The 56,736-nt window shown below is 70.4% G+C and carries 52 protein-coding genes and 2 tRNA genes (1 of these 54 only partly in view); 14 read left to right on the top strand and 40 right to left on the bottom strand.

The window, feature by feature from the left end; all coding sequences use genetic code 11:
• The 12 genes from ACWFRU_RS37725 to ACWFRU_RS37670 form a co-directional block, all read right to left on the bottom strand.
• Positions 1–813 carry the 5' portion of a M24 family metallopeptidase gene (locus tag ACWFRU_RS37725; RefSeq protein WP_453692622.1) on the bottom strand. 294 nt of this gene lie to the left of the window's left edge, so 813 of the gene's 1,107 nt are visible here — the first part of the coding sequence; its start codon is at positions 811–813; the stop codon falls past the left edge of the window.
• Positions 814–871: 58 nt separating this feature from the next.
• A complete protein-coding gene (locus ACWFRU_RS37720; RefSeq protein WP_453692621.1) occupies positions 872–1,807 on the bottom strand; it encodes a Pro-rich N-terminal domain-containing protein in 936 nt (311 codons plus the stop codon).
• Between the two features lie 161 nt (positions 1,808–1,968).
• On the bottom strand, positions 1,969–3,081 hold the full coding sequence (gene aroB, locus ACWFRU_RS37715) for a 3-dehydroquinate synthase (RefSeq protein ID WP_453692620.1): 1,113 nt from the start codon (positions 3,079–3,081) through the stop codon (positions 1,969–1,971).
• On the bottom strand, positions 3,078–3,596 hold the full coding sequence (locus ACWFRU_RS37710) for a shikimate kinase (protein ID WP_453692619.1): 519 nt from the start codon (positions 3,594–3,596) through the stop codon (positions 3,078–3,080). Before ACWFRU_RS37710 ends, aroB begins: the two co-directional genes overlap by 4 nt.
• Positions 3,593–4,777 (bottom strand): chorismate synthase, encoded by a 1,185-nt coding sequence (gene aroC, locus ACWFRU_RS37705; protein WP_453692618.1) that lies wholly within the window; start codon positions 4,775–4,777, stop codon positions 3,593–3,595. Before aroC ends, ACWFRU_RS37710 begins: the two co-directional genes overlap by 4 nt.
• 129 nt (positions 4,778–4,906) lie before the next feature.
• Complete coding sequence (locus ACWFRU_RS37700) at positions 4,907–5,131, bottom strand: hypothetical protein (RefSeq protein WP_453692617.1); 225 nt, start codon at positions 5,129–5,131, stop codon at positions 4,907–4,909.
• Between the two features lie 44 nt (positions 5,132–5,175).
• Positions 5,176–6,009, bottom strand: coding sequence for a shikimate dehydrogenase (locus tag ACWFRU_RS37695; protein ID WP_453692616.1), 834 nt, complete (start codon positions 6,007–6,009; stop codon positions 5,176–5,178).
• Positions 5,999–7,699, bottom strand: coding sequence for an endolytic transglycosylase MltG (gene mltG, locus ACWFRU_RS37690; RefSeq protein WP_453692615.1), 1,701 nt, complete (start codon positions 7,697–7,699; stop codon positions 5,999–6,001). The genes ACWFRU_RS37695 and mltG overlap by 11 nt, the downstream gene beginning before the upstream one ends.
• Before the next feature lie 124 nt (positions 7,700–7,823).
• The gene (ruvX, locus tag ACWFRU_RS37685) at positions 7,824–8,288 is read right to left on the bottom strand and encodes a Holliday junction resolvase RuvX (protein ID WP_453692658.1); all 465 of its coding nucleotides are present in this window, start codon (positions 8,286–8,288) and stop codon (positions 7,824–7,826) included.
• Between the two features lie 23 nt (positions 8,289–8,311).
• Positions 8,312–10,981 carry an alanine--tRNA ligase gene (gene alaS, locus ACWFRU_RS37680; protein ID WP_453692614.1) on the bottom strand — a complete coding sequence of 890 codons (2,670 nt, stop codon included), beginning with the start codon at positions 10,979–10,981 and terminating at the stop codon, positions 8,312–8,314.
• Entirely contained in the window at positions 10,981–11,346 is a 366-nt protein-coding gene (locus ACWFRU_RS37675) for a DUF6167 family protein (protein WP_453692613.1), read from the bottom strand. Before ACWFRU_RS37675 ends, alaS begins: the two co-directional genes overlap by 1 nt.
• Before the next feature lie 7 nt (positions 11,347–11,353).
• Positions 11,354–11,803, bottom strand: coding sequence for a DUF948 domain-containing protein (locus tag ACWFRU_RS37670; RefSeq protein ID WP_453692612.1), 450 nt, complete (start codon positions 11,801–11,803; stop codon positions 11,354–11,356).
• A 160-nt stretch (positions 11,804–11,963) separates the two neighbouring features.
• On the opposite strand from ACWFRU_RS37670, the gene ACWFRU_RS37665 reads away from it, so the two are divergent.
• Positions 11,964–14,144 (top strand): ATP-binding protein, encoded by a 2,181-nt coding sequence (locus ACWFRU_RS37665; protein WP_453692611.1) that lies wholly within the window; start codon positions 11,964–11,966, stop codon positions 14,142–14,144.
• On the opposite strand, the gene rpsD is transcribed toward ACWFRU_RS37665, so the two are convergent.
• The 3 genes from rpsD to ACWFRU_RS37650 all read right to left on the bottom strand — a co-directional run bounded on the left by rpsD (position 14,132) and on the right by ACWFRU_RS37650 (position 17,200).
• Positions 14,132–14,746, bottom strand: a complete 615-nt coding sequence (rpsD, locus tag ACWFRU_RS37660) for a 30S ribosomal protein S4 (RefSeq protein WP_160503779.1) — start codon at positions 14,744–14,746, stop codon at positions 14,132–14,134. The genes ACWFRU_RS37665 and rpsD overlap by 13 nt on opposite strands.
• A gap of 382 nt (positions 14,747–15,128) precedes the next feature.
• The gene (locus ACWFRU_RS37655) at positions 15,129–16,478 is read right to left on the bottom strand and encodes a replication-associated recombination protein A (RefSeq protein ID WP_365821020.1); all 1,350 of its coding nucleotides are present in this window, start codon (positions 16,476–16,478) and stop codon (positions 15,129–15,131) included.
• A gap of 62 nt (positions 16,479–16,540) precedes the next feature.
• On the bottom strand, positions 16,541–17,200 hold the full coding sequence (locus ACWFRU_RS37650; RefSeq protein ID WP_453692610.1) for a vitamin K epoxide reductase family protein: 660 nt from the start codon (positions 17,198–17,200) through the stop codon (positions 16,541–16,543).
• Positions 17,201–17,336: 136 nt separating this feature from the next.
• On the opposite strand from ACWFRU_RS37650, the gene ACWFRU_RS37645 reads away from it, so the two are divergent.
• The 4 genes from ACWFRU_RS37645 to ACWFRU_RS37630 are packed head-to-tail and all read left to right on the top strand — an operon-like array spanning position 17,337 to position 20,918.
• Positions 17,337–18,221 (top strand): ABC transporter ATP-binding protein, encoded by an 885-nt coding sequence (locus tag ACWFRU_RS37645; protein ID WP_453692609.1) that lies wholly within the window; start codon positions 17,337–17,339, stop codon positions 18,219–18,221.
• Positions 18,218–19,075, top strand: coding sequence for an ABC transporter permease (locus ACWFRU_RS37640; protein ID WP_453692608.1), 858 nt, complete (start codon positions 18,218–18,220; stop codon positions 19,073–19,075). Before ACWFRU_RS37645 ends, ACWFRU_RS37640 begins: the two co-directional genes overlap by 4 nt.
• Positions 19,072–20,298, top strand: a complete 1,227-nt coding sequence (locus ACWFRU_RS37635; RefSeq protein WP_453692607.1) for a sensor histidine kinase — start codon at positions 19,072–19,074, stop codon at positions 20,296–20,298. The genes ACWFRU_RS37640 and ACWFRU_RS37635 overlap by 4 nt, the downstream gene beginning before the upstream one ends.
• The gene (locus ACWFRU_RS37630; RefSeq protein ID WP_453692606.1) at positions 20,295–20,918 is read left to right on the top strand and encodes a response regulator; all 624 of its coding nucleotides are present in this window, start codon (positions 20,295–20,297) and stop codon (positions 20,916–20,918) included. The genes ACWFRU_RS37635 and ACWFRU_RS37630 overlap by 4 nt, the downstream gene beginning before the upstream one ends.
• 51 nt (positions 20,919–20,969) lie before the next feature.
• Here ACWFRU_RS37630 and hisS read toward each other — a convergent pair whose 3' ends face one another.
• Positions 20,970–22,232, bottom strand: a complete 1,263-nt coding sequence (gene hisS, locus ACWFRU_RS37625) for a histidine--tRNA ligase (protein WP_453692605.1) — start codon at positions 22,230–22,232, stop codon at positions 20,970–20,972.
• 13 nt (positions 22,233–22,245) lie between these two features.
• Positions 22,246–22,950 carry an MBL fold metallo-hydrolase gene (locus ACWFRU_RS37620; RefSeq protein WP_453692604.1) on the bottom strand — a complete coding sequence of 235 codons (705 nt, stop codon included), beginning with the start codon at positions 22,948–22,950 and terminating at the stop codon, positions 22,246–22,248.
• A gap of 146 nt (positions 22,951–23,096) precedes the next feature.
• Here ACWFRU_RS37620 and ACWFRU_RS37615 point away from each other — a divergent pair, with 146 nt between their 5' ends.
• Both ACWFRU_RS37615 and ACWFRU_RS37610 read left to right on the top strand, forming a co-directional pair.
• Positions 23,097–23,918 carry a peptidylprolyl isomerase gene (locus ACWFRU_RS37615; protein ID WP_453692603.1) on the top strand — a complete coding sequence of 274 codons (822 nt, stop codon included), beginning with the start codon at positions 23,097–23,099 and terminating at the stop codon, positions 23,916–23,918.
• Positions 23,919–24,052: 134 nt separating this feature from the next.
• Positions 24,053–25,285: a DUF349 domain-containing protein gene (locus tag ACWFRU_RS37610; RefSeq protein ID WP_363210998.1), complete on the top strand. Its 1,233-nt coding sequence runs from the start codon at positions 24,053–24,055 to the stop codon at positions 25,283–25,285.
• An 81-nt stretch (positions 25,286–25,366) separates the two neighbouring features.
• Here ACWFRU_RS37610 and ACWFRU_RS37605 read toward each other — a convergent pair whose 3' ends face one another.
• Positions 25,367–27,952 (bottom strand): RelA/SpoT family protein, encoded by a 2,586-nt coding sequence (locus tag ACWFRU_RS37605; RefSeq protein WP_453692602.1) that lies wholly within the window; start codon positions 27,950–27,952, stop codon positions 25,367–25,369.
• Positions 27,953–28,134: 182 nt separating this feature from the next.
• Complete coding sequence (locus tag ACWFRU_RS37600) at positions 28,135–28,674, bottom strand: adenine phosphoribosyltransferase (RefSeq protein ID WP_453692601.1); 540 nt, start codon at positions 28,672–28,674, stop codon at positions 28,135–28,137.
• 306 nt (positions 28,675–28,980) lie between these two features.
• Here ACWFRU_RS37600 and ACWFRU_RS37595 point away from each other — a divergent pair, with 306 nt between their 5' ends.
• Positions 28,981–29,364 carry a hypothetical protein gene (locus ACWFRU_RS37595; RefSeq protein WP_453692600.1) on the top strand — a complete coding sequence of 128 codons (384 nt, stop codon included), beginning with the start codon at positions 28,981–28,983 and terminating at the stop codon, positions 29,362–29,364.
• A gap of 111 nt (positions 29,365–29,475) precedes the next feature.
• Here ACWFRU_RS37595 and secF read toward each other — a convergent pair whose 3' ends face one another.
• The 13 genes from secF to pgsA form a co-directional block, all read right to left on the bottom strand.
• The gene (gene secF / locus ACWFRU_RS37590; protein WP_453692599.1) at positions 29,476–30,606 is read right to left on the bottom strand and encodes a protein translocase subunit SecF; all 1,131 of its coding nucleotides are present in this window, start codon (positions 30,604–30,606) and stop codon (positions 29,476–29,478) included.
• Position 30,607: 1 nt separating this feature from the next.
• A complete protein-coding gene (gene secD, locus ACWFRU_RS37585; RefSeq protein ID WP_453692598.1) occupies positions 30,608–32,383 on the bottom strand; it encodes a protein translocase subunit SecD in 1,776 nt (591 codons plus the stop codon).
• A gap of 144 nt (positions 32,384–32,527) precedes the next feature.
• The gene (gene yajC / locus ACWFRU_RS37580; protein ID WP_453692597.1) at positions 32,528–32,995 is read right to left on the bottom strand and encodes a preprotein translocase subunit YajC; all 468 of its coding nucleotides are present in this window, start codon (positions 32,993–32,995) and stop codon (positions 32,528–32,530) included.
• Positions 32,996–33,159: 164 nt separating this feature from the next.
• The gene (gene ruvB, locus ACWFRU_RS37575) at positions 33,160–34,242 is read right to left on the bottom strand and encodes a Holliday junction branch migration DNA helicase RuvB (protein WP_453692596.1); all 1,083 of its coding nucleotides are present in this window, start codon (positions 34,240–34,242) and stop codon (positions 33,160–33,162) included.
• Positions 34,243–34,289: 47 nt separating this feature from the next.
• Positions 34,290–34,898, bottom strand: a complete 609-nt coding sequence (gene ruvA, locus ACWFRU_RS37570; protein WP_365821004.1) for a Holliday junction branch migration protein RuvA — start codon at positions 34,896–34,898, stop codon at positions 34,290–34,292.
• On the bottom strand, positions 34,895–35,506 hold the full coding sequence (gene ruvC, locus ACWFRU_RS37565) for a crossover junction endodeoxyribonuclease RuvC (protein WP_453692595.1): 612 nt from the start codon (positions 35,504–35,506) through the stop codon (positions 34,895–34,897). The genes ruvA and ruvC overlap by 4 nt, the downstream gene beginning before the upstream one ends.
• Before the next feature lie 107 nt (positions 35,507–35,613).
• Entirely contained in the window at positions 35,614–36,366 is a 753-nt protein-coding gene (locus tag ACWFRU_RS37560; protein ID WP_160503798.1) for a YebC/PmpR family DNA-binding transcriptional regulator, read from the bottom strand.
• Positions 36,367–36,443: 77 nt separating this feature from the next.
• Positions 36,444–37,049 carry a pyridoxal 5'-phosphate synthase glutaminase subunit PdxT gene (gene pdxT / locus ACWFRU_RS37555; RefSeq protein WP_453692594.1) on the bottom strand — a complete coding sequence of 202 codons (606 nt, stop codon included), beginning with the start codon at positions 37,047–37,049 and terminating at the stop codon, positions 36,444–36,446.
• A gap of 12 nt (positions 37,050–37,061) precedes the next feature.
• On the bottom strand, positions 37,062–37,976 hold the full coding sequence (pdxS, locus tag ACWFRU_RS37550; protein ID WP_363210987.1) for a pyridoxal 5'-phosphate synthase lyase subunit PdxS: 915 nt from the start codon (positions 37,974–37,976) through the stop codon (positions 37,062–37,064).
• A gap of 149 nt (positions 37,977–38,125) precedes the next feature.
• Entirely contained in the window at positions 38,126–38,680 is a 555-nt protein-coding gene (locus tag ACWFRU_RS37545; protein ID WP_453692593.1) for a hypothetical protein, read from the bottom strand.
• Between the two features lie 63 nt (positions 38,681–38,743).
• Positions 38,744–39,904: a glycosyltransferase family 4 protein gene (locus ACWFRU_RS37540; protein WP_453692592.1), complete on the bottom strand. Its 1,161-nt coding sequence runs from the start codon at positions 39,902–39,904 to the stop codon at positions 38,744–38,746.
• Positions 39,901–40,839, bottom strand: a complete 939-nt coding sequence (locus tag ACWFRU_RS37535; RefSeq protein WP_453692591.1) for a phosphatidylinositol mannoside acyltransferase — start codon at positions 40,837–40,839, stop codon at positions 39,901–39,903. Before ACWFRU_RS37535 ends, ACWFRU_RS37540 begins: the two co-directional genes overlap by 4 nt.
• A complete protein-coding gene (gene pgsA / locus ACWFRU_RS37530) occupies positions 40,836–41,501 on the bottom strand; it encodes a phosphatidylinositol phosphate synthase (RefSeq protein ID WP_453692590.1) in 666 nt (221 codons plus the stop codon). The genes ACWFRU_RS37535 and pgsA overlap by 4 nt, the downstream gene beginning before the upstream one ends.
• 258 nt (positions 41,502–41,759) lie before the next feature.
• Between pgsA and ACWFRU_RS37525 the strand changes: the two genes are divergently transcribed.
• Entirely contained in the window at positions 41,760–43,958 is a 2,199-nt protein-coding gene (locus ACWFRU_RS37525; RefSeq protein WP_453692589.1) for an elongation factor G-like protein EF-G2, read from the top strand.
• Between the two features lie 131 nt (positions 43,959–44,089).
• Positions 44,090–45,757: a hypothetical protein gene (locus tag ACWFRU_RS37520; RefSeq protein ID WP_453692588.1), complete on the top strand. Its 1,668-nt coding sequence runs from the start codon at positions 44,090–44,092 to the stop codon at positions 45,755–45,757.
• Between the two features lie 6 nt (positions 45,758–45,763).
• Here the strand turns inward: ACWFRU_RS37520 and ACWFRU_RS37515 are convergent, their stop codons facing one another.
• Positions 45,764–46,327: an HIT family protein gene (locus ACWFRU_RS37515; protein ID WP_453692587.1), complete on the bottom strand. Its 564-nt coding sequence runs from the start codon at positions 46,325–46,327 to the stop codon at positions 45,764–45,766.
• 67 nt (positions 46,328–46,394) lie between these two features.
• Between ACWFRU_RS37515 and ACWFRU_RS37510 the strand changes: the two genes are divergently transcribed.
• Positions 46,395–47,051, top strand: a complete 657-nt coding sequence (locus ACWFRU_RS37510; protein ID WP_453692586.1) for a potassium channel family protein — start codon at positions 46,395–46,397, stop codon at positions 47,049–47,051.
• Between the two features lie 28 nt (positions 47,052–47,079).
• Here ACWFRU_RS37510 and thrS read toward each other — a convergent pair whose 3' ends face one another.
• From thrS to ACWFRU_RS37495, 3 genes are all read right to left on the bottom strand, one after another.
• On the bottom strand, positions 47,080–49,056 hold the full coding sequence (gene thrS / locus ACWFRU_RS37505; protein ID WP_365820991.1) for a threonine--tRNA ligase: 1,977 nt from the start codon (positions 49,054–49,056) through the stop codon (positions 47,080–47,082).
• Positions 49,057–49,177: 121 nt separating this feature from the next.
• Positions 49,178–50,419, bottom strand: a complete 1,242-nt coding sequence (locus tag ACWFRU_RS37500) for a hypothetical protein (RefSeq protein ID WP_453692656.1) — start codon at positions 50,417–50,419, stop codon at positions 49,178–49,180.
• A complete protein-coding gene (locus ACWFRU_RS37495; RefSeq protein WP_363210977.1) occupies positions 50,416–50,982 on the bottom strand; it encodes a DUF4365 domain-containing protein in 567 nt (188 codons plus the stop codon). Before ACWFRU_RS37495 ends, ACWFRU_RS37500 begins: the two co-directional genes overlap by 4 nt.
• Positions 50,983–51,150: 168 nt before the next feature.
• On the opposite strand from ACWFRU_RS37495, the gene ACWFRU_RS37490 reads away from it, so the two are divergent.
• On the top strand, positions 51,151–51,876 hold the full coding sequence (locus ACWFRU_RS37490; protein WP_453692585.1) for an exonuclease domain-containing protein: 726 nt from the start codon (positions 51,151–51,153) through the stop codon (positions 51,874–51,876).
• A 75-nt stretch (positions 51,877–51,951) separates the two neighbouring features.
• Here ACWFRU_RS37490 and ACWFRU_RS37485 read toward each other — a convergent pair.
• Both ACWFRU_RS37485 and ACWFRU_RS37480 read right to left on the bottom strand, forming a co-directional pair.
• A tRNA-Val gene (locus tag ACWFRU_RS37485) sits at positions 51,952–52,023 on the bottom strand.
• 62 nt (positions 52,024–52,085) lie between these two features.
• Complete coding sequence (locus ACWFRU_RS37480) at positions 52,086–52,532, bottom strand: SRPBCC family protein (RefSeq protein WP_453692584.1); 447 nt, start codon at positions 52,530–52,532, stop codon at positions 52,086–52,088.
• Between the two features lie 91 nt (positions 52,533–52,623).
• Between ACWFRU_RS37480 and ACWFRU_RS37475 the strand changes: the two genes are divergently transcribed.
• Positions 52,624–55,335, top strand: a complete 2,712-nt coding sequence (locus tag ACWFRU_RS37475; RefSeq protein WP_453692583.1) for an SCO7613 C-terminal domain-containing membrane protein — start codon at positions 52,624–52,626, stop codon at positions 55,333–55,335.
• Between the two features lie 116 nt (positions 55,336–55,451).
• Here ACWFRU_RS37475 and ACWFRU_RS37470 read toward each other — a convergent pair.
• Positions 55,452–55,523: transfer RNA gene (locus ACWFRU_RS37470), tRNA-Val, on the bottom strand.
• Between the two features lie 66 nt (positions 55,524–55,589).
• Positions 55,590–56,021 carry a TIGR02611 family protein gene (locus tag ACWFRU_RS37465; RefSeq protein WP_365820986.1) on the bottom strand — a complete coding sequence of 144 codons (432 nt, stop codon included), beginning with the start codon at positions 56,019–56,021 and terminating at the stop codon, positions 55,590–55,592.
• 191 nt (positions 56,022–56,212) lie between these two features.
• Here ACWFRU_RS37465 and ACWFRU_RS37460 point away from each other — a divergent pair, with 191 nt between their 5' ends.
• Positions 56,213–56,626 (top strand): SsgA family sporulation/cell division regulator, encoded by a 414-nt coding sequence (locus ACWFRU_RS37460; RefSeq protein ID WP_003959770.1) that lies wholly within the window; start codon positions 56,213–56,215, stop codon positions 56,624–56,626.
• Positions 56,627–56,736 lie beyond the last annotated feature (110 nt).

Below are 56,736 nucleotides of genomic sequence, written 5' to 3'. Positions count from 1 at the left end.
GGCGCCCGGTACGAGAGCCTCCCTGCCCGCCCGCTGAGCGGCGAAGACGAGGTCGTACAACTCGATCTGCCAGTCCGCGGGAGACGTACCGATGACGAACGTACGCCCGATCTCACAACGATAGCCGCGATAGCTTGCGCCCAGGCACACGGAGAGGAAATCCCCCTCCTCCACCCGCCGGTCCGACGGCCGGTGACCGCCGCGGCCGGCGTTCGGCCCGGTGGCGACGGAGGTCGGGAAAGCGGGCCCGTCGGCACCGTGATCGACGAGGCGGCGCTCCAGCTCCAGCGCGAGATGGCGTTCCGTACGCCCCACGAGAATCGATTCGAGCAGCTCACCCAGCGCCTGATCGGCGATCTCGGAGCCGATGCGCAGGCAGGAGATCTCCTCCTCGTCCTTGACGAGGCGCAACTGCTCGACCGCTCCCCCGAGATCCGTCAGGCGCAGCCGCGGCGCGACGGAACCCAGTGCGCGATGCCGGGCGACCGTGAGGTCGTGCTCCTCGACGGCGAGCGAGTCGGCGCCCTGCCCGGCCGCGAGGTCGGCCCCCGCGACGGCACAGTCGCCACCGGTCGCGTCGAGCAGCTGGACGCGCAGCGCCTCGTCGGGCCGCCCCTCGCCCTGTTCGTCGCCGGGCGGCCCCGAACACAGCAGCACATCCTCGCCGACGCCCAGCAGGAGCGCGGCACCCTGTGGCGCCGCGCCCGCGAGATACCGCACGTTGGCGGGACGGGACACCAGCGCCGACGCGCTGCCGCCCGCGGCACAACGCTCCCTCAGCCGCTCACGGCGGGCCGCGTACACCTCAGACATGGGACGAGCCTATGAGCGGTGGCGCGGGTCGGCCGGTCGAGCGCGTCCGACCGAGCGGCTACCACTGCGGCGGGCTCGCGATGGAGCGGGCGAGGACGTCGTCGAGGACCCGGGCCGTGGCGGGCACGTCCAGCTGGGAGTTGTCGATGATGGGCAGGCCCGAGCCGTACCAGCCGGCCATGCGGCCGTGGATGCGGGCCACTTCCTCGTCCGTCAGACGGCGGTTGCCGCTGCGCTCGGCGTTGCGCTCCAGGACGATGTCCAGGCCCGGCAGCAGGACCACCGGGAGCAGTCCGGGGCCCACGTGGCGCTTCCAGCCGCCGAGGCCGACGACCGGGCGGTCGGGGAAGACCGCGTCGTCCAGGATGCAGGAGATGCCGTTGGCCAGGAAGTTCCGTGCGGCGAAACCGCAGGTGCGGCGGGCCAGGCGGTACTGCGCCTCGGAGTGGTCGTTCCACCCCGACTGGGGGTCCGCGAAGCCCGAGCGCACCCATTCGCGTACGTCGTCCAGGCTGATGTGGGCGGTCGGCACCCGGCGGTGCTCCGCCCAGTACTTGGCGACGCTCGTCTTGCCCGCGCCCGCGGGCCCGATCAGGAGGACGGCCAGCGTGGTGCCGCCGGTGTCCGCCTGGGCCGTGCCGGGCGGCGGGCTCGGCATGGCGACGGGGCCGCCCGGCGGGAGCTGGATGTGGCCCGTGGTGTCCGGCGTCGGGGGCACGGGGGCGCCCGGGACGTGGTGGTGCTGCGGGGCGCCGGGCGCCACGTGCTGCGGCGCCGGGGCGTGCGGGTGCGGGGCCGGTCCCTGTGGATGGGGGGCCGTGCCCTGCGGGTGCGGTGCGCCGGCGAATCCCGGCGCGGGAGGCGGTGGGCCGCCCGGCGCGGCACCCGGCGGCGGCGGACCACTCGGGTGATGTGCGGCCGGGGACCAGCCGGTGGCCGGTCCGTGCCCCGGCTGATGGGGCGGCGGCAGCGGAGACCCCACTGCGTGCTGCATCCGGTGCCACTCCGTCTCGTGCGACTGACGCTGGTCGGGCGGCGGCCGGGGCCACCCGTTACCGAACGGTACCGTCCCCGGCCGACGTTGTGTGAACGGCCGGGGAGGCCGCAGGGTGCCCGTGGCTTGTTCCGGCGGGCCGATTCAGCGCTTCTCGGGCGCTAGTTCGCCACTTCGCCGTACGCGGCGAGCAGCACCGCGGGGTCGGGTCCCTCCAGGACGGCCGGCTTGCCGAGGCCGTCCAGGACGATGAACCGCAGCAGGTCACCGCGGGACTTCTTGTCGACCTTCATGGTCTCCAGGAGCTTGGGCCACTGGTCGTAGCGGTAGCTCAGGGGCAGTCCGACCGACCCCAGGACGGCGCGGTGCCGGTCGGCGGTCGCGTCGTCGAGGCGTCCCGCGAGGCGGCCGAGTTCGGCCGCGAAGGCCATACCCACGGAGACGGCCGCACCGTGCCGCCACTTGTAGCGCTCGTTCTTCTCGATGGCGTGGGCGAGGGTGTGGCCGTAGTTGAGGATCTCGCGCAGGCCCGACTCCTTGAGGTCGCCGGAGACCACCTCGGCCTTGACCTTGATGGAGCGCTCGATCAGCTCGGCGGTGTGCCGCCCCTGCGGGCTGCGCGCCGCCTCGGGGTCCTCCTCGATGAGTTCGAGGATCTCCGGGTCGGCGATGAAACCGGCCTTGATGATCTCCGCGAGGCCCGAGACGAAGTCGTTGACCGGCAGCGAGTCGAGCGCGGCCAGGTCGCACAGCACACCCGCCGGCGGGTGGAAGGAGCCGACCAGGTTCTTGCCCTCGGCGGTGTTGATGCCGGTCTTGCCGCCGACCGCGGCATCGACCATGCCGAGCACGGTGGTCGGCACGGCGATCCAGCGGACCCCGCGCAGCCAGGTCGCGGCCACGAATCCGGCGAGGTCCGTGGTGGCTCCGCCGCCGACACCGATGATGAGGTCGCTGCGGGTGAAGCCGGACTGTCCAAGAGCCTTCCAGCAGTACGCGGCGACCTCGGCGGTCTTGGCCTCCTCGGCGTTCGGCACCTGGATGGCGACGACCTCGAAGCCCTGCCCCGCCAGGTCCTCGCGCAGCGCGTCGCCGGTCTCGGCGAGCGCCTCCGGGTGGATGATCGCGACGCGCTTGGTCCGCTCGCCGATCAGGCCGGGCAGCTCGCCGAGGAGCTGCCGTCCGACGAGCACCTCGTACGGCTCGGTGCCCGCGGTGCCGCCGACCTGGATACGGGTGGGCGTCTGCCCCGACGTCTCGGTCATCTCCGTCATGCTTCCTTCAACTCCAGTGCGTCGAGGACCGCTTGGGCTACCTCTTCGGGGGTGCGGTCGTCGGTGGCGACGACGGCGCGGGCGACTTCGGCGTACAAGTGGCGGCGGGCGTCCATCAGTTCGCGCCACTGCTTGCGCGGATTGACCGCGAGCAGCGGGCGCGCGACGTTCAGGCCGGTCCGCTTGACCGCCTCCTCGACGTCCATCGACAGATAGACGACGGGGAGCGGCGCGACGAGGAGCGCGCGGGTCGACTCGTCGAGGATCGCGCCCCCGCCGAGCGCGAGGACGCCCTCGTGCTCGGCAAGCGCGGTACGCACCGCCTGGCGCTCCAGCTCGCGGAAGTGCGGCTCCCCCTCGTCCACGAAGATCTCCGCGATCTCCCGGCCCTGTGCGGCGACGATGTCGGCGTCGGTGTCGCGGTAGACGGTGCCGAGCCGCTCGGCGAGCAGGGCGCCCACCGTCGACTTGCCCACGCCCATCGGTCCGACCAGAACGATCTGCGGGCCGGTCACCGGATCTGGAGGTTGTCGAGGTACGACCGAACGTTGCGTCGGGTCTCGGGCACGCTGTCGCCGCCGAACTTCTCGGCGACGGCGTCGGCCAGGGTCAGCGCGACCATCGCCTCGGCGACGATGCCCGCGGCCGGGACCGCGCACACGTCGGAGCGCTGGTGGTGCGCCTTGGTGGCCTCGCCGGTGGCGACGTCGACGGTGGCGAGCGCGCGCGGCACGGTCGCGATGGGCTTCATGGCGGCGCGCACGCGCAGCAGTTCACCGGTGGTCAGGCCGCCCTCGGTGCCGCCGGAGCGCCCCGAGGTGCGCTTGATGCCGTCCTCGGTGCTCACGATCTCGTCGTGCGCCTTGGAGCCCGGCACCCGCGCGAGGTCGAAGCCGTCGCCGACCTCGACGCCCTTGATGGCCTGGATGCCCATGAGCGCGGCGGCGAGACGGGCGTCGAGCCGCCGGTCCCAGTGCACGTGCGAGCCGAGCCCGACCGGCACGCCGTACGCGAGGACCTCCACCACACCACCGAGGGTGTCGCCGTCCTTGTGGGCCTGGTCGATCTCCGCGACCATCGCCTTGCTCGCGTCCGCGTCGAGGCAGCGCACCGGGTCGGCGTCGAGCTTCTCGACGTCGGCGGGGGTGGGGTAGACGCCGTAGGGAGCCTTGGCCGCGGCCAGCTCGGTCACATGGCTGACGATCTCGATCCCGGCCGTCTCCTTGAGGTACGAGCGGGCGACCGCGCCGAGCGCGACGCGGGCCGCGGTCTCGCGGGCGGAGGCGCGCTCCAGGATCGGACGGGCCTCGTCGAAGCCGTACTTCTGCATGCCCGCGAGGTCGGCGTGGCCGGGCCTCGGCCGGGTCAGCGGGGCGTTGCGGGCCAGGTCGGCGAGGATCTCGGGGTCGACCGGGTCGGCCGCCATGACCTGTTCCCACTTGGGCCACTCGGTGTTGCCCACCATGATCGCGACGGGCGAGCCCATGGTCAGGCCGTGCCGGACGCCGCCCAGGAAGGTGACCTCGTCGCGCTCAAATTTCATGCGCGCACCGCGCCCATAGCCGAGGCGCCGCCGGGCCAGGTGGTCCGCCACCATCTCCGTGGTGATCGGCACGCCGGCGGGAAGACCCTCCAGCGTCGCGACAAGTGCGGGTCCGTGGGACTCTCCCGCGGTCAGCCAACGCAACCTGCTCAACGGTGCTCCTCATGCTCGCGCCTGGAACTGCGTGGCGCGACCGGGTGCGCGGCCCTGTCCCGCCACCCCCGATCCTCCCACGTCGGGACGGCGACCCCGGCCCCTGGTCCACCAGCCGGACGGCTCAGCTCAGCCCTCGGCCCCGGCGACGGCCGCCCCGCGAGCGGCGCCCGCCCTCCTGCGCCTGAATACCCACAGGGTGATGGCGGTGGTCAGGACGAGGCCGAGGAGCGTCAACTGCAGCCACCCCGGCAGGAACCGGAGCAGCAGGAACCGGACCAGCAGCTCGAACAGGTCCCCCTTGCCCGAGGCCAAGGTCACCCCGCTCACCGCTGCGGACGCGACACTCTCCATGGACGACACACTCCCCCCCCGATCCGTGCGGAACGGAGTGGATCTTAACGTCCTTCGAGCGCGTGTTCCCCTGCCTTGCGCATCGCGGCAAGCGGCGCGGGCGAGCGCCCGGTCATCTGCTCGACCTGCAGCACCGCCTGGTGCACGAGCAGGTCGAGCCCGCTGACCACGGCCCCGCCGTACATCGACCAGCGGGCCGCGAGCGCGGTGGGCCACGGGTCGTACAGGACGTCGAAGAGGGTCGCGGGCCGCTCGGGCACGGCGGCCGACAACGCGTCGGTCGCGCCCGCCGGGGTCGTGGCGATCACCAGCGGAGCGTCCAGCGCCCGCTCGGCGTCCGCCCAGTCCGCCGTCCGCACCTCTACCTCCAGGCGCTCGCCCCACTGCCGCATCTCGGCGGCGCGCGCCTCACTGCGTACGTACGCGACGACCTCTCCGGTGCAGATCCGCGCGAGCGCGGCGAGCGCGGACGACGCGGTGGCGCCCGCTCCGAGGATCGCAGCCGACTCCACCTGCTCGATGCCGTGTTCCCGCAGGGCGGCGACCATGCCGGGGATGTCGGTGTTGTCGCCGACGCGGCGACCGTCCTCCGTGAAGACGACGGTGTTGACCGCGTCGATGGAGGCGGCGGTATCGCTGATCTCGTCGAGCAGCGGGACCACCGCGCGCTTGAGCGGCATCGTCAGGGACAGCCCGGCCCACTCAGGGCCGAGGTCCTTCATGAACCCGGGCAGGGCCGCCTCGTCGACGTCGAACAGGTCATACTTCCAGTCGGCCAGGCCCAGCTCCCCGTATGCGGCGCGGTGCAGCACCGGGGAGAGGGAATGGGCGATAGGGGAGCCGAGAACTGCGGCTCGGCGGCCGCGCTCAGTCGCCATTCTTCTGCCGCTCATTGAATTTCCGGACCAGCTTTTCGTGCTCGGACAGTGTCTTGGTGAACTGGGTCTTCTTGCCGTCAACGGAAATGAAGAACATCCAGCCGCCCCCGTCCGGTGTCAGAGTGGCCTTCAGCGCTTCGTCGCCCGGGTTCCCGATCGGCCCAGGCGGAAGACCCTTGTGGAAGTACGTGTTGTACGGGTCAGGATCGCTCCGGATCTTGGCGATCGGGATATTGATCTCGCTCTGGCCCTTGAGGTAGTTGTACGTCGAGTCGAACTCAAGCTTCTGGTTGGTGACGGTGTTGGACACCTTGAGGCGGTTGTAGACGACAGCCGCCATCTTCTTGAAGTCGTCGTGCGTCATGCCCTCGGCCTGGACGAGGCTGGCCACAGTGAGGACCTGGAGTGGGTCCTTCAACTGCAGCTTGTCAGCCTGCGACTTCAGACCCAACTCGTCGTACTTCTCCGTGGCGTGGGCCACCATCTTCTTCAGGACGGCCTCGGGCTTCTGCCCCTTGGCGACGGGGTAGCTGGAGGGGTAGAGGAACCCTTCCAGCGGGTCCTTGATGTCCTTGCTCGTGTTCGCCCAGGCAGGAAGACCGAGACTCTTCCATTCCTTCTTGGCGACGCTTGCCGTTGTCCCCTTGTCGAGTTCCAGGCGGGTGTCGATCTGAGAGTAGACCCACGAGTTCCGCTTGCCCTCGGGAATGATGAGGTTATTGCGGCTCTTCGGGCTGAGCATCAGTTCGACGGCGCTTTGGGCCGACATTTTCTTCTTGAGGACGTAGACGCCCTCCTGAATGGTTTCACCCTTGGGATTCTGCGCCTGCGCGGAGACAAAAGCGTCCACGCTCTTGACGACCCCGGCGTCCTTCAGCTTCTGGCCGATCACATAGCCGCCGGCCCCCTTCGGGATGTCGACGGTCGCGAGGCCCGATCCCTCGCCCGCGTAGTCCGGCGACGTGCCGAATCGGTCCTGGTAGAACTGGTAACCGAAATAGCCGACCCCGCCGAGACCACCGGCGAAGACCAGCGTCACGACCAGGCAGGCACAGCCGTTGCGGCGCTTCTTCGGTTTCTTGCCGCCCCGGCCGCCCTTGCGGTCCCTGCGGCCGCCCCGGCGCCCCGGCTCGTCGTCGTACTCGTCCTCGTCGTCATCGTCGCCCGAGAAGAAGGCGTGCTCGCCCTGGTCCGGACCCGGGTCCCAGTCCTGCTGCGGCTCGGGCTCGCCGCGGCGGCGGGACGGCGGCTCCGGCGGGGGGTAGGCGTCGGGGGTGCCGTAGGAGTCGGGGCTCTCCGCGCCGTAGCCGCCGGACTGGTGGCCGTAGGGGTCCGAAGGATCGGCGGTGTACGCGGCCTGGCCCTGCTGCCCGGTGTCCCAGCCGCCGTTGTACTGCTGCTCAGGGCCACCGTTGTACTGCTGCTGGCCGGCGGGCCCGCCGTACTGCTGCTGGCCGTAGCCCTGCTGCTGGCCCGTGCTCCAGTCGTCGTACTGCGCCTGGTGGGGTTGCTGCGGCTGCTGCGCATGCTGCTGAGGGTTCTGGGCATGCTGCTGAGGGTGGTACTGCCCCTGGCCGCCGTAGGTGGACTGGCCGCCCGAAGGCTGCTGTCCTCCCCATCCGCTGTCCCCGTACAACGGGTCCTCGGGATGCCACGGTTCGGAGCCTGGACCCCGGCCATACTCAGTCATCGATCCCCTACAAGCCGCGAGGCGGGGCCGCCGTCCGAGTATTCGGGCAACCGTTCCGCCTCTTGATGCTGTGCGGCAGCTGTTCGAACACCGCCGCATCGCGCGGAACGTTACCGTATCGCGATCAGATGACCACTTCGACGCCCTCGCCCGGAGCTTTACCTGACGCCCGTTCGGACTCCAGTGCCTGCTGAAGGATGATGACGGCGGCCGCCTGATCGATGACAGACCTGCCCTTTTTGGACTTCACGCCCGAGGCGCGCAGCCCCTGACTGGCCGTCACTGTGGTCATCCTCTCGTCCACGAGCCTCACCGAAAGGGGGGCGACCAAGCGGGCGAGGTCCTGGGTGAAGGCACGGACCTTGACGGCCGCCGGGCCCTCGCCCCCCTTGAGGGAGCGAGGGAGACCGACGACGATCTCGATCGGTTCGTACTCGTCGACGAGCTGCTTCAACCGGCGCTGGGCGGCCGGGACATCGCGTCCCGGCACCGTCTCCACCGGAGTGGCGAGAATCCCGTCGGGGTCGCACGACGCGACCCCGATCCGGGCGTCACCGACGTCGATGGCCAGCCGCCGCCCCCTGCGCATGCCCCCGCCTGAAGAATCAGACATCAGGCCGTCTCGGCCACGAGGCGCTCGACGGCCGCCATGGCGTCCCCGATCGCCGCGGCGTTCTGGCCGCCACCCTGGGCGACGTCCGGCTTGCCGCCGCCACCGCCGCCGAGGGTCTTGGCGGCCGTACGGACGAGGTCACCGGCCTTGAGGCCGCGCTCGCGGGCGGCTTCGTTCGTGGCGATGACCGTCAGCGGGCGGCCGTTGGCCGTCGTGAAGAGGGCCACCACGGCCGGGCGGTCGCCCTGGATGCGGCCGCGTACGTCGAGGACGAGCCTGCGCAGGTCGTCGGCGCCCGTGCCGTCCGGCACCTGTCCGGTGACGAGGGCGACGCCTCGTACGTCCTTGGCGCTGTCGACGAGACCGGCGGCGGCCGCGAGGACCTTCTCCGCGCGGAACTTGTCGATCTCCTTCTCCGCGTCCTTGAGCTTGCCGAGCATGGCGGCGACCTTCTCGGGCAGCTCCTCGGAGCGGCCCTTGATCAGCTCCTGGAGCTGGGCGACGACCGTGTGCTCCTTGGCGAGGAAGTTGTACGCGTCGACGCCGACCAGGGCCTCGATGCGGCGCACGCCCGAACCGATGGACGACTCGCCGAGCAGCTTCACCAGGCCCAGCTGGGAGGTGTTGTGGACGTGCGTGCCGCCGCACAGCTCCTTGGAGAAGTCGCCGATGGTGACCACGCGGACCCGCTCGCCGTACTTCTCGCCGAACTCGGCGATGGCGCCCTGCTTCTTGGCCTCGTCGATCGACATGACCTCGGCCTGTACGTCGAGCTCATGGGCGAGGACTTCGTTGATCTTCTGCTCGACGTCCGTCATGACGGCCGTGGGCACGGCCGAGGGGGAGCCGAAGTCGAAGCGGAAGCGGCCGGGCTGGTTCTCGGAGCCCGCCTGGGCGGCCGTCGGGCCGAGCGCGTCACGCAGCGCCTGGTGCGTGAGGTGCGTGGCGGAGTGGGCGCGGGCGATGGCCGTACGGCGGCGCGCGTCGATCGAGGCCCAGACGGGTGCGCCGACGGTGATCTCGCCGACCTGGACGACACCCTTGTGGACGTGCACGCCGGGGACCGGCTTCTGCACGTCGCGGATCTCGACGACCGCGCCGTTGTCGAGGCGGATGCGGCCGGTGTCGCCGATCTGGCCGCCGCCCTCGGCGTAGAAGGGGGTGCGGTCGAGGACGACCTCGACCTCGTCGCCCTCGCGGGCGGCGGGTGACGAGACGCCGTTGACCAGGAGGCCGACGATCGAGGCCTCGTTCTCGGTGAGGGTGTAGCCGGTGAAGTCCGTGGCGCCGGCGTTGTCGGCGATCTCGCGATAGGCGTGCAGATCGGCGTGGCCGGTCTTCTTGGCCTGGGCGTCGGCCTTGGCGCGCTCCCGCTGCTCCTTCATCAGGCGCCGGAAGCCGTCCTCGTCCACGGAGAGGCCCTGTTCGGCGGCCATCTCCAGGGTGAGGTCGATCGGGAAGCCCCACGTGTCGTGCAGCAGGAACGCCTTGTCGCCGGAGAGGACCTTGCCGCCGGCGGCCTTGGTCTCGGTGACGGCGGTGTCGAGGATGTTCGTGCCGCCCTTGAGGGCCTTGAGGAAGGCGGCCTCTTCGGCGAGGGCGACGGTCTCGATGCGCTTGCGGTCGGTCTGGAGCTCGGGGTACTGCTCGCCCATCGACTTGATGACCGTGTCCACGAGCTCGTGGACGACCGGGCCGGTGGCGCCCATCAGACGCATGTTGCGGATGGCGCGGCGCATGATGCGGCGCAGGACGTAGCCACGGCCCTCGTTGCCCGGCGTGACACCGTCGCCGATGAGCATCACGGACGTACGCATGTGGTCGGCGACCACGCGCAGGGAGACGTCCGAGCCCTGCTCGGCGCCATAGCGCACGCCGGTCAGTTCGGTGGCCTTGTCCATGACCACGCGCAGGGTGTCGGTCTCGTACATGTTCTGCACGCCCTGCAGGATCATCGCGAGGCGCTCGAGGCCGAGGCCGGTGTCGATGTTCTTGCTGGGCAGCTCGCCGAGGATCTCGAAGTCCTCCTTCGAGGTGCCCTCGCCGCGCTCGTACTGCATGAAGACCAGGTTCCAGATCTCCACGTACCGCTCGTCGTTGACGGCGGGGCCGCCCTCGACGCCGAACTCGGGGCCGCGGTCGTAGTTGATCTCGGAGCAGGGGCCGCAGGGTCCGGGGACGCCCATGGACCAGTAGTTGTCCTTCTTGCCCAGGCGCTGGATGCGCTCGGCGGGGACGCCCACCTTCTCGCGCCAGATGGTCTCGGCCTCGTCGTCGTCGAGGTAGACCGTCACCCACAGGCGCTCGGGGTCGAGGCCGTAGCCACCGTCCGCCACGGAGCTGGTGAGCAGCTCCCAGGCGTACTTGATGGCGCCTTCCTTGAAGTAGTCGCCGAAGGAGAAGTTGCCGCACATCTGGAAGAACGTGCCGTGCCGCGTGGTCTTGCCGACCTCTTCGATGTCGGGCGTACGCACGCACTTCTGTACGCTCGTGGCGCGCGAGAACTGCGGCTTGACCTCACCCAGGAAGTACGGCTTGAAGGGCACCATGCCCGCGGGGACGAGGAGCAGAGTCGGGTCGTCCGCGATGAGCGACGCCGAAGGGACGACGGTGTGCCCGCGCTCCTCGAAGAAGCTCAGCCAGCGGCGGCGAATCTCGGCCGACTCCATCAGTGGTCCTCATTCCGGTTGTACGAGTACTTCGACTTCGAGAGGTACTTGCCCTGCGTGTTCTTGTCGGTCTTGCTGGTCTTGCCGTTCTCGATGGCCACGACCACCCGGCGCTGTCCGGGCAGTTCGGGGTCGACCGGGGCCTGAAGGCCGAGGGCCTCGCCCAGTTCGGCCTCGCGCTGGGCCATGCCGTCGCGGACGTCGAGAGCGAAGTCCTTGAGCTTGTGACCCGCCTCGATCGCCTTGTCCGCGGCCTGCGCCGCGAGGCTTTCGGGGGTCAGTTGCTTGATCTTGCGGTTGACCTTGGTGGTGGCCCACACACCGGCAGCGGCGCCCGCGGTGAACCAGAACGTACGGCGGAACATCGCTGCGTCAGTCCTTCTTCCGCTTGCCCCGCCGCCGCGCGGAGGGCACGGTGCGCCCCACGATCACGGTACGTCGGGCGGGCGCCGGGGGCACATGGTTGGTTTCGGGTCCTGCCTTGCGGCCCAGGGCCCTGCGCACCCCGTAGCCGAAGGCCGCGACCTTGACGAGGGGCCCGCCGAAGGTGGAGGCCACCGTCGTGGAGAGCGCCGACGCGTTCGACGTGACTTCCTGGACGTCCGACGCGATGGCGTCGACCCGGTCGATCTGTGTCTGCGCGGAGCGCACCGCCTCGGAGGCGTCCGCGAGGAGCGGGACGGCCTGCTCGGTCACTTCCGCGACCAGCTTGGTGGTCGCCCTGAGCGTCTGCGCCAGCCTCACCAGCGCCACGGCCAGGAAGGAGACCAGGATCGCCCAGAAGACGGCCACCAGGATCCCGGCCACCTCTCCACCGGACACTGTGCACCGCTCCCTGATCATCGGCCCTGAACATCGAAAAGTCGTCCCCCGACCCTATCGCGCCGACGCCGAGGCTCCGCACCGCATTACCGTGTAAGGGCAAGGGAGTTACCTGAAGTGATTGTACGGAGTGCTTACGCATCGGTACGCTCCGTATCTCATGCGACGCGATCAGCGCACGGACGACCACCGGCACGGCTCCCCCACACCGCCTCCGGGACCGGGCAACCTCCCCCTGGAACTCAACGCCTTCGTCGGACGCACCGCCGAACTCGCCGCGCTCACCACCGCGTTGGAGTCGGCACGGCTGGTCACCGTGACCGGTGTCGGCGGCGTCGGCAAGTCGCGCCTGGCAGTCCGGGCCGCCTCCGGCGCCGAGCCGCGGGACGGCGTCTGGCTGGTGGAGCTCGCCGGGGTCAGGGACCCAGATCTGGTCGAACACGCGGTCGCCGACGCGCTGAACCTGACCGATCACACCCGTCGTACGCCGCGCAAGTCGCTGCTCGACCACCTCGCGGAGCGGGAAGTCCTCCTCGTCGTCGACGGGTTCGAACACCTGGTGGAGGCGTGCGCCTCGCTGGTCGGGGACCTGCTGCACCACTCCCCCGGGCTCCGTGTCCTCGCGGTGGGACGCCGGCCGCTGGACACCGGGGGCGAGCGGATCTTCCCCCTCGCGCCGCTGCCCGCCCAGGACGCCGCCGCACTGTTCGCCGACCGGGCGGCGTCGGGACTCCCCGGCTTCGCCCTGGACGAGGAGAACGAAGCCGACGTGACGGAGCTGTGCCGCCGCCTCGACGGGATTCCGCTGGCGGTGGAGCTGGCGGCGGGGCGGCTGCGGGCGCTCTCGCCCGCGCAGCTGCTCTCCCGGCTCGACGACCGCTTCGCGCTGCTGACCGGGACCCGGCGCGATGTGCCGCCACGGCACCAGACCCTGCGTACGGCCATCGGCTGGAGCCATGAGCTGTGCACGGCGGGCGAGCGTCTGCTGTGGGCGCGGCTCTCGGTGTTCTGCGGTCCCTTCGACCTGGAGGCCGCCGAGTACATCTGCAGCGGTGACGGCCTGCACGCGGACGACGTCCTCGACGTGCTGGGCGAGCTGCTCGCGCAGTCCGTCGTGACCCGCGAGGAGGGCCCGGCGGGCGTCCGCTACCGCATGCTCGACACGGTCCGGGCGTACGGCGCGGACTGGCTGGAGGCGACCGGCGACGCCGCGCGCATGCGGCGCCGGCACCGCGACTGGTACATGGGGCTCGCCACCTGGTGCGAGCTGGACTGGTTCTCGCCACGCCAGGCGCGGGTCGCCGAGCTCGTCGACTGCGAACTGCCCAATCTGCGGGGCGCCCTGGAGTACTGCCTGACCGAGCCGGACGAGACGCATCTGGGCCAGTACCTGGCGGGCAGCCTGTGGTTCTACTGGGTGGGCTGCGGGCGGCTCGCGGAGGGGCGGCACTGGCTCGACCGCGCACTGGAGCTGGACGGCGGCCACGACGACTCCCGCCTGAAGGCGCTGTGGGTGCTCGGCTACGTCGCGGTGCTGCAGGGCGACACGGTCGCGGCGCTCGCGGCGCTGCAGGAGTGCAAGGACGAGGCGGAACGTACCGGCAGCGCCATCGCGGCGGCGTACGCGGTGCACCGCATCGGCTGCCTGGCGCTCCTCAACGACGACATGCCGCGCGCCGAGACCCTGCTGCGCTCGGCCCTGGAGCAGTACCGCGAGATCGGCGAGCTCAACAGCAACGTCCTGATGGGCCAGGTCGAGCTGGCGATGGCCCTCGCCTTCCGCGGTCAGCTGGCCGACGCGGTGGAGCTCTGCGAGGACGTCCGTCAGGTCTGCGAGGACCACGGAGAGCGATGGACTCTCGCGTACGCCCTCTATGTCCTCGGATTCGCGGCGTGGACGCGCGGTGAGGCGGCGACGGCCCGCGACCTGGTCATGCGGTGCCTGGCCCTTGACCACGCCTTCCACGATCTGCTCGGCACGGTCCTGGCGATCGAGCTGCTCGCCCTGTTCACCCTGGTGGAGGGCGACCCGGCCGAGGCCGCGGTGCTGCAGGGCGCCGCGTCCGGCATCTGGCCCTCGGTGGGCCTCCCGCTCTTCGGCTCCGGGAACTTCGGCGGTCCGCACGCGCTGTGCGAGGCGCAGGCCCGCGAGCAGCTGGGCGACGGGCGGTACGAGGAGTGCGTGGCCGTCGGGTCCGGTCTCACCCCGGACGCGGCCGTGTCCCGTGCCCTGGGCGCGGGCTCGGGGAGCAACGCAAAAACCCGCCGCCTGCCCCACCACGAAGGGAGGGCGGGCGACGGGCTGAAGCAGGGAGAGCTACGTCCGGGTCAGCGGGCGTAGTACTCGACGACGAGCTGCTCGTCGCAGATCACGGGGATCTCCTTGCGGTTCGGGTCACGGTCCAGACGGAAGGCCAGGGCCTTCAGGTTGACCTGGAGGTAACGCGGGATCTCGCCGTCGGGGGCGAAGCCGCCCTCACGGGAGACCTGGAACAGCGGCTTCTCGCGGCTGCGCTCGCGGACCATCACGACGTCGTCGGGACGGACGCGGAACGACGGCTTGTCGACCTTGCCGCCGTTGACCTCGATGTGGCCGTGGCTGACCATCTGACGGGCCTGGTAGATCGTGCGGGCGATGCCCGAACGCAGGATCAGGGCGTCGAGACGGCGCTCGAGCTCGATGACCAGGGCCTCGCCGGTCTTGCCTTCGGCCTTCTTGGCGCGGTCGTAGGCACGGGCCATCTGCTTCTCGCTGATGTCGTACTGCGCGCGCAGACGCTGCTTCTCGAGCAGACGGACCTTGTAGTCCGAGTTCTGCTTGCGCCCACGGCCGTGCTCGCCCGGCGGGTAGGGGCGGGCCTCGAAGTACTTGACGGCCTTCGGGGTCAGCGCGATGCCGAGGGCACGCGACTTCTTGACCTTGGGGCGGGACTGGTTCGGCATGAACCAACCTCTCTGTTCATTGTGAAATCGGCTTCACCAGGGTTAGGGGAGGTCGCATCCGCAGCCTGGGAAACCCATCGGATCCGGTGGTTCTGGATCCGGCGGGCAGCCGCTCCCTGGTCTGGGCACTATGTGCAGCACGCGAGTGGCCCACCGACCGCTTCCCGGAGTACGAGATGGTGGTGGGCTGCCCGCGACACCTTCGACGGTGCGCGACGCTCCTGGAGATCCCTGGACGGTGAGGTCCGGGGCTCCGGCTGGATGTCCCGTTCTGGTGGTGCCGGTACGAGACCGGACACGGGACGCAGCACTTCGGGCAAGTGTACCGGGTGGCGGGGGGTGCCTCAGCCGCAGGTCGCGGCTGCCCGGCGATGTGGTGCGGCTACTCGCCCTTGAGGCGCTCGCGCACCCGCTCGACCACGTCCGCGTACCGAGCCTCGGCTCCATAGCGCGTGGGTTGGTAGTAGCGCTTGGCGGCGACCGCGTCCGGCGCGTACTGCTGGGCGGCGATCGCGCCCGGCACGTCGTGCGGGTACACATACCCCTGGGCGTGGCCGAGCTTGGCCGCTCCCTTGTAGTGCCCGTCGCGCAGGTGGGGCGGGACGGGGCCGGCGAGGCCCGCGCGGACGTCGGCCTGGGCGGACTGGATGGCGATCGTCGCGGCGTTCGACTTCGGGGCCAGGGCGAGGGCGATCGTGGCGTGGCTGAGGGTGAGCGCGGCCTCCGGGAAGCCGATCATCGCGACGGCCTGGGCGGCGGCGACCGCCGTGGGCAGTGCCGTGGGGTCGGCGAGGCCGATGTCCTCGCTCGCGGAGATCATCAGGCGCCGCGCGATGAAGCGGGGGTCCTCGCCCGCCTCGATCATCCGGGCCAGGTAGTGCAGGGCCGCGTCCACGTCCGAACCGCGGATGGACTTGATCAGGGCGCTCGCGACGTCGTAGTGCTGGTCGCCGTCACGGTCGTACTTCACGGCCGCGCGGTCGACGGACTCCTCCAGGGTCTGGAGGGTGATCTCCTTCTCCCCCTTGGCGATGGCCGAGCCGGCGCCCGCCTCCAGGGCGGTGAGCGCGCGCCGGGCGTCGCCCCCGGAGATCCGCAGGAGATGCTCCTCGGTGTCCTCGGGCAGCTCCACCGCGCCGCCCAGGCCCCGCTCCTCGGTGAGCGCCCGGCGCAGCAGGCCGCGCAGGTCGTCGTCCGTGAGGGGTTCGAGCGTGAGGAGCAGGGAGCGGGACAGGAGCGGGGAGATGATCGAGAAGTACGGGTTCTCCGTCGTCGCCGCGATCAGCGTCACCCAGCGGTTCTCGACGGCGGGCAGCAGGGAGTCCTGCTGCGCCTTGCTGAAGCGGTGGATCTCGTCCAGGAAGAGGACGGTCTCCTTGCCGTGGCCGCCCATGGCCCGGCGGGCGCCCTCGATGACCGCGCGGACCTCCTTCACGCCCGCGGTGATCGCGGAGAGCTCCACGAAGCGCTTGTTGGTGGCCTTGGAGACCACGTACGCCAGGGTCGTCTTGCCGATGCCGGGCGGGCCCCACAGGAACACCGACGACGGTCCCGCCGGTCCTCCCCCGCCCTCGCCGACCAGCCTGCGCAGGGGCGAGCCCTGCTTCAGCAGATGCTGCTGACCGACGACTTCTTCGAGGGTGCGCGGGCGCATCCGGACGGCCAGGGGACTTGTCGAAGGGTCCTTCTCCTGGCGGTCCTCGGCGGCTGCGGTGAACAGGTCGGGCTCCACGGTTCGAACCCTACGTCAGCCCACTGACAACGCCGTCGGCGCTGCCTGTCGGCCGGTTCCTGTCAGCTGGTCCAGAACTCCCACCAGCGCGTGAGGATCAGCATGCCGATGACGCCGACGTGCAGCACCGGGAGCACCCAGGTGAACTCGCCGAAGAACGTGCGCAGCCAGGAGGGCGCGGGCAGGAAGCCGTTGCGGACGTTGAACGACGTGACGTACCAGAACATGACGATCGTGGCGACCCAGGCCAGGCAGCACCACAGGCACAGCGAGTTGATCTCGTACAGCGACTGGTACTGCAGCCAGGTGCAGAAGGCGACGCCGAAGAGCGTGCCCGCGTTCAGCGTCAGGTAGTACCAGCGCGGGAAGCGCGCGCGGCCGAGCAGGCTCATGCCGACGCAGATCACGACGGAGTACGCGGCGATGCCCAGCATCGGGTTCGGGAACCCGAAGACCGACGCCTGGTCGCTCGTCATGATGTTGCCGCAGGAGACCACCGGGTTGAGGCTGCAGCCCGGCGTGAAGTCCGGGTCTTCGAGCAGCTTGAACTTGTCCAGCGTGATGACCCAGGCCGCGAGCAGCCCCGCGGCACCCGTGATCACCAGGAGCAGCGCGAACGCACGGCTCCCGCCGACACCGCGTGGCGCGTCCGCGTCCCTTCCCCCGTGGTCGTGATCCTGCTGGGAGGGGCGGCTTCCGCTTGCCGGGGTCGTCTTGCTCATCACGCCGTTCCGTCGCTTGGGGGGCCTGGGGGCAGGGACATTGTGCCGCACGCGTGCGGGTGTCCACCGTTCGATGGACATAAGGAGGTACGCACGGAGGTCCCGGAGCGTTCGGTTCGCCACGACGCTCGACGGCATGACGACATACGACGGCACGACCGCGGCCACGGGCGAACTCGCGGTGCACGTGCGGGGACTGCGCAAGCGCTACGGCGAGGTGGCCGCCTTGGACGGCGTCGACCTGGCCGTCCGGCACGGGGAGGTCTTCGGCATCCTCGGCCCCAACGGCGCGGGCAAGAGCACCACGGTGGAGATCCTGCAGGGCCATCGTGCGCGGGACGGCGGCGATGTCGCCGTGCTCGGCGTCGACCCCGCGTCCGCCGGACGCGCCTGGCGCTCGCGCGTCGGGGTGGTCTGGCAGGACGAGTCGGCGCCCGTCGAGCTGACGGTGCGCGAGACCGTACGTCAGTTCGCCCGCTACTACCCGAAGCCGCGTGACCCGGAGGACGTCATCGCGCTCGTCGGCCTGGAGGAGAAGGCCGCGAGCCGCGTCAAGAGCCTCTCCGGAGGCCAGCGCCGCCGCCTGGACGTGGCGCTCGGCGTCATCGGCGACCCCGCGCTCCTGCTCCTCGACGAGCCGACCACGGGCTTCGACCCGGCCGCGCGGCGTCAGTTCTGGAGCCTGATCCGCGGCCTCGCCGACGAGGGCACGACCATCCTGCTCACCACGCACTACCTCGAAGAAGCGGAGGCGCTCGCGCACCGTCTCGCGGTGATCGCCGACGGCCGCGTGGTGGCCGAGGGCGAGCCCGCGGCCCTGCGCGGGCAGCACGGCACCGAGGCCGTCGTCGAGTGGACCGACCCGGACGGGACACCGCGCGTGGAGCGCACCCGGACCCCGACGCGCACCGTCGCCCAGCTCATGACCCGCTTCGACGGCGAGATCCCGGGGCTGCGCATCGGCCGCCCCTCCCTGGAGGACGTCTACCTGCGACTCACCGGCCAGGAGGCCACGCGATGACATCGACCGCGCCCGCCACCGACGTACGCCGCTCCGAGCAGGCCGCCCGGCCGCGCCTGCCCTCCGCCTGGGGGCTCGGGCTCCACCACGGCGCGATGGAACTGCGGCAGTTCTTCCGGCTGCGCGAGCAGGTGATCTTCACCTTCGCCTTTCCCGTCGTCTTCCTCTTCCTCTTCGCGTCGATCTTCAGCGACGACGTGGAGGGCGCGGGCATCACGGCGTCGCAGCTCTACGTGGCCGCGATGATCGCCGCGGGCATCATGTCCACCAGCTTCCAGTCGCTCGGCATCTCCATCGCGATCGAGCGCGACGAGAAGATCCTGCGGCGCCTGCGCGGGACCCCGATGCCACCGGCCGCGTACTTCCTCGGCAAGATCTGGCTCGTCCTGGTCACCGGGCTCCTGGAGACCGTGGCCCTGCTGGTCGTCGGCGTGACGCTCTTCGACGTCGACCTGCCGACGACCGCGGGCAAGTGGCTCACCTTCGGCTGGATCTTCGTCCTCGGCCTCACCGGCTGCGCGCTCCTCGGCATCGCGATCAGCAGCGTCCCGAAGTCAGGGCGCAGCGCCACGTCGGTCGTCGTGCTGCCCTTCCTTGTGTTGCAGTTCATCTCGGGCGTCTACATCGCCATCGACACCATCCCCGACTGGATGCTGAACATCAGCGCGCTCTTCCCGCTGAAGTGGATGTGCCAGGGCTTCCGCGGGGTGTTCCTGCCCGAATCGGCGAACGTCCTGGAACAGGCCGGCAGTTGGGAGTACGGACGCATCGCTCTGGTGCTCGGCGCCTGGTGCGTCGGAGGATTGGTGCTGTGTCTGCTGACCTTCCGCTGGAAGAACCGGCGCGACGGATGAGCGAGCCGGCCGGGCCGCGCGACGCGAACATCTGGCAGCGCACCTTCCGGATCTGGGACACGTACTTCGCGGTGGTGTGGCTGGCCACCCTGGTCTTCGTGCTCGGCACGGCGGAACCGGGGTGGCCCGTCCGGCTCACCACGGCGGGGCTGCTGCTGCTCCTCGTCCCTTGGTACGTGTGGTTCGGGCGCTGCGTCCTGGTCGAGGAAGGCGCCGACGAACGGCGGGCGCTCGGCTTCATGACGGGCACGATCGTGCTGTTCCTGGCGCCGGGGGTGCTGGTCGGCCAGACGCGTCTGATGTCCTTCGCGATCATCCCGATGTGCTTCATCTGCCTGCGGATGCGCCGGGCGCTCGTGGCGGTCACGGTCGTCAACATCGCGCCCGTGGCAGGCTGGGCCGTGCTCTGGCGACCCTCTTCACAGGACGTCTTCTACAACTCGGTCTTCGCCGTGGTGACACTGGTCTTCTCGGTGGCGATGGGCAGCTGGACCGTCCGCATCATCGAGCAGAGCGTCGAACGGGCCGATCTCATCGCCGAGTTGGAGGCGAGCCGCGAGGAGGTGGCCCGCCTCTCCGCCGAGCGCGGCGCCCTCACCGAGCGCGAGCGCATGTCGCGCGAGATCCACGACACCCTGGCGCAGGGCTTCACCAGCGTCCTCATGCTCGTCCAGGCCGTCGACGCGGAGCTGGAGCGTGACGTGTCCGCCGCGCGCCGCCACCTGGCGCTGATGGAGTCGACGGCCCGGCAGAATCTCGCGGAGGCGCGGGCCCTGGTCGCGGGCGGTGCGCCCGCCGACCTGAACGGCGGTTCGCTGCCGGACGCCCTGCGGCGCCTGGCCGCACGGCACGAGGCCGAGGTGCGCGTGCGGGGTGACGTACGCCCGCTGCCGCCCGGCATCGAAGTGGTGGCCCTGCGCGCCTGCCAGGAGGCTCTCACCAACGTACGCAGGCACGCGGGGCCCGACGCGTCGGCGAGCGTCGCACTGGACTACACGCGGGGCTCGCTCGCCCTGGCGGTGCGGGACACGGGCTGCGGCTTCGAGCCCGGACTGCCGCATCCCGGGTACGGCCTGCGCGGGCTGCGCGCGCGGGCCGCCGAGGTCAGCGGCACCGCCGAGGTGGCCAGCGGCCCCGGCGACGGCACGACCGTCACCGTCCTGCTTCCGATCCCCGAGCTTCCGGCACCCGAGCTTCCGGCCCCCGAGAGGACCCATTCGTGATCCGGATCGTGCTGGCGGACGACCATCCCGTCGTACGCGAAGGGCTGCGAGCCATGCTGAACGCCGAGCCGGACCTGGACGTCGTCGGGGAGGCGTCCAGCGGGCCACGGGCGGAGGCGCTCGCCGCCGAACTGCGGCCGGACATCGTCCTGATGGACCTGCGGATGCCGGGTGGCGGCGGAGCCGACTCGATCGAACGGATGGCCGCGGCGGGGCTCTCCTGCCGGGTCATCGTGCTCACCACGTACGAGACGGACCGCGACATCCTGCGGGCCGTGGAAGCGGGCGCCGCGGGTTACCTGCTCAAGGACCTGGCGCGGGGTGAACTGGCCGAAGCGGTGCGGGCCGCTGCTCGCGGAGAGACCGTGCTGGCGCCCTCGGTGGCAGCCCGCCTGGTGGACCAGCTGCGGGTCCGCCCGGAGCGGCCCCGGCTCACCGGGCGGGAGACGGCGGTGCTGCGGCTGGTCGCCGACGGGTGCACGAACGCGGAGATCGGGCGGCGGCTGCATGTCGCCGAGTCGACGGTGAAGACGCATCTGCTGCGGGTCTTCGGGAAGCTGGGTGTCGACGACCGCACGGCGGCGGTCACCTGTGCGATGCGGTTCGGGTTGCTGGAGTGAGGCCGCCGGAGGGGCTGGAATTTCCAGCCCCTCCGGCCCACCACACTTGCGTCAGGCCAGCTTCGCCTTCAGGACCGCCACGATCTCGTCCACCGCGACAGCGGCCTGCTCGCCGGACTCCATGTCCTTCAGCTGCACGACGCCCTCGGCGAGATCCCGCTCACCGGCGACCACGGTGAACCGAGCGCCGGAACGGTTCGCGTTCTTCATGGCTCCCTTGAGCCCCTTGCCGCCGTACGAGAAGTCCGCCGCGACGCCCGCCTTGCGCAGCTCCGTCACCTTGGAGAACAGCACCCGACGCGCCTCGTCGCCCAGCGGCACCGCGAACACGCTGGTCGCCGAGGGCAGTTCGAGCTCCACGCCCTCCGCCTCCAGGGCCAGGACCGTGCGGTCCACGCCGAGCGCCCAGCCGACCGACGGCAGCGAGGGGCCGCCGATCATCTCGGACAGGCCGTCGTAGCGACCGCCGCCGCCGACCGCGGACTGCGAGCCGAGGCCGTCGTGGACGAACTCGAAGGTCGTGCGGGTGTAGTAGTCAAGGCCGCGGACCAGCTTCTCGTCGTCCTCGAAGGCGACGCCCGCCGCCGTGATCAGCTCGCGGACCTGCTCGTGGTACGCCTTGCACGCGTCGCACAGGTAGTCGCGCAGCATCGGGGCGCCGACCAGCTGCTTCTGGACGTCGGCACGCTTGTCGTCGAGGACCCGCAGCGGGTTGATGTCGATACGTCGACGTGTCTCCTCGTCCAGGTCGAGCCCGCGCAGGAAGTCCTGCAGCGCGGCGCGGTAGACGGGGCGGCACTCCTTGTCGCCGAGCGAGTTCAGCAGGATGCGGAACTGCTGCAGGCCGAGCGCGCGGTACGCCTGGTCCGCGAGGATGATCAACTCGGCGTCCAGAGCCGGGTCCTCGGCGCCGATCGCCTCGGCACCGACCTGCGAGAAGTGGCGGTAGCGGCCCTTCTGCGGACGCTCGTAGCGGTAGTACGAGCCGGAGTACCAGAGCTTGACCGGGAGGTTGCCCGCCTTGTGCAGGTTGGCCTCCAGGGCCGCGCGCAGCACGGAAGCGGTGCCCTCGGGGCGCAGGGCGAGCTGGTCGCCGCCCTTGGTCTCGAAGGCGTACATCTCCTTGGAGACGATGTCGGTGGACTCGCCGACGCCGCGCGAGAACAGCTCGACGTTCTCGAAGCCGGGCGTCTCGACGTAGCCGTAGCCGGAGTTCTTCAGGGGCGCGGAGATGGCCTCGCGCACCGCCAGATACTTCGCCGAGTCCGGGGGCAGGAGGTCGTACGTGCCCTTGGGGGCCTTGAAGGTGCTCACGGGTTTTCTCTCGTCACATTCCTCGTCGGGGAGCGTCGGCTCCCAGGCCGGCGGCCACCTGGCGCAGATACGGGTTGGTGGCGCGCTCACGGCCGATGGTCGTGTGCTCGTTGTGACCGGGCAGGACCACGGTCGAGTCGTCGAGCGGCAGGCACACACGCGCCAGCGATTCGAGCATCTCGTCGTGCGATCCGCCGGGCAGGTCGGTGCGGCCGATGGAGCCGGCGAAGAGCAGGTCGCCCGAGAAGAACACCGAGGGGACCTCGGCGGACTCGGGCAACTGGAACGTCACCGCCCCCTTCGTATGCCCCGGCGCGTGCGCGACGGAGAAGTCCAGACCGGCGAGCTTCAACCGGGCGCCGTCGGCCAGCTCCTTGACGTCGGAGGGCTCACCCACGGTCAGCTCGCCGAGCAGCTGCGCGCCGAAGGAACGGCCTATGGCCTTCTCCGGGTCGCTCATCATGTACCGGTCGTCGGGGTGGATCCACGCGGGCACGTCGTGCGCGCCGCAGACCGGGACGACCGAGGCGACATGGTCGATGTGGCCGTGGGTGAGGACGACCGCGACGGGCTTGAGCCGATGCTTCTTGAGCGCGTCCTCGACTCCCTCGGCGGCCTGGTGGCCCGGGTCGATGATCACGCACTCCTCGCCTGCGGCGGGGGCGACCAAGTAGCAGTTGGTGCCCCAGGCCCCGGCGGGAAACCCGGCAATGAGCACGATCGTCCTTCGTTCGTAGTGCGGCGGAGGTGACCGCGCGGGATCGCGGCAGATCAGAGCCTACCGGCGCTCCCGATTCCACAGCTAACCCATATACGGTACGGGGCACACAGAAGCGGTCATCCACGCAGAGGAGAGAGAACCCGGTGGTCAGCAACGATCAGCGGCGGCGTCAGCTCGCCCGGGAGAAGTTCTTGCGGCAGCAGCAGCGCCGGGAGGCCGCGCGGCGCAGGGCGCGGATGCGCAACGCGGTGATCGCCTCGGCGCTCGCGGTGATCCTGGCAGGCGGCGCGGTGTCGTACGCGGCGGGAGCCTTCGACGACGCCGGCAAGACCAACGACGAGGCGAACGCCAGCCCGACCACCAAGGCGGACCCCTGCGAGAAGCCCGCGGGCGGCAAGGTGAAGCCGCTCAGCTTCAAGAAGGAACCGAAGCTGACGGTCGACAAGTCGGCTGACTACACGATGAAGCTCGCCACCACCTGCGGCGACATCGACCTGAACCTGTCGGCGGCCAAGGCCCCGCACACGGTCAACTCCTTCGACTTCCTGGCGAAGAAGGGCTACTTCGACCACACCAAGTGCCACCGGCTGACCGCGGGCGGCATCTACGTCCTGCAGTGCGGCGACCCGAAGGGCACCGGCGAGGGCGACCCCGGCTACTCGATCCCGGACGAGAACCTCAAGGACAAGCGCCTGAAGGGCAACGTCTATCCGGCGGGCACGGTCGCGATGGCCAACCGGTACAACGCCGACAAGAAGACGGGCCGGGACACCGGCGGCAGCCAGTTCTTCCTGGTCTACCAGGACAGTCAGCTCCCGCCCGACTACACACCGTTCGGGACCATTTCCGATTCCGGGATGAAGGTGCTCAAGAAGATTGCCGACGCCGGCGAGAGCACCGGCCAGGGCGACGGCGCCCCGAACGCGACGGTCGTCATCAACAAGGCGACCATGTCGAAATCCTGACCGCCGGGAGGCAAACTTCGGACGCGCGGGATGCGGACAGCATCCCCGCCGGTCGCCTATGTTGGCGGTGACGAAACTGTGGACGATGCCGGGGGCCCCGAGGCCCTGCGCAGGCATCATGTGGAGGAGGCGCTGTGAGCAGCGACCCGTGGGGCCGCGTCGACGAGACGGGGACCGTGTACGTGCGCAAGGCCGACGGCAGCGAGCGCGAGGTCGGTTCGTGGAAAGCGGGGTCTCCTGACGAGGCCCTGGCCTACTTCGAGCGCAAGTACGACGGTCTGGTCGTCGAGATCGGACTTCTCGAGCGCCGGGTGAAGACGACCGACCTGTCGGCCAAGGACGCCATGACCGCCATCGACCACCTGCGCCAGCAGGTGGACGAGGCCCACGCGGTCGGCGATCTGGACGCCCTGAGCACGCGCCTGGACAAGCTCGTCGAGACCGTCGACGCGCGCCGCGAAGAGCGCAAGGTCCAAAAGGCCAAGCAGTCGGACGAGGCCAGGCACGCCAAGGAGGCGCTGGTCGTCGAGGCCGAGGAGCTCGCCCAGAGCGAGCAGTGGCGGGCGGCGGGCGAGCGGCTGCGTGCCCTGGTGGACACCTGGAAGGGTCTGCCGCGCCTCGACCGCAAGTCGGACGACGAGCTGTGGCACCGCTTCTCGCATGCCCGCTCGGCGTTCTCCAAGCGGCGCAAGGCCCACTTCGCCTCGCTGGACGCCCAGCGCGAGGAGGCCCGCAAGACCAAGGAGAAGCTGGTCGGCGAGGCCGAGGCCCTCTCCAACTCGACCGACTGGGGTCCGACGGCCGCGCGCTACCGCGACCTGATGACCGAGTGGAAGGCCGCGGGCCGCGCCCAACGCGAGCATGAGGACGATCTGTGGAACCGCTTCCGCGGCGCCCAGGACGTCTTCTTCGCGGCGCGCAGCTCGGTCTTCGCGGAGCGCGACGCCGAGCAGACGGAGAACCTGAAGCTGAAGGAGGAGCTGGCCGAGGAGGCCGAGAAGCTCGTCCCGGTGAAGGACCTCAAGTCGGCGCGCGCCGCCTTCCGTACGCTCAACGAGCGCTGGGAGGCCATCGGCCACGTCCCGCGTGACGCGCGGCCGAAGGTCGAGGGCCGGATGCACGCGGTGGAGCGTGCCCTGCAGGAGACCGAGGAGGCCGAGTGGCGCCGGACGAACCCTGAGGCGCGTGCGCGTGCCGAGGGTCTGACCGGTCAGCTGCAGGCCGCCGTCGACAAGCTGGTCGACCAGATCGAGAAGGCGCGTGCCGCGGGCAACAACGCCAAGGCCGACAAGCTCCAGAAGGAGCTCGACGGCCGCCAGGCGCTGCTCGACCAGGCCCTGAAGGGTCTGCACGAGTTCGGCGGCTGATCGGCGGCTGAGTTTTTCGCACGCTACGTAGAGGGGCTCCCGTACATCACGTACGGGAGCCCCTCTACGTAGTGGCCCGGTTTACGGCCTGCGCGCCGACGTCACCCTGTACACGTCGTACACACCCTCGACTCCCCTGACTGCCTTGAGCACATGGCCCAGGTGCTTGGGGTCGCCCATCTCGAAGGTGAAGCGCGAGGTGGCGACCCGGTCGCGGGAGGTCTGGACGGCCGCGGACAGGATGTTCACGTGCTGGTCCGACAGGATGCGCGTGACGTCCGAGAGCAGCCGCGAGCGGTCGAGGGCCTCGACCTGGATGGCGACCAGGAAGACCGAGGACTGGGTGGGCGCCCACTCGACCTCCAGGATGCGCTCGGGCTCGCGGGAGAGCGAGTCGACGTTCACACAGTCGCTGCGGTGGACCGATACGCCGCTGCCGCGCGTGACGAAGCCGATGATCGGGTCCCCCGGCACCGGCGTACAGCAGCGGGCCAGCTTGACCCACACGTCCTCGACGCCCTTGACGACGACGCCGGGGTCGGCGTTGGCGCGGCGCTTGCTGCGGCTGCGCGAGGGCGGTGTGCTCTCGGCGATGTCCTCGTTGGCGGCTTCCTCGCCGCCGAGCGCCTGGACGAGTTTCTGCACGACGGACTGCGCGGTGACGTGGCCTTCGCCGATGGCCGCGTAGAGGGACGAGATGTCGGGGTAGCGCATCTCGTGCGCGAGGGTGACCAGGGAGTCGCCCGTGAGGATGCGCTGGATCGGCAGGTTCTGCTTGCGCATGGCGCGCGCGATGGCGTCCTTGCCCTGCTCGATGGCCTCGTCGCGGCGTTCCTTGGAGAACCACGCGCGGATCTTGTTGCGCGCCCGCGGTGACTTGACGAAGCCGAGCCAGTCGCGGGACGGGCCCGCACCGGCCGCCTTGGAGGTGAAGACCTCCACCAAGTCACCGTTGTCCAGGGTCGATTCGAGCGGCACGAGCCGCCCGTTGACCCGGGCTCCTATGGTGCGGTGGCCGACCTCGGTGTGCACCGCGTACGAGAAGTCGACCGGCGTAGCACCCGCCGGGAGCGCTATGACGTCGCCCTTGGGCGTGAACACGAAGACTTCGTTGCGCGACAGGTCGAAGCGCAGCGACTCCAGGAACTCGCTGGGGTCCTCGGTCTCCTTCTGCCAGTCCAGGAGCTGGCGCAGCCACGCCATGTCGTTGAGGTGGTCGTCCTTGCCGCCGGCCTTCCGCGGCACGTCGGTGCGCACCTTCGAGGCGCCGGCGACGGCCTCCTGCTTGTACTTCCAGTGCGCGGCGATGCCGTACTCGGCGCGGCGGTGCATGTCGAACGTACGGATCTGGAGCTCGACGGGCTTGCCGTTGGGGCCGATGACCGTCGTGTGCAGCGACTGGTACATGTTGAACTTCGGCATCGCGATGTAGTCCTTGAACCGGCCGGGGACCGGGTTCCATCGCGCGTGCACGGTGCCGAGAGCGGCATAGCAGTCGCGGACCGTGTCGACAAGGACACGAATCCCCACCAGGTCGTAGATCTCCGCGAAGTCACGGCCGCGGACGATCATCTTCTGGTAGACGCTGTAGTAGTGCTTCGGGCGGCCGGTGACGGTGGCCTTGATGCGGGCCGCGCGCAGGTCGGCCTGGACCTCGTCGGTCACTATGGCGAGGTACTCGTCGCGCTTGGGGGCGCGCTCGGCGACCAGGCGCACGATCTCGTCGTACATCTTGGGGTAGAGGATCGCGAAGGCGAGGTCCTCCAGCTCCCACTTGATGGTGTTCATGCCCAGGCGGTGAGCCAGCGGAGCGTAGATCTCCAGCGTCTCGCGGGCCTTCTTCTCCTGCTTCTCGCGCTTGAGATACCGCATCGTGCGCATGTTGTGCAGGCGGTCGGCGAGCTTGATGACCAGGACGCGGGGGTCCTTGGCCATGGCGACGACCATCTTGCGCACGGTCTCGGCCTGCGCTGCCTCACCGAACTTGACCTTGTCCAGCTTGGTGACGCCGTCGACGAGCAGGGCGACCTGATCGCCGAAGTCGCGCTTGAGGGTGTCGAGGCCGTACTCGGTGTCCTCGACGGTGTCGTGCAGGAGCCCGGCCATCAGGGTGGCCGGGTCCATGCCGAGCTCGGCGAGGATCGTCGTCACGGCGAGGGGGTGCGTGATGTACGGGTCGCCGCTCTTGCGCTTCTGCCCGCGGTGCCAGCGCTCGGCGACCTGGTAGGCCTTCTCGATCTGGCGCAGCGTCGCCGTCTCGATCTTGGGGTCGTTGCTGCGCACTATCCGCAGCAGGGGCTCCAGGACCGGGTTGTACGGGTTCGAACGCTGGACGCCGAGGCGGGCCAGGCGGGCGCGCACGCGGTTGGAGGAGCCGGAACGCTCGTTCTTGGCCGCGGTGGGGCGGGGCGTGGGCGTCGTGCTGCCCGCTCGGGCCTCGGTGGGGGGCTTGGGGCGCGACGGATCGGCGGCCGGCCTCTCGCGGGGGCCGCTGTCGCCCGGCGCGCTCGGTGCGGACGTGGTGCTGGGGGGCGTGCTCTCCCGCTTCGCCGGCGTCGCGCCCTTGGCGGGCGGCGCGCTCTTCGCGGGCGCGGCAGCGGGTGCCGCCGCGCTCTTGGCCTGCTCTGCGGCCTTGGCGGCGGTGAGTGCCTTGGACTCGTCTGGCAAGAGGCGCTCCCTGTGCGCGATCCGGGTCCCCCGGTCAGGCCCCGAAGAACCCATGGTATCGATCCTGGACCTTCGGCTCGCCTTCAGCCCGTGAGACAGCTCACTACAGGAGAAACACCTGAGGCGGGCGCCGGATTCCTCCGGGCCCGCCTCGAGGTGTGCGTGGTGGCTGCTCAGACGCCTCAGACGGTGAGGAGGGCCTCCAGCGGGGCGCCCTCCAGGGCCGTCTCCAGCTTGGCGCGGCCACCGAGGAAGCCGAGCTCCATCAGGACCGCCACCCCGGCGACCTGCGCGCCCGCACGGCGGATGAGCCGCAGGGACGCCTCGGCGGTGCCGCCGGTCGCCAGGACGTCGTCGATGACCATGACGCGGTCGTCGGCGGCGAGGTCCTCGGCGTGCACCTCGATCTCGGCGCTGCCGTACTCCAGGTCGTACGACTGGCTGAGCGTCGCTCCGGGGAGCTTGCCCGCCTTGCGTACGGGGATGAAGCCGAGCCCGGCGCGCAGCGCGGCCGGGGCGCCCAGGATGAAGCCGCGGGCCTCAAGGCCGACGATCTTCGTGGCGCCGTACCGCACGGCGAGGTCCGCGAGGGCCTCGGTCAGCGCGGCGAAGGCCTCCGGGTCCGCGAGCAGCGGAGTGATGTCCTTGAACATCACCCCGGGCTCGGGGTAGTCGGGGACGTCCCGGATGCGGCTGAGCAGCAGTTCCTGTACCTGGGTCATCCGCCCGCACCTCGTTGTTGTTGATCCGAACGCCTCGTTCGTCGCGGCGAGTCACTTTAGCAAAACCTGATGATCCCACCCCGCCCGCGCCAACCCGCCCGACTCGGCGGGATGCCCCCACCCGTACAGCTAGTGCAAATTTAAACGGAGTTGGCAGATAGCGAACCTCAGACTTTGCTCAAGCGACTGGAGTCGAAACGCGGCCGCGTGGCAAGATCATCCGCGACCGCCCCTTCTCGGGGCTAAAACGGAGGAACAGTGCACATCTCTCGCAAGATTGCCACCGGGGTCGTTCCCCTCGTGGCGATGACCGCTCTCGCCGGGGCGGCGTCTCCCGCAGGCGCCGCCAGCGAAAAGACCACCAAGAACGCATCGGTCACGACCATGGCCAGTTGCAACGGCTGGCAGAACGCCGGCGGAGTCGCGGGCCGCTGGACCAAGTCCAAGGACCCGTGCTCGCTGTGGGGACACAAGGGCTTGAAGGTCCGCTACCGCTGGGCGGCGGAGCGCGGTACGCCCTGCATCAAGGTCAAGGGCTTCAAGTACAAGAAGTCGACGAAGAAGTACGTGGCCAAGTGGTACAACGCTGGCTGCGGCAAGAGCGGGTTCATCAAGAACGTGCCGTGGGGGAACGTCGCGGCGCACCCCGAGATCAAGATCAAGGGCTTCTCGCTGCTCAAGTGGCAGTAAGCCTCGTCGGCTCCTGAGCTGAATCGAGAACGGGCTCCGCTCCTCATATGAGGAGCGGAGCCCGTTCTTCTGCTTTCTGTTCTTCTGCCGAAGCCGGACGCCCGGCCTCGGTCAGCGGCGCTTCCCCGAGGGACGGCCACGGCCGCGGCCGCGAGGCTGCGGCTGCGTACGGCGCTGGACGCCGACCACTCCGGCCGCAGCCGGGACGTCGTCCGTCTCGGGATCGTCACCGTCACGCGGCGACGCCTCGGCGTCCAGCGACTCTCCCTTGGCGGCTGCGGCCGCGCGTTTGGCGAGCACCCGCTTCTTCAGGGCCTTCATCGCCGGCTCGCGCTCCTTGAGGTCGGCGACGAGCGGCGTGGCGATGAAGATCGAGGAGTACGCTCCGGCCGCAAGACCCACGAAGAGCGACAGCGAGATGTCGTTCAGCATGCCCGCGCCGAGCGCACCGCCACCGATGAACAGGAGGCCCGCGACCGGAAGGAGCGCGACCACCGTGGTGTTGATGGAACGCACCAGGGTGCTGTTGATCGACCGGTTGGCGATCTCGCTGTAGGTGAACCTCGTCTGCTTGGCCGCGTCCTTGCCCTGCTCCTTGAGCGAGTCGAAGACGACCACCGTGTCGTAGAGCGAATAACCGAGAATGGTCAGCAGACCGATCACTGTGCCCGGGGTGACCTCGAAGCCGACCAGGGAGTAGATACCGACCGTGATGGTGATGTCGTGGATCAGGGCGACCAGTGCGGCGACTGCCATCCGCCACTCGAAGGCGATCGCCAGATAGATCACGCAAAGGACGAGGAAGACAGCGAGGCCGGTCCATGCCTTGTTGGCGATCTGTTCACCCCAACTGGGGCCGACCAGATCCGCGTTGACGTCCTTCGCCGGGACGCCGAGGTCCTTGGCGAGCTCTTCCTTGATCTGGTCGGACTTGTTCGTGTCCACACCCGAGATCTGGACACGCATCGTGTCGTTGCCGAGCTTCTGGACGATGGCCTGGTGTCCCGAGGCCTTCTCCGCCGACTCCTGGGCCTGTTCGACCGAGGCGGAGGTCTTCGGCGTGGTGAAGACCGCACCGCCCTTGAACTCGATGCCCATGTTGAGGCCTTGGACGGCCAGGGCGACGATCGCCGTGATGGTGATCAGGACAGAGACGCCGTACCAGATCTTGCGCTTGCCGATGAAGTCGTAGCCGACTTCGCCGTGGAAGAGCTGGGCGCCGAGGTTGCCGAGCTTCGACATCTCACGCCTCCTTCGGGTCGGAGCCAGCGGAACCAGGGGCACGGCGGGTGCGGCGCAGCGGGGGCTTGGCACCCAGCCGCGTCGGGTCGATCCCGGACCACTTGTGGCCGCTCGCGAAGAACTTCTTGCGGGCCATGATCGTCATCAGCGGCTTGGTGAAGAGGAAGACCACTACGACGTCGAGCAGAGTGGTCAGACCGAGCGTGAAGGCGAAGCCCTGAACCTTGCCGACGGTGACGATGTAGAGCACCGCAGCAGCGAGGAAGGACACGAAGTCCGAGACCAGGATGGTGCGCCGGGCGCGCGGCCAGGCCCGCTCGACGGCGGGGCGTAGTGTGCGGCCCTCGCGGATCTCGTCCCGGATGCGTTCGAAGTACACGATGAACGAGTCCGCGGTGATACCGATCGCAACGATCGCACCACACACCGCGGGCAGGTTCAGTGCGAAGCCGATGGCCGGACCGAGCAAGGTCATGATCGTGTACGTGAGGACGCCGGAGGCGACGAGGCTCAGCAGGGCGATGAAGGCCAGGCCCCGGTAGTAGGCCACCAGGTAGATGACAACCAGCGCCAGACCGATGGCACCGGCGATCAGACCGGCGTGCAGCTGCTCACCGCCGAGCGCGGCGGTCACGGTGGTGACGCTGTCCTCGTGGAAGGTGAGCGGCAGGGCGCCGTAGGACAGCATGTTCGCCAGGTCCTTGGCCGACTCCTGGGTGAAGCTGCCGCTGATCTCGGCGTTGGAGCTCAGCTGCGAGCTGACGCGCGGGGCCGAGACGACGTCTCCGTCCAGAACGATCGCGAACTGGTTCTGCGGCTCGCTCTGCTTCATCAGCTTGCCGGTGGTCGCGGCGAACTTCTTGGAGCCGTCCTTGGTGAAGTCCATCGTGACGATCCAGATGCCACGCTCGGGGTCGAGCACGGCCTTGGCGTCCTTGACGTCCTTGCCCTCGACCTCGGCCGGGCCCAAGACGTACTTCTCCCACTGGCCGGCACTGTTCTTGCCGCAGGCCGCCATCGGGTCGCTCGGCTTGACGCCTTCGGTGGCCTCGACCCGGCTGCTCTGCTTGGTGCAGTCGAGCGCGGTGAACTTCTCCTGCAGCTTCTTCGTGGCCGCGTCCGCCGAAGGGGTCGGCGACGGGGCGTCGCTGCCCTTGGGCTTGTCCGATGCCTTGGGCGTCGGAGTGGGGTCGGCCTTCAGGGCGTCGGTGACGGCACGGCCCTTGGGGCTCTCGGTCGCGCCGGGCGAGGACGCCGCGTCCTTGTCCTTGCCGTCCGCGCTGTCCGCGCTCTCCTTGCCGTCCTTGTCACCCTTGTCGGTCGCCTCCGGCGTACCGGACGGGCTTGCGGAGGGATCAGGGGTCGGCGCTCCGGCCGCCATCGTCATCACGGGACGGAAGTAGAGCTGCGCAGTCGTGCCTACCTGCTCGCGCGCCTGCTTCTGGTTCGTCCCCTTGGGGATGTTGACGATGATGTTGCGGTCGCCCTGGGTCTGGACCTCGGCCTCGGAGACACCGAGACCGTTGACACGGCGCTCGATGATGCCCACGGCCGTGTCCATGTTGGTCTTGTTGACCGCATTGGGCTTGCCGGGCTCACTCTTGGCACCGAGCGTGATGCTCGTTCCGCCTGCGAGGTCGATGCCCAGGCGCGGGGTGGTGTGACCGGAGAGGAACATCCCCCCGGTGAGCGCCACCATGGCGATCAGGATGAGGGCCAGGGAACGGCCCGGCCTCCCCTGGCCGCTCTGCCTCCGGCCCTTCTTCGGTGCTGCCACCTTCTCGTTTCTCCCTGTCCAACCGCCCGGAACCCATTACGTGCCGTGGGCGGCCATGAAATGGTGTCGAGACCCGTCACGAAACCCACGCACTACGGGGACCGTGGCAGCGCGAGCGGCGCACCCCACGGACCCCGGTGGTGGTTACTTCGTGTCGGACTCGCCGTCGGTCTTCTTCGGCTCGGCGTCGTCGGCCTTGGGGGCGCTGTCCGCGTCCTTCTTGCCGAGGTCGATGGGCGAGTCGTCGGAAGCGTCGGCGGCGGGCTCGTCGGTCTCGGTGAGGGAGGAGGCGTCGTCCGGGACGACGGGGTCGTCCGACTTCACGGCACTCGTGCCGTGCACGATGCGGTTGTACTCGTCGTCCTCGAGGACGGCGCCCACGGAGTTCTTCGCGTAGAACGCGTGCACACCAGGAGCCACCTCAAGGAGGACGGCGTCGTCGTGAACCTCCTTGACGGTGGCGTACATGCCCCCGATCGTGCGGATGCCGGTGCCGGGCTGCATCTCATTGCGCATCTGCGCGGCCGCCTGCTGCTTCTTCTTGGCGGAGCGCGTCATCAGGAACATGGCCCCGATGAGCACGATGAAGGGGAGGAGGGTCACGATATTCACGGGACGGAGTTTCCTTCGCATGACCGCGCAGATAAGCGGCCTGATGGACGGGGGTGGGCACGCCGCCCACAAGGGCGGCATCGGCGGAGTCTAAGCGAGTCCGCACCTAACGAACAACGCTCAGCATGGCACCGCAGTTCCTGACCGGGCGAGTACGCGCGCCGTCACGCCCCGAACAGGTCCCCTTGTCCGATTCCGCCCGCCTGCCGCGGTGGAACAAGGCCGAGATGCGCCCATGCGGCGGGCGTCCCGACCCGGCCACGGGGGGTGCGCGCGAGCAGTCCCTCCCGCACCAGGAACGGCTCGGCGACCTCCTCGACCGTCTCGCGCTCCTCCCCCACGGCGACGGCGAGCGTCGACAGGCCGACGGGTCCGCCGCCGAAGAGCTTGAGCAGCGCCTCGAGGACCGCGCGGTCGAGGCGGTCGAGGCCGCGGCCGTCCACCTCGTAGACCTTGAGGGCGGCGGCCGCGATGTCCCTGTTGATCTCTCCGTCGGCCTTGACCTGCGCATAGTCCCGTACGCGGCGCAGCAGGCGGTTGGCGATACGGGGCGTGCCGCGCGAGCGTCCGGCGATCTCGGCGGCGCCGGCCGGGTCGATCTCCACGTCGAGCAGCTGCGCGGAGCGGTGGATCACGCGCTCCAGCTCGGCGGGTTCGTAGAACTCCATGTGCGCGGTGAAGCCGAAGCGGTCGCGCAGCGGCGGCGGCAGCAGGCCCGCCCTGGTCGTGGCGCCGACCAGGGTGAAGGGCGGCAGCTCCAGCGGGATGGCGGTGGCGCCGGGACCCTTGCCGACGATCACGTCGACGCGGAAGTCCTCCATCGCCATGTAGAGCATCTCCTCGGCGGGCCGCGACATCCGGTGGATCTCGTCGAGGAAGAGCACCTCTCCTTCCTGGAGGGAGGAGAGGATCGCCGCGAGGTCGCCCGCGTGCTGGATGGCCGGGCCGCTGGTGATGCGGATCGGGGCGCCCATCTCGGCCGCGATGATCATCGAGAGGGTGGTCTTGCCGAGGCCGGGGGCTCCGGAGAGCAGCACGTGGTCGGCGGTGGCACCCCGGGCGCGGGCGGCGCGCAGGACGAGGTCGAGCTGCTCGCGGACCTTCTCCTGGCCGATGAACTCGTCCAGGTCCTTGGGGCGCAGGGCGGCCTCGACCGCCTGGTCCTCGCCGTCGGCGGACGCACCCACGAGCCGCTCGGCCGCGCCCGCCGGGGCGGTCGTGTCGTCGGTGGTCTCGTCCCAGTTCATGAACTCGCCTCGCGATGTGGTTCTGGTGGTGAAGGGGCCGGCACGTGCTAGCGGGTGCGGTTCAGCGTCTGGAGCGCGGCCTTGAGGAGCTGGCCCACCTGCGGCTTCTCTGACGCCTCGGCCTGCGGGGTGACGGCGGCGACGGCTTCGTCGGCCTCGCGCGTCGCGTACCCGAGGCCGATCAGCGCCGCGTGCAGTTGGTCGCTCCAGCCGGAGGTGACGGGGGTGCCGATGGCGGGGCCGCCCGTGCCGAGGGGCTCGCCGAGGCGGTCCTTGTACTCCAGGAGCAGCTTCTGGGCGCCCTTCTTGCCGATGCCCGGGACCGCGGTGAGCGCCTTCTCGTCACCGGTGGCGACCGCGCGGCGCAGCGCGTCCGGGCTGTGCACGGCGAGCATGGCCTGCGCGAGGCGCGGGCCGACGCCGCTCGCCGTCTGCAGGAGCTCGAAGGTCTGGCGCTCGTCGTCGTCCGCGAAGCCGTACAGGGTGAGGGAGTCCTCACGCACGACCAGGGAGGTGGCGAGCTTGGTCTGCTGGCCGACCCGGAGCGTGGAGAGGGTGTTCGGCGCGCACTGGACGGCCATGCCGATGCCACCGACCTCGACCACCGCGGAGTCGGGGGCGAGGGCGGCGACGGGGCCGCTGACGAAGGCGATCATGCGGTACGGCCTTTCTGTGCTGCCCGGGCTGTGCGGGCGGTCGGGGCTTTCGGGGCTTTCGGGGTCTTCGAGGCGTGCAGGGCCGCCGCCTGCTGGAGGCGGTTCTGGGCCACGGCCTGCTGGAGGCGGTTCTGCGCCGGGGCGCGCCAGATGTGGCAGATGGCGAGGGCGAGCGCGTCCGCGGCGTCGGCGGGCTTGGGCGGTGCGTCGAGCCGCAGGAGGCGGGTGACCATCGCGCCGACCTGCGCCTTGTCCGCGCGGCCGCTGCCGGTGACGGCGGCCTTGACCTCGCTGGGCGTGTGCAGGGCGACGGGGATGCCGCGCCGGGACGCGCAGAGCATGGCCACGGCGCTCGCCTGGGCCGTCCCCATCACCGTGCGCACGTTGTGCTGGCTGAACACCCGCTCCACCGCGAGGACTTCGGGGTCGTGCTCGTCGAGCCACTGCTCGATGCCCTGCTCGATGGCGACCAGACGGTGGCCGAGCTCGGCGTCCGGCGGCGTCCGTACGACACCGACGCCGCGCATGGTGAGCGGTCGTCCGGCCACTCCGTCGACGACGCCGACGCCGCAGCGGGTGAGCCCTGGGTCGACCCCCAACACGCGCATGAATCCCCTCCCGTTGCCTGTCCGTGCAGGTTATCGGGTCCCTCTGACAACGCGACGGGCCGACGGGGTGTGTCCCGTCGGCCCGTCAGCGCTTCGAAGGGGCGCGCCTACGCGTCGACCTTCTCCATGACCTCGTCGCTCACGTCGAAGTTGGCGAAGACGTTCTGCACGTCGTCGCTGTCCTCCAGCGCGTCGATCAGCTTGAAGATCTTCCGGGCCCCGTCCTCGTCCAGCTCGACCTGCATGGTCGGGACGAAGTTGGCGTCGGCCGAGTCGTACTCGATGCCGGCGTCCTGGAGCGCGGTGCGGACCGCGACCATGTCGGTGGCCTCGGAGAGGACCTCGAAGGACTCGCCGAGGTCGTTGACCTCTTCGGCGCCCGCGTCCAGGACCGCGCCGAGGACGTCGTCCTCGGACAGCTCGCCCTTGGGGACGATGACGACGCCCTTGCGGTTGAAGAGGTACGAGACAGAGCCCGGGTCGGCCATGGAGCCGCCGTTGCGGGTCATCGCGACGCGTACGTCCGAGGCCGCGCGGTTGCGGTTGTCCGTGAGGCACTCGATGAGCACCGCGACGCCGTTGGGGCCGTAGCCCTCGTACATGATCGTCTCGTAGTCGGCGCCACCGGCTTCGAGACCGGCGCCGCGCTTGACCGCGGAGTCGATGTTCTTGTTCGGGACCGAGCTCTTCTTGGCCTTCTGGATGGCGTCGAAGAGGGTCGGGTTACCGGACACATCGGCGCCGCCCGTGCGGGCCGCGACCTCGATGTTCTTGATCATCTTCGCGAAGAGCTTGCCGCGCTTGGCGTCAATCACGGCCTTCTTGTGCTTCGTCGTAGCCCATTTAGAGTGGCCGGACATCTGCCTGTCTCCTTCGCGTTACCCAACCTGTACGAACTCCCCCGACCCTAAGGGACCAGGGGGACCCCCGGATCCTACTAGGATCGCGCCGCCGCGTTCCCCCGCACCATCCCGACGAACAGTTCGTGGATGCGATGGTCGCCCGTCAACTCGGGGTGGAACGACGTCGCGAGGGCGTTGCCCTGGCGCACGGCCACGATGTGTCCCTCGTGCTCGGCGAGCACCTCGACGCGCGCGCCGACCGACTCGACCCAGGGGGCGCGGATGAAGACACCCTCCACTGGATCGCCGTCGATGCCCGCCACGTCGACGGCCGCCTCGAAGGACTCGTTCTGCCGCCCGAAGGCGTTGCGGCGCACGATCATGTCGATGCCGCCGAAGGTCTCCTGCTCCGAACGCGGATCGAGGATCTTGTCGGCGAGCACGATCATGCCCGCGCAGCTGCCGTAGACCGGCATGCCGTCCCGCACGCGCGCGCGAAGAGGCTCCATCAGGCCGAACAGGGTGGCCAGCTTGGAGATCGTGGTGGACTCGCCGCCGGGGATGACCAGGCCGTCCACCTCCGCCAGTTCTTCGGGGCGCCGGACCGGCCTGGCCACGGCGTCCGCCGAGGCCAGGGCGATCAGGTGCTCCCGTACGTCGCCCTGGAGTGCCAGGACGCCGACCACAGGGGTGTCATTCATCTGTGGAGTGCCTTACCAGCCGCGGTTGGCGTAGCGCTCGGCCTCGGGGAGGGTGTCGCAGTTGATGCCGACCATGGCCTCGCCGAGGTTGCGGGACGCGTCCGCGATGATCTTGGGGTCGTCGTAGAAGGTGGTGGCCTTCACGATGGCGGCGGCGCGCGCGGCCGGGTCGCCCGACTTGAAGATGCCGGAGCCGACGAAGACACCCTCGGCGCCGAGCTGGCGCATCAGGGCGGCGTCCGCGGGGGTGGCGACGCCACCGGCCGAGAAGAGGACCACCGGCAGCTTGCCCAGCTCGGAGACCTCCTTGACCAGCTCGTACGGGGCACGCAGGTCCTTGGCGGCGGCGTACAGCTCGTTGTTGTCGAAGCCGCGCAGCCTGGCGATCTCGTTCTTGATCTGGCGCAGGTGGCGCACGGCCTCGACGACGTTGCCGGTGCCGGCCTCGCCCTTGGAGCGGATCATGGCCGCGCCCTCGGCGATGCGGCGCAGGGCCTCGCCCAGGTTGGTGGCGCCACACACGAACGGGGTCGTGAAGGCGAACTTGTCGCTGTGGTTGACCTCGTCGGCCGGGGTCAGGACCTCGGACTCGTCGATGTAGTCGACGCCGAGGGACTGCAGCACCTGGGCCTCGACGAAGTGGCCGATGCGCGACTTGGCCATGACCGGGATGGAGACGGCCTCGATGATCTCTTCGATCATGTTCGGGTCGGACATCCGGGCGACGCCGCCGTCCTTGCGGATGTCGGCGGGGACCCGCTCCAGCGCCATGACGGCCACTGCGCCGGCGTCCTCGGCGATCTTCGCCTGCTCGGCGTTGACGACGTCCATGATGACGCCGCCCTTGAGCTGCTCGGCCATGCCGCGCTTGACGCGCGCGGTGCCGGTCTCGGGCGACTGGTTGCTGCTGGGCAGGGTGCTGGACACGGAGTTGACCTCACTCGCTGAAGACGGGTTACTGCGTCTACGAGGAAACTCCCGGCCACCAGTCCACAGCAAGGGCCAATGGACGACCGGTGGCTCATTTTTCCCGGACGCCCCTGGTCAGCGGCGTGCCCGGTGGCCTGTTCGGTCGGTCAGGGGTTCTGGGTCGTCGCGCGGTCGGCCAGCGCGACCGGCGGCTCGTCGTCCATCTCGAAGGCCATCGGGAACGGCGCGTGCCCCGCGAGGCGGAACCAGCGGACCTTGCGGTGCCTGCGCAGGGCACGGGCCGCGCGTACGGCGTCGTTGTGGAAGCGCCGGGCCATCGGCACCCTGCGTACGGCGGCGGCCAGCTCGGACGCCGCCTCGTCGCCGCCGGGGGCCTCGCGCACCGCCTCGACCTGCTGCACCTCGCCGAAGATCGCCCGCAGCGCCTGGCTGAGCTCGCTCTCGGCGACCTCGCGGTGCTCCTCCTCGGCCTGCCGGGCCGCGTGTGCCGCTTCGTAGAGCACGATGGAGGCCGCCGGGTCGAGCACCCCCGAGGTGGCCAGTTCCTGGGCGACCGACGCGCGGCGCAGCAACTGGGCGTCGAGGGCGGCGCGGGCCGCGTCGATGCGTGCGTGCAGCCGGTCGAGGCGGCCCGCGGTCCAGCTCAGGTAGAGGCCGATCGCGAAGAGGGCTGCCGCGATCCAGATCAGTGTCGAGGTCACCGGCCCGAGGCTAGTCCAGGCGGCCCGTCCCCAGGACCGCCGGGCTCCCCGGACCCGCCGCGGTCAGTCCCGTGCGAGGCCGAACCGCGCCCGCAGACCGGTGCGTTCGTCGGCGGCCACCGCCGCGGCCCCGTCCGCCACCGTCTCGTACACGGAGAGGATGTCCGCGCCCACCGTCGACCAGTCGAAGCGGCGCACGTGCTTGCTGCCGCGCTCGCGCAGCTCGTCGCGGCGACCGGGGTCGCCGAGGAGCCGCAGCGCCCCCTCGGCCAGCGAGTCCGCGTCCTCGTTGGTGAACAGGTCGCCCGCCGTGCCCTGGTCAAGGACCTGCGCGAAGGCGTCCAGATCGCTGGCGAGCACGGGTGCGCCCGCCGACAGCGCCTCGACGAGGATGATCCCGAAGCTCTCGCCGCCGGTGTTGGGAGCGACGTACACGTCGACGCTGGCCAGCAGGCGCGCCTTGTCCTCGTCGCTGACCATGCCCAGGAACTCCACCCGCTCCCGCATCTCCACGGGCAGCGAGGAGACGGCCTCGTGCTCGTCACCGCGGCCCGCGACAAGGAGCCGGGTGTCGGGGCGCTCGGCGAGGATCTTCGGCAGCGCCTTCATCAGCACCGGGAGGCCCTTGCGCGGCTCGTCGATGCGTCCGATGAAGCCGATCGTGCCTCCCTGCCACTCCACCTTGGGCTCGACCTTGGCGAAGAAGTCGACGTCGACGCCGTTCGGGATGACGACCGCGTCGCCGCCCAGGTGCTCGACCAGCGTGCGGCGCGCGTACTCGCTCACCGCGATGCGCGCGCTGATCTTCTCCAGGGCGGGCTGCAGGATCGGGTACGCCGCGATCATCGCCCGCGAGCGCGGATTGGACGTGTGGAACGTCGCGACGATGGGGCCCTGCGCCGCCCAGCACGTGAGCAGCCCGAGGGACGGCGAGGTCGGCTCGTGGATGTGGATGACGTCGAACGTGCCGTCGTGCAGCCAGCGGCGCACCCGGGCGGCCGACAGGAACCCGAAGTTGAGCCGGGCCACCGAGCCGTTGTACGGCACGGGAACGGCGCGGCCCGCCGAGACGACGTACGGCGGCAGGGGGGTCTCGTCGTCCGCGGGGGCCAGGACGGACACCTCGTGTCCCAGGCGGATCAGGTGTTCCGCGAGGTCACGGATGTGGAACTGGACGCCGCCCGGCACGTCCCACGAGTAGGGGCAGACGATGCCGATCCTCACGGGGCGGTCCCCTCACCGGGGCGCGCGGAGCCGTCGGCGGGCCCCTTGGCGGGGTCGAGATCAGCGAGCCACAAGCGCTGCAGCATGTGCCAGTCCTCCGGATGGTCGGCGATACCCGTGGCGAAGGCGTCTGCCAGCGCCTGCGTCATGACAGACGTCTTCTCCGTACGGGTACCTGTCTCGGGGACATCGATGGGGGCGTGAACACGCCCCTTCATGACGGGCGTCTCGTCAAACCAGAGGGTGACGGGCAGCAACAGCGCCCCCGTCTGCTGCGCGAGCATCGCGGGCCCCGCGGGCATCCGCGCGGTGTCCCCGAAGAACTTGACCTCGACCCCGGAGGCCGAGAGGTCCCGGTCCGCGACGAGGCAGACCAGGCCGCCCGCGCGCAGCCGGCGCGCCAGGGTGCCGAAGGCGGAGCCGCCCTCGTGCGGCAGGACCTCCATGCCCAGGCCCTCGCGGTAGGCGACGAAGCGGTCGTACAGCGTCTCGGGCTTGAGGCGCTCGGCGACCGTCGTGAAGGGCGTGTCCAGTTTCGTGGTGACCCACGCGCCCGCCAGGTCCCAGTTGCCCAGGTGCGGAAGGGCCAGAATGACGCCCCTGCCGGAGGCGAGGCCGTCCGTCAGGTGGTGGAGGTCCTTGCCGTCGAAGCCGCCCTCGATGCGCTCCCGGCTCCACGACGGCAGCCGGAACGACTCCATCCAGTAGCGCAGGTAGGAGCGCATGCCCGCCCTGGACAGCTCGCGCAGGCGCTCCGGGCTCGCGTCGGGCACCACGCGCGCGTAGTTCGCCTCAAGACGCAGGACGCCCTTGCCGCGGCGCTTCCACGCGGCGTCGGCGATGGTCTGGCCCAGGCGCACCGCCACCGGTTCCGGGAGCTTCTTGACCGAGCTCCAGGCGGCTCCGTAGAGCGCGTCGGTCAGCCGGTCCTTCACGACGTGGCCTCACTGCCCTGCGCCTGCGTGGCCGCGTCCGCCTCCGCGGACTCCCTGCGCACGGTCACGACGCGCTGGACGAGCGTGACGAGGCTGCCGACGGCGACGATCCACAGGGCGATGGGCAGCAGGACGTCGATGCCGGGGACCCCGAACTTGTGCAGCCCCGCGAGGCCCGCGGCGACCAGCGAGATCACCAGGCGCTCGGCGCGCTCCACCAGGCCGTTGACCGCGACGGGCAGGCCGATCGCCTCGCCGCGCGCCTTGGTGTACGAGACCACCTGGCCGCTGGCCAGGCAGAAGATGGAGACGGCGCACAGGATGTTGTCGTCGCCCGAGCCCGCGTACCAGAGCGCGAGGCCACCGAAGATCGCGCTGTCGGCGACCCGGTCGAGCGTCGAGTCCAGGAAGGCTCCCCAGCGGCTGGAGCGTCCCAGCTGCCGCGCCATGTTCCCGTCGACGAGGTCGGAGAACACGAAGAGCGTGATGACGATCGTGCCCCAGAAGAACTCGCCGCGGGGGAAGAAGACCAGCGCACCCGCCACCACACCGGCCGTGCCGATGAACGTGACCGCGTCGGGGCTCACGCCGCGACGGATGAGAAACGCGGCGAACGGTGTGAGAACACGCGTGAAGAATGCACGCGCGTACTTGTTCAGCATGGCCTTCCCGAGGGGTCGGTGAGCCGCGCGGCCCTGTTGGCCACCGGCTGGCCCATCGTAGCCACGCCGTTGACGGACCGGCTCGCCCCCTCACGATCGCGTACGACGTATGGACGCACAGTGACCCGAGTGGAAAGCTCGAAAGCACCGCGGGCGTCGCCGGAGCCGACCCGCACACGGCCCCGCGTGTCCGCGAGCAGCCAGCATCCCCGAGGGGGCTGTGCCTCCTCATCGCGCACGTGACCGGGAGGCCAAGGCATGGGCGACAAGGCGAACGCACACCCCGGAGCCGCCGGCAGGGCTACGGCGGCCGACCACCCCGCGTCCGTACGGAATGTGGTGCTGGTCGGCCACAGCGGATCGGGCAAGACGACTCTGGTGGAGGCCCTCGCGCTGACCGCGGGCGCGGTGAACCGCGCGGGCCGTGTGGAGGACGGCACCGCCGTCTCGGACTACGACGAGATCGAGCACCGGCAACAGCGCTCCGTACAGCTGTCCCTGGTCCCCGTCGAATGGGGCGGCTACAAGATCAATCTTCTGGACACCCCCGGGTACGCCGATTTCGTCGGCGAGTTACGGGCCGGTCTGCGCGCCGCGGACGCGGCCCTTTTCGTCGTTTCGGCGGCCGACGGCGTGGACGGCGCCACCCGCATGGTGTGGGAGGAGTGCGCGGCGGTCGGCATGCCGCGGGCCATCGTGGTGACCCACCTGGAGGCGGCCCGCGCCGACTTCGGCGAGATGACGCGGACCTGCGCCGAGGCCTTCGGGGCCGACGATCCCGACGCCGTGCTGCCGCTGTATCTGCCGTTGCACGGCGCCAAGGGTCCTGACGGGCACGCGCCGGTGACCGGTCTGGTCGGGCTGCTCTCGCAGCGGATCTTCGACTACGCGTCCGGCGAACGCAAGGAGTCCGAGCCGGGCGAGGACCAGCTTCCGCTCATCGAGGACGCACGCAACAAACTGATCGAGGGGATCATCGCCGAGAGCGAGGACGAGTCCCTCATGGACCGCTATCTCAGCGGCGAGGAACTCGACTTCAAGACCCTCGTGGACGACCTGGAACGAGCCGTGGCGCGCGGCATCTTCCACCCCGTGCTCGCGGCGGCCCCCGCCGCCGAGGGCGCCCGGCAGGGCATCGGCACGGTGGAGCTCCTGGAGCTGATCACGGGTGGCTTCCCCACCCCCCTGGAGCACCCGGCGCCGGCCGTCACCACCCCCGGCGGCAAGGCGCGGCCCGCGCTCACCTGCGATCCCGCGGGACCGCTGGTCGCCGAGGTGGTGAAGACGGCTTCCGATCCCTACGTGGGGCGCGTCTCGCTCGTACGCGTCTTCTCCGGCACCCTGCGTCCCGACGAGACCGTGCACGTCTCGGGGCACGGCCTTGCCGACCGCGGCCACGAGGACCACGACGTCGACGAGCGCGTCGGCGCGCTCTCCTCCCCCTTCGGCAAGCAGCAGCGCACGCTCAGCAGCTGTATCGCGGGAGATCTGGCCTGCGTCGCGAAGCTGAACCGCGCCGAGACGGGCGACACCCTCTCGGCCAAGGACGATCCGCTCCTGATGGAGCCCTGGGACATGCCCGACCCGCTCCTGCCGCTCGCCATCCAGGCGCACAGCAAGGCGGACGAGGACAAGCTCTCCCAGGGGCTCTCACGCCTGGTCGCCGAGGACCCGACGATGCGCCTGGAGCAGAACCAGGACACCCATCAGGTGGTCCTGTGGTGCCTGGGCGAGGCGCACGCCGATGTCGCCCTGGAGAGGCTGCGCAGCCGTTACGGCGTGCAGGTCGATGTCGTGGCCCACAAGGTCTCCCTCCGGGAGACGTTCGCGGGCAAGTCGGCGGGACGCGGCCGGCACGTGAAGCAGTCCGGCGGCCACGGCCAGTACGCGATCTGCGAGATCGAGGTCGAGCCGCTGCCGGGCGGCAGCGGCATCGAGTTCGTCGACAAGGTCGTGGGCGGCGCCGTGCCCCGGCAGTTCATCCCGTCCGTCGAGAAGGGCGTGCGCGCGCAGGCCGCGAAAGGTGTGGCCGCCGGATACCCCCTCATCGACGTACGCGTCACGCTGCTCGACGGCAAGGCGCACTCGGTGGACTCCTCGGACGCCGCGTTCCAGACGGCGGGCGCGCTCGCCCTGCGCGAGGCCGCGGCCGACGCGAAGATCCACCTCCTGGAGCCGGTCGCGGAGGTGCGGGTCCTGGTCGGCGACGATCACGTGGGCTCGGTGATGAGCGACTTCTCGGGGCGCCGCGGCCGGGTGGTCGGGACGGAGCAGGCGCCCGGCGGGCGCACGCTCGTGCGGGCCGAGGTGCCGGAGATCGAGATCGGGCGGTACGCCGTGGACCTGAGGTCCCTCTCGCAGGGCACCGCCCGCTTCAGCCGCGCGTACGCACGCCACGAACCGATGCCGCCCCAGCTCTCCGAGAGGATTCGTGAACAGGCCCAGGACGTCTCCTAGTTGCGGGCATGCGGCAGGGCGCACGGATGCGCCCTGCCGCATGCCGGTGCGTCCGGATACGCTGATGACCTGATCAACAGGTGTGCCGGGCAAGGAAGTCGGGAAGAGCCGCAGCAGCAAGGTTGGCGGCGATGGGGGCGGCAGTGGCGGACGACGTATTCGACTTCAGGCCCGGGGCCCAGGTCCCGCTGTCCGGGGCCGCAGGACAGACGGCGGCGACCCACGCCCTCGCGTCGGCCGCGTACCGCGACGACAAGGTGTCGAAGATCCTCGACGCCAACAACGAATGGCACAAGTCCGAGGTGAAGGAGGGGCTTTGGTCGCTCTTCGCGCCGAATCTGGGCGAGGCGTTCGCACGGGCGGTGCAGGTGCGGATGCTCGGCGGCGCCCGCAAGCCGCTCATCCAGTCCTTCGGCATGGAACCGCAGTCGATCGTCGAGCACTGCCTGGCGGCGAACAACATCCGCAAGGAGCGCGACCGCTGGCTCACGGTGGTGATGGTTCTGTGCGGGCTGTTGTTCCTGCCGGGGCTGCTCGTCTGGCTGCTGCTCTTCTCGATCAAGCAGGCGGTGGTCAAGCGGGACAACAAGCGGGCGAGCGCCATCGCGACGGCCGTCCTGGTCGCCGTGGGCGTGCTGGCCGTGATCTTTCTCATCAAGCTGCCGGTCGGCGGCCTCCTCGGCTGGTACATCCGCGCGGCGATCGTCGTCCCCGTGGCGGGCTGGTTCTGGGCCAAGCTGATCGCCGAGCGCACCGCGCGGGACCTGCGCGAGCGCTGGGGGAGCCTGCTCTCCGGCGGCGGCATCGGCGCCAAGATCCCCGAGGCGGTGCCGGGCAGCCCGGGCGAGACGGCCGCCGAGCAGCTCCGGCAGGGCCTCGCGCGTCTCTCGGCGGAGCAGCAGAGCAACTCGGTCTTCTACGCGGGGCCCAAGGGAATACTGGGCATGGGCACCCGCTGGGGCAGCTGGCAGCTGGCCGAGGAGCTGGTCTCCGCCAAGGAGGGCACGGAGATCCACCCGTTCCGCAGCTGGGACGTCATACGGGCGGTGCACGACCAGCTGCGGCTGCTCGAACGCGGCCCGCTGCACACCGGCGGCTTCCCGACCCCCTCGATAAAGCACTGGATCGTCTCCCCCATCGGGGAGAACGCCAAGGCGGTCGCCCGCCCCGGCGGCACGGAGGTCGAGGCCTATCAGGTCCGCGGCCACGAGATACAGCGGATCTGCAACGAGCAGCAGTTCGGCAGCGGTAACCGGCACTACCTCGGCGTCCAGTTCACGCTCTGGGACGGCCAGTTGGTCATCACGATGCTGATCACGGTGACCGTCCTGCACGAGACCCTGCGCATCGAGGTCACCGGCCACGCGCTCGGCCCGGTCCACTCGCTGTTCACCAGCAAGCCCGACCCCAAGGTCAAGCAGGTCGCCAAGCCCATCAAGTTCTGGGAGACCACGGAGCGCAAGCTGCCGCTGGTCGACGCCGACGAGGTCGTGCGCCTCGCGGTGCGGGCGCCCTTCACGTGGTATCCGCCGATCCTGGACCACCTCGGCGGCAAGCTGGTCCTTCCCGAGCCGTTCGGCCTGCGGCACGCCTGGGCGGACAAGCCGTGGCGGCACCGCTTCATGGCCGACGACGCGCTGCGCGCGGCCACCCCCGTGCTCCGCGTCGTGCACTCGGCGGCCATCAAGGTGCTCGAGGAGAACGGCGTGAACACGGAGAAGTTCGGCGCCCGCTCCGGCTTCCTCAGCGGCGCGGTCCAGGACCCGATGCCGAGGAAGGCGGACGTGTACGACGCGTGAGGCGCGTCAGAGACCGGCGGGCCAGGCGTCCGCCAGCATCTTGCGGGTGTCCGCGAGCAGCTGCGGCAGGATCTTCGTGTGGCCGACGACCGGCATGAAGTTCGTGTCACCGCCCCAGCGCGGCACGATGTGCTGGTGCAGATGCGCGGCGATGCCGGCGCCCGCCACGGTGCCCTGGTTCATGCCGATGTTGAAGCCGTGCGCGCCTGACGCGGTGCGCAGCGCGGTCATGGCCTGCTTGGTGAGCACGGCCAGCTCGGCCGTCTCCGGAGCGGTCAGCTCCGTGTAGTCGGCGACATGGCGGTAGGGCACGACCATCAAGTGGCCGCCGTTGTACGGGTAGAGGTTGAGCACCGCGTACACATGCTCGCCCCGGGCGATCACCAGGCCGTCCTCGTCGGATTTGGCCGGGATGGAGCAGAAGGGACAGCCGTCGTCGGCGCCCGGACCGCTCGGCTTGTTCTCGCCCTGGATGTACGCCATCCGGTGGGGCGTCCACAGGCGCTGGAACGCGTCCTGCGTCCCCACTCCGATCTGCTGCTCCGGCTCACTCGTCATGCAGTGCAGCATATGACTTGGTCCGATCGAAGCGTGTCGGCGGGGCGCCCGCCGGGCCCGGCACGGCCAAGCTGGACCGATGAGCGATGACAGCCGTCAGGCACGCTGGGAGAACCGCACGGAGGCGCCTCTCGCCGTGGCCTCACTGCTCTACCTGACCGCGTACGCGGTCCTCGTCCTGGCCTCCGGGCTGCCCCCGGCATGGCGCGGCGTCTGCCTCGCGGTGCTCCTCACGGCCTGGGCCGCGTTCGCCGTGGACTACGCGGTGCGGTGGCGGCTGAGCGGGCAGGGGCCCCGCTTCATGCGCGCGCACTGGCTGGACACCCTGGTCCTCGTGCTGCCCCTGCTGCGGCCGCTGCGCGTCGTGCACGTCTATGAGGCCGTGCAGCGCAGGCGGGGGCGGCCACGGCTCGCGCTGCACGCGCGCGTGGTCACGTACGCGGGTCTTTCGGCGCTGCTCCTCGGCTTCACCGGGGCGCTCGCCGTCTACCAGCACGAGCACGCGGCGCCGGACGCGACGATCCGTACCTTCGGGGACGCCGTGTGGTGGACCGCGGCCACGCTCTCGACCGTGGGCTACGGCGACGTGGCACCCGTGACACCCGTGGGGCGCCTGGTCGCGGTGGGCGTCATGCTCAGCGGCCTCGCGCTGCTCGGCGCGGTGACGGGGTCGTTCTCGTCGTGGCTGCTCCAGGTGTTCGCGCGCGAAGACGACAAGAGGCCCCCGGGACGCTGACCGTCCCGGGGGCCTCTCCTGCCTCAGGTCACACCTGTACGCGGCTCTCCACTACGTCCAGGAGCTTGGCGAGCGCCTGCTCGCGCGGAATGCCGTTCTCCTGCGAGCCGTCGCGGTAGCGGAAGGAGATCGTGCCCGCGTTCATGTCGTCGTCACCGACAATGATCATGAACGGGACCTTCAGCTTCTGCTGCGTCCTGATCTTCTTCTGCATGCGGTCGGAGGAGGCGTCCACCTCGACCCGCAGGCCCTTCTTCTTGGCCTCGGCCGCGAACTCCTGGAGGTACGGGATGTGCGCGTCCCCGACCGGGATGCCGACTGCCTGGACCGGGGCGAGCCACGGCGGCATCGCGCCCGCGTAGTGCTCCAGGAGCACCGCGAAGAACCGCTCGATCGAACCGAAGAGCGCGCGGTGGATCATCACCGGACGCTGCTTGGTGCCGTCCGGCGAGGTGTACTCCAGGTTGAAGCGTTCCGGCAGGTTGAAGTCGAGCTGCACGGTCGACATCTGCCAGGTGCGGCCGATGGCGTCCTTGCACTGCACGGAGATCTTCGGGCCGTAGAAGGCGGCGCCGCCCGGGTCCGGGACCAGCGGCAGGCCCTGCTTCTCGGCGACCTTGCGCAGCGTCTCGGTGGCCTCTTCCCAGACCTCGTCCGAGCCGACGAACTTCTCCGGGTCCTTGGTGGACAGCTCCAGGTAGAAGTCGGTCAGGCCGTAGTCACGCAGGAGGTTCAGGACGAAGGTGAGCGTCGTGTCGAGCTCGTCCGCCATCTGCTCCTTGGTGCAGTAGATGTGCGCGTCGTCCTGGGTGAAGCCCCGGGCACGGGTCAGACCGTGCACGACACCCGACTTCTCGTACCGGTACACCGTGCCGAACTCGAAGAGGCGCAGCGGCAGTTCACGGTAGGAACGCCCGCGCGCGTCGAAGATCAGGTTGTGCATCGGGCAGTTCATGGGCTTGAGGTAGTAGTCCACGCCCTCGTCGAGCTGCATGGGCGGGTACATGCCGTCGGCGTACCAGTCCAGGTGGCCCGAGGTCTCGAAGAGCTTCCCCTTCGTGGCGTGCGGGGTGTAGACGAACTCGTACCCCTCCTCCTCGTGGCGGCGCCGCGAGTAGTCCTCCATGACCCGGCGGATGATGCCGCCCTTGGGGTGGAAGACCGCGAGGCCCGAGCCGATCTGCTCCGGGATGGAGAACAGGTCGAGCTCGCTGCCGAGCTTGCGGTGGTCGCGCTTCTCGGCCTCGGCGAGGAACTCCAGGTGGGCCTTGAGCTCGTCCTTGGTGGGCCACGCGGTGCCGTAGATGCGCTGGAGCATCGGGTTCTTCTCGCTGCCGCGCCAGTACGCGGCGGCGTTGCGCATCAGCTTGAAGGCCGGGATGTTGCGGGTGGTGGGCAGGTGGGGACCGCGGCAGAGGTCCTTCCAGCACAGGTCGCCGGTCTTCGCGTCGAGGTTGTCGTAGATGGTCAGCTCGCCGCCGCCCACCTCGACGTCCGCGCCGTCGTCGCTGGAGGCGGAGCCCTTGATGCCGATGAGCTCCAGCTTGTACGGCTCGTCGGCGAGCTCCTCGCGGGCCGCCTCATCGGTGACGACGCGGCGCGAGAAGCGCTGGCCGCGCTTCTGGATCTCCTGCATCTTCTTCTCGATGGCCTTGAGGTCCTCGGGCGTGAAGGGCTTCTCGACGTCGAAGTCGTAGTAGAAGCCGTTCTGGACCGGCGGGCCGATGCCCAGCTTGGCCTCGGGGAAGAGTTCCTGCACGGCCTGCGCCATGACGTGCGCGGTGGAGTGGCGCAGGATGTTCAGGCCGTCCTCGGAGGAGATCTCGACCGGCTCGACCTCCTCGCCGTCCTGGACCGCGTACGCCAGGTCCTTCAGCTCTCCGGCCACGCGGGCGGCGACGATGGTGCGCTCTCCGGCGAAGAGTTCGGCGGCCGTAGTGCCCGTCGTCACCACGCGCTCTTCCCGCTCGGAATCGCGTTGGATGATCACACGGACGTCTGACACCGGTCTTCTCCTACCTGAAGGGGGTCGCGGCAGATCTGCTCCTGCACGCGAAACGAATCGTACCGAGCCGGGGGCGCCCACCGCGAAACGGTTGTCCCCCGGGCCTCGGCCGCACCCCGCCTCAGTCCCCGCTGCACGCCTCCTCGAAGAAGTCGAGGTTCTCCTGGAGCGACTTCATCAGGCGGTCCCTCTCCCCCTCCTCCACCTGCACCGGGGCCACCCCCGAGGCCCCGGTGAGCCGCCGGAACCCGCCCCGGCTCTCCAGACGCCCGTGCACCCGGATCGGCAGCCCGACCAGGTGGGCATGGCCCGCGATGCGGTACGACTCCTCGTCGAGCGTCATGCGTACGTGGGGGACGTCGGCGCCCGCGAGCACCCGCACCCGCACCGTGCCGTCTCCCCGGGGCCCCGACCGCCGCATCCGCACCACGGCCCCCGTGATCCGCACCGCCATCGCGGGCTCGTCCCGCAGATAGCGGGCGCTCGCCTCCCTGAGCACCGGCAGGTCACCGGGCGAGAACTCGACGGGCCCGGCGTCGACGGCGCACCCCTGCGGCACCCCGGCGGCCGGCGCCCACTGAACGGCGACCCGTGCCCCCTCCGTGCCCCGCACCAGGGCCACGACGGCCTCCGTCAGCTCATGGCTGGCGCCCGCCTCCACCGCACCGTCGAAGGCGTCCATGCCACCGGTGGCGCGCTGGTAGTCGACGGCCTCGCGGACCGCGTACAGCGCCTGGTGCAGCCGTACCGCGAGCAGCCGCCCCGCCAGGACGGGCACGAACGCGGTGAGCCGGCGCCCGCCGGGAGCGGGCCCGACCAGGACGCTCTCCAGGGACGCGGCGGCGGGCCCGCGGTGCCGCGCCCCGTAGTACCCGGCACGGCCGCGCGCGGCGAGGGCCCCCGCGAGCAGCATCTGCCGTGCCGCCGCCCGCAGCTGTTCCTCCGCCGTCCAGGTCGAGGCGCCCGCCGGACCCGCCGGGACATCGCGCCACCAGCGGATCTCGTCGCTGGGCACGGTGAGCCCGACGAGCACGTCACGCGCGGACGGCGACGCGCTGCGCGCCAGGGCGGTGAGCGCCTCGCCGAGCAGGTCCTCGCAGTCGGGGAAGGCCCTGTTCTCCGGCACGAGCAGACTCGTGCCGCCCCCGCCGGGCCCGGGCGGGGTCCAGCGGGCATAGCGCCCCGCCGCTCCCCCGCGACGACGCCAGCCGTGCCGGCCGAGCAGCGCGCCGAGCACGGCGGGATCGACCTGCGAGGGATCGGGGGGACCCAGCGGGGCCGCCGGAGCGGCCCAGCTGCCCGCGGGTTCCACGGGGTGCGGGCGAACGGGGCGTAGTGGCTCTTCGATCGGGCGGTGCATCAGGGTCTCCCTCCCGTCCCGACCCGCGTCATGATCTCGCAGAGGGCCTTGTCGTCGAAGATCCGCGAGGTCGGGACGCGCACGGTGGTCCTGCGCCGGCCGGTCACCTGGTGTCCGGCGAGGTTGGTCCAGTAGCAGCAGTGCCGCAGGTCGAGCCGGTCATGACCCGCGCGCAGCCAGTCGTCCTGCGACCGGGGCACGAGCATCACGACCAGGATCTTGTGCACCGAGACCGGGGTGCGGGCGAGCTTCTCCAGGTGGGGGTTGTCGAGCGTGAAGGAGAACGTCGGCCCCGGCGGGTTCGGTGGTATCTGGTACGTGCACTTGAGCTGCACCTTGATGGTGACTTCGTCGTCGACCGTGTGCCCGGGGGCGCTGTGGCTGACGTGCCAGTCGATGCCGTTGTCCGGAAACGGCTGGGAGAGCGAGCACCCCGCCGCTGCGGCGACGGCGTGCAGATAGCCCACCTGAAGGGTCTCCATACAGGCGGTGGTGGCGAGTGTGCCGCGCGGCGGTGCGATCCGCTCGGGCAGCAGCCCACCCTGTTCGGGCTGCGCGAGCGCCATGTCCAACGAGCCTTCCGAACCAGTGAATCCCCGCTTCGGGCCGGTCAATTCCCAAGCCCTGTACCTCTGTTGTCTCCGGGCCGCGTACAGCGCAAACGGCCCGGGTATCACCGGGGTGGGCAGGGGAGGAAAGCCATCTGCCGGACATGATCGAGGAGTTGCGTCACTATGACGTGCTGGTACGAGGGGCCCTTGGCCGCATTCGACACGGAGACCACGGGCGTCGACGTCGAGACCGACCGCATTGTGTCGGCCGCCGTCGTCGTCCAGCAAGGAGCGGGCACCCGCCCGCGGATCACTCGCTGGCTGGTGAACCCGGGCGTTCCGGTGCCCGAGAGCGCCACCGCGGTGCACGGCCTGACGGAGGAACATCTGCAGCACAACGGCCGCTGGCCCGCGCCGGTGATGGAGGAGATAGCCAGGGAGCTGGCGGAACAGGGCGCGGCGGGCCGCCCCATCGTCGTCATGAACGCGCCCTTCGACCTGACCATCCTGGACCGGGAGTTGCGCAGGCACCGCGCCTCGTCGCTCAGCCACTACATGGCGGGCTCGTCCCTGTGCGTCCTGGACCCCCGGGTCCTGGACAAGCAGCTCGACCGCTACCGCAAGGGCCGTCGCACACTGACCGACCTGTGCGCGCACTACGCGGTGGAGCTGGACGAGGCGCACGACGCGGCGGCCGACGCGCAGGCCGCGCTGGATGTCGTACGTGCCGTGGGCAAGCGTTTCGCCTCGCGCCTCGAACGGCTCTCGGCGGCCGAGCTGCACGCGCTGCAGGCGGTGTGGCACGCGGCGCAGGCGCGCGGCCTGCAAGCCTGGTTCGCACGCAGCGGTACGCCGGAGGCAGTGGATCCCGCGTGGCCGCTGCGCCCCGAACTCCCGGCGGCGGCCTGACGATTGACACCCGCCGCGTACTGCCCGCGGGCATGAAAAAACCGGTCCGTCGACGACGGACCGGCATTCTCCGGGTGGGCGATACTGGGTTCGAACCAGTGACCTCTTCGGTGTGAACGAAGCGCTCTCCCACTGAGCTAATCGCCCGGGAACGGACTGAACAATACAGGTCTTCGCGGGTTTCCTTCAAACCGCTTGTGCGAGGACCGTCAGCTGCGCCCGAGGTGCGCCCTCAGCCCGCGCTCACCGGCACGCATCATCAGCGCGTGATTGAGGAGGAAGACGGGTCTGCCGGGGACGGCGAGGCGTCGCATCAGCGGTTTCCGCACCACCACTTCCTGCGCGTACAGCGCCCGTGTGCCGCCCGGCACCGCCGTGACGGTCCAGCGCGCCCAGCCCTCCAGGTCCCCGGTCATCGCGATCTCCAGGACCCCGGCGGCGGGGTCGCGGCGGCGCTCCTCGGCGGTGACGAACAGGTCGTACGGCAGCAGGGAGCGGAAACGCGCCGTGCCGCTGCGCTCGTCGACGGGGGTCACCTCCCGCACCTGGGGCCACCACGCCGGATAGTCCTCGGCGCGCTCCAGGGCGGCGAAGACGTCGGCGGGTGGCGCGGGCACGTTCCAGATGCTGCGGAAGCGGTAGTGGCTCCAGTCCATGGACCGAGTCTGCCGGTCGGGCGCCGATCTGAGTACGTCCTGAGTATCCGCACCGATGCCTGTCGCTGTGTCCGGGACCACACTCCCCGGCATGACCAACATTCCGCCCCCGGCCGAGGAGCTCAGGATCCTCGACCTGGAGCTGCGACATCTCGACGCGCGCAGGGCGCAGTTGCTGCAGCGTCGCGCCTGGCTCCTTGGCGCACTCCGGACGGTCGCGGCCCCCGCGCCCGCTCCCCCGCGGCCGGTCCGCGCCCCCGAGGCCACACCGCCGAACGTGCAGAACGCGCTGCTCACCCTGGGCGGCGTCCTCCTGACGATCGCGGCCATCGCCTTCACGCTGGTGAGCTGGGGACACCTGGGCATCGGCGGGCGCGGCGCCGTCCTGGCGGCCGTGACGCTGACGGCGCTCGGCGTGCCCGTACTGCTGCTGCGCCGGAGGCTGCGTTCGACGGCGGAGACGGTGGCCGCGCTCGGCCTCACCCTGACCGTCCTGGACGCGTACGCCCTCCATGCCGTCGCTTTGCCTCGGACGGACGCCCTCGGCTACACGGCGACCGCGTCCGCCGTGCTCGCCGCACTGTGGACGGCCTACGGGCTTGTCTTCCGCGAGCTGCGGCTGCCCTTGCCGCTGGCCGTCGCGACCGCGCAACTCCCGCTCTTCCTCGGGGCGCTCGCGGCGGACGCGGGTGTCCACGGGACGGGGGCGGCGCTTCTGGTGACGGCGGCGTTCGATGCCGCCGTCGCGCTGCGGGTGAGCGACCCCGCCGTGCGCGTGGTCGCGGCCGTCGGCGCTTGCGCCACGGGCTCGTGGGGCGCGTTGGGCGCCGGCTATCTGTCCTGGTCGGCGGCGGATCTACCGGACGCGGCGCGAGCGGGAGCCCTGCTCCTGCCGGCGGCGTCGATCGCGCTGGTGTCGGCGTGGCTGATCCCGCGGGCCCCGCAGGCGACGGGCGCCGCGTTCGCGGGCGGCCTGCTGGTGACGGCGGCGGCCGGTGGCGTGCTGCGCGAGGCACTGCCCTCGGCGTGGACGGTGCCGGCCTACCTGGCGTGTGCCGTAGCGCTCTTGGCGGTCGTCCGCACCGCGCTGCCGCGGCGGGTCCTGCGCGGGGTCGCCGGTGCGGGTCTCCTGGTGCAGGGGCTCGCGCTACTGTGGACACTCCCCACGCTCGTGGCTGCGGTGGCCGGACCGGTCAGCTGGGCCGGAAAAATCTGGACGGGCACACCGCGGGACATGGCCGAGGCATCCCCTCTGCCCGACCTATCCGTGCAGCACCCCGCCCTGGCCTCACTCGTACTGGCCACCGTGGCCGCAGTCCTATTCACAGCGCCACGCCTCCTACCCTCACCGGCTGACGAAGGGGCAACACCGCCACCCACCCCCGTCACGCCGACTGCACCCGGCACTATCACTCCCGCCTGGTCCAGCCCCACCGCAACGGGCCCGTCCAGTCCCAGCACTCCCGACCGGTCCAGCTCCACCACGACGGACCCATCCAGTCCCACCACAACGGGCTCATCCAGCCCCAACGCCCCGCGCCCCTCCAGCCCCACCACTCCCGACCGGCCCAGCACCAAGACGTCCCCGGCCACACCACCAGCCGCACCAGCCGCCCCGGTCGCCTCGCCTGCCACCCCCGCCGCAGCCCCGCCCGCCGCCTCGCCCCTGCCCCGCCCCGACATCGCCCGCGCCGCCGCCCTGGGGCTCGTCTGGGCCGCCCTCGTCATCCTGCCGTTCGCCCTTCAACTCCCTTACGCGGTCGGCGTATCGGCCTACGCGGTGCTCACCGCGGGCCTGCTTGCCGTCGCGTCGCGGGGTGGGTCGAAGGTGGTCGCGCTTACCTCGCTGGGCCTGGGGGTCGTCTCCTCGGTGAGCGTCGCGTTCCTTGCCCTTGCCACCACCCCCGCGACGCTCGGCACTCTGGCCGCCCTGACGGTGCTCTTCGTGGCGGCCACGGTTCTCGCGGCCCGGCGCCCGGTGCCCGTGCCGGGGGTCGCGCCTGTCGCCGTCTGCGCGGCCGTCACGTACGCCACCGCGCTCGCCTGCGCCTCGGGGGCCGCCGGGGGCCTGCGCGCGGACCACACGGGGCTCCTGACCCTCACCGTCCCGGCGCTCACCGCCCTCGCCGCGGCCCGGCTCGGCCGCCATCCGCTGGCACCGCCGACCGAGATCTCCGGGGCAGTCGCGGGCGGGCTGGCGATCACCCTCACCGCGGGGCACGCGACGACTCTCGCCCTGGCCCTCGCGCTCGGCGGTCTCATCGCCGCGGGCACCGCACTCCGCACGGACCGCCGCCCTGTCGGCTACGCGGCCGGGGTGCTGTTCGTCCTGGCGACCTGGGTCCGCCTCGCCGCCTGGGACGTCGGGACCCCCGAGGCCTACACCCTGCCGGCCACCGTCCCCGCACTCCTGATCGGCGCCCTGCGGCGCCGCCGCACCCCCGAGACGTCCTCCTGGACGGCGTACGGGCCCGGCCTCGCCGCGACCCTCCTGCCGAGCCTCGTCGCCGCCTGGAGCGACCCGCACTGGCAGCGGCCGCTGCTCCTCGGCGTCGCGGCCCTGCTGCTCACGCTGGCGGGCGCCCGGCACCGGCTACAGGCGCCCCTGGTGCTGGGCGGCACGGTCCTGGCCCTGGACGCCCTGCACGAACTTGCGCCCTACATCGTCCAAGTGGTGGACGCCCTGCCGCGCTGGCTGCCGCCGGCACTCGCCGGGCTTCTGCTCCTCGCGATCGGCGCGACGTACGAACAGCGGCTGCGCGACGCACGCCGGGTCCGTGACGTTCTCGGCAGAATGCACTGACTCCGCTTTTCCCGGGCGGCAGCCGACGGAGTATCAATTTCCTTCCGCCGCACGGGAAATGCAGCGAATACGACTGCGGCCCGGAGGCTTAAAGCCTCCGGGCCGCAGTTCCGGGGTGGGCGATACTGGGTTCGAACCAGTGACCTCTTCGGTGTGAACGAAGCGCTCTCCCACTGAGCTAATCGCCCCGGGCGCACGGAGAACATTACCGCATGTCAGCGGGTGCCTCCGACCGCCGTGGAGTCACCCGGAGGTCACTCCTTGATCTTCCATGGCATCTCGAGACCGAACTTCCAGACGTAGACCGCGACGAGCACGGCGACGATCACCAGACCGACGGTCGTCAGGATGATGTTCCGGCGGCGCACCTTGGGGTCGAGCGCACGCTGCGCCGCCTCGGTGACCTTCCGCTTCGTCCAGCGAAGCACCAGCTGGGCCCAGACGAACTCGGTCGCCCAGATCGCCATTCCCCCGAAGATCACCAGCCAGCCGGGGCCCGGCAGTGGCAGCATGACGATGCCCGCGGCAACCACGGCGAGGCCGACGATGAACACGCCCACCTGCCAGCTGAGGTGCAGCGCCTTGCGTGCCTGGATGTACTCCGGCGCACGCGATCCGAGCGGCTGTTCGTCCTTCGTGCCGGTGATTGTTTCGGCAACCCCCGGTTCGTTACTCCCCGTATTCATACGGCCAAACCCTACCGGACGGAAACCGGTCACTGGAATGGCTGTACCCCTCGAACGAACAACCCGCCGTACGAGCTACCTAAAGACACCCAAAACCCTCAGAGGGGTTTACAACGGCACCGTAGGTGGCATGTCGATTTCGCCGACGTGCGAATCCCCGAGCGCACACTGAGCGAAAGGCCCTGGCGCTTATGAACACCACGGTCAGCTGCGAGCTGCACCTGCGCCTCGTTGTGTCGAGCGAGTCCTCACTGCCTGTACCCGCAGGACTGCGGTATGACACGGCCGATCCCTATGCCGTGCACGCCACCTTCCACACCGGAGCCGAGGAAACCGTCGAGTGGGTGTTCGCCCGCGACCTCCTCGCCGAGGGCCTGCACCGGCCCACCGGTACCGGCGACGTCCGAGTCTGGCCGTCCCGGAGCCACGGTCAGGGCGTCGTCTGCATCGCCCTGAGTTCCCCCGAGGGTGAGGCTCTGCTCGAGGCCCCGGCGCGGGCCCTGGAATCGTTCCTGAAGCGAACCGACGCGGCCGTGCCGCCCGGAACGGAACACCGCCACTTCGATCTGGATACGGAGCTCTCGCACATCCTGGCCGAAAGTTAGTTCCAGGCCGCGCGAGAGCGCCCGGCGCCGTCCGACTCGGGGCGACGGCTCGGGCACGACAACCGCACACAGCAGACACACCGGCGCCGTCGCCGCGGATTCCCGCGGCG

It is taken from the genome of Streptomyces sp. NPDC055099 (genome assembly GCF_053607685.1).
This window is presented reverse-complemented; position numbering and strand designations above follow the sequence as displayed.

Coding starts and splice junctions, on each gene's coding strand:
- ACWFRU_RS37720 (WP_453692621.1), bottom strand. CDS start 1,807: ATGCAGCACGCAGTGGGGTCTCCGCTGCCGCCGCCCCATCAGCCGGGG.
- aroB (WP_453692620.1), bottom strand. CDS start 3,081: ATGACGGAGATGACCGAGACGTCGGGGCAGACGCCCACCCGTATCCAG.
- ACWFRU_RS37700 (WP_453692617.1), bottom strand. CDS start 5,131: ATGGAGAGTGTCGCGTCCGCAGCGGTGAGCGGGGTGACCTTGGCCTCG.
- ACWFRU_RS37695 (WP_453692616.1), bottom strand. CDS start 6,009: ATGGCGACTGAGCGCGGCCGCCGAGCCGCAGTTCTCGGCTCCCCTATC.
- mltG (WP_453692615.1), bottom strand. CDS start 7,699: ATGACTGAGTATGGCCGGGGTCCAGGCTCCGAACCGTGGCATCCCGAG.
- ruvX (WP_453692658.1), bottom strand. CDS start 8,288: ATGCGCAGGGGGCGGCGGCTGGCCATCGACGTCGGTGACGCCCGGATC.
- alaS (WP_453692614.1), bottom strand. CDS start 10,981: ATGGAGTCGGCCGAGATTCGCCGCCGCTGGCTGAGCTTCTTCGAGGAG.
- ACWFRU_RS37675 (WP_453692613.1), bottom strand. CDS start 11,346: ATGTTCCGCCGTACGTTCTGGTTCACCGCGGGCGCCGCTGCCGGTGTG.
- ACWFRU_RS37665 (WP_453692611.1), top strand. CDS start 11,964: ATGCGACGCGATCAGCGCACGGACGACCACCGGCACGGCTCCCCCACA.
- rpsD (WP_160503779.1), bottom strand. CDS start 14,746: ATGCCGAACCAGTCCCGCCCCAAGGTCAAGAAGTCGCGTGCCCTCGGC.
- ACWFRU_RS37650 (WP_453692610.1), bottom strand. CDS start 17,200: ATGAGCAAGACGACCCCGGCAAGCGGAAGCCGCCCCTCCCAGCAGGAT.
- ACWFRU_RS37645 (WP_453692609.1), top strand. CDS start 17,337: ATGACGACATACGACGGCACGACCGCGGCCACGGGCGAACTCGCGGTG.
- ACWFRU_RS37640 (WP_453692608.1), top strand. CDS start 18,218: ATGACATCGACCGCGCCCGCCACCGACGTACGCCGCTCCGAGCAGGCC.
- ACWFRU_RS37635 (WP_453692607.1), top strand. CDS start 19,072: ATGAGCGAGCCGGCCGGGCCGCGCGACGCGAACATCTGGCAGCGCACC.
- ACWFRU_RS37600 (WP_453692601.1), bottom strand. CDS start 28,674: ATGACCCAGGTACAGGAACTGCTGCTCAGCCGCATCCGGGACGTCCCC.
- ACWFRU_RS37595 (WP_453692600.1), top strand. CDS start 28,981: ATGACCGCTCTCGCCGGGGCGGCGTCTCCCGCAGGCGCCGCCAGCGAA.
- secF (WP_453692599.1), bottom strand. CDS start 30,606: ATGTCGAAGCTCGGCAACCTCGGCGCCCAGCTCTTCCACGGCGAAGTC.
- ruvB (WP_453692596.1), bottom strand. CDS start 34,242: ATGAACTGGGACGAGACCACCGACGACACGACCGCCCCGGCGGGCGCG.
- ruvA (WP_365821004.1), bottom strand. CDS start 34,898: ATGATCGCCTTCGTCAGCGGCCCCGTCGCCGCCCTCGCCCCCGACTCC.
- ruvC (WP_453692595.1), bottom strand. CDS start 35,506: ATGCGCGTGTTGGGGGTCGACCCAGGGCTCACCCGCTGCGGCGTCGGC.
- ACWFRU_RS37560 (WP_160503798.1), bottom strand. CDS start 36,366: ATGTCCGGCCACTCTAAATGGGCTACGACGAAGCACAAGAAGGCCGTG.
- pdxT (WP_453692594.1), bottom strand. CDS start 37,049: ATGAATGACACCCCTGTGGTCGGCGTCCTGGCACTCCAGGGCGACGTA.
- pgsA (WP_453692590.1), bottom strand. CDS start 41,501: ATGCTGAACAAGTACGCGCGTGCATTCTTCACGCGTGTTCTCACACCG.
- ACWFRU_RS37525 (WP_453692589.1), top strand. CDS start 41,760: ATGGGCGACAAGGCGAACGCACACCCCGGAGCCGCCGGCAGGGCTACG.
- ACWFRU_RS37520 (WP_453692588.1), top strand. CDS start 44,090: ATGGGGGCGGCAGTGGCGGACGACGTATTCGACTTCAGGCCCGGGGCC.
- ACWFRU_RS37515 (WP_453692587.1), bottom strand. CDS start 46,327: ATGCTGCACTGCATGACGAGTGAGCCGGAGCAGCAGATCGGAGTGGGG.
- ACWFRU_RS37510 (WP_453692586.1), top strand. CDS start 46,395: ATGAGCGATGACAGCCGTCAGGCACGCTGGGAGAACCGCACGGAGGCG.
- ACWFRU_RS37495 (WP_363210977.1), bottom strand. CDS start 50,982: ATGGCGCTCGCGCAGCCCGAACAGGGTGGGCTGCTGCCCGAGCGGATC.
- ACWFRU_RS37490 (WP_453692585.1), top strand. CDS start 51,151: ATGACGTGCTGGTACGAGGGGCCCTTGGCCGCATTCGACACGGAGACC.
- ACWFRU_RS37480 (WP_453692584.1), bottom strand. CDS start 52,532: ATGGACTGGAGCCACTACCGCTTCCGCAGCATCTGGAACGTGCCCGCG.
- ACWFRU_RS37475 (WP_453692583.1), top strand. CDS start 52,624: ATGACCAACATTCCGCCCCCGGCCGAGGAGCTCAGGATCCTCGACCTG.
- ACWFRU_RS37465 (WP_365820986.1), bottom strand. CDS start 56,021: ATGAATACGGGGAGTAACGAACCGGGGGTTGCCGAAACAATCACCGGC.
- ACWFRU_RS37460 (WP_003959770.1), top strand. CDS start 56,213: ATGAACACCACGGTCAGCTGCGAGCTGCACCTGCGCCTCGTTGTGTCG.